Below are 56866 nucleotides of genomic sequence, written 5' to 3'. Positions count from 1 at the left end.
GACGACCCCGACTTCGCCGCCGAGGTCAAGGACCTGGAGAAGCAGCGCGAGGAGCTCACCGAGAAGCTCCGCCTGCTGCTGGTCCCGCGCGACCCGAGCGACGACAAGGACGTCATCCTGGAGATCAAGGCGGGCGCCGGCGGTGACGAGTCCGCCCTGTTCGCCGGTGACCTGCTGCGCATGTACCTGCGCTACGCCGAGCGTGTCGGCTGGAAGACCGAGCTCATCGACGCCACCGAGTCCGAGCTCGGCGGCTACAAGGACGTCCAGGTCGCCGTGAAGACCAAGGGCGGCCAGGGTGCCACCGAGCCCGGCCAGGGCGTCTGGGCCCGGATGAAGTACGAGGGCGGCGTGCACCGGGTGCAGCGCGTGCCCTCCACCGAGTCGCAGGGTCGTATCCACACCTCCGCGGCCGGTGTGCTGGTCACGCCCGAGGCCGAGGAGGTCGACGTCGAGATCCTCGCGAACGATCTCCGTATCGACGTCTACCGCTCCTCGGGCCCCGGCGGCCAGTCCGTCAACACGACCGACTCCGCGGTGCGCATCACGCACATTCCCACCGGAGTCGTCGCTTCCTGCCAGAACGAGAAGAGCCAGCTCCAGAACAAGGAGCAGGCGATGCGTATCCTGCGCTCCAGGCTCCTCGCGGCGGCGCAGGAGGAAGCGGAGCGGGAGGCCTCCGACGTCCGCCGCAGCCAGGTCCGCACGGTCGACCGCTCCGAGAAGATCCGTACGTACAACTTCCCGGAGAATCGCATCTCGGACCACCGCGTCGGCTTCAAGGCGTACAACTTGGACCAGGTCCTCGACGGTGAGCTCGACGCCGTCATCCAGGCTTGCGTCGACGCGGACTCGGCCGCCAAGCTCGCCGCCGCGTAACAGACGACAACAGTTCGGCGCCGTACAACTCACGACAACAGCTCAGCCCCGGAGGACCAGCGTGAACCTGCTGCTCGCGGAAGTGGCCCAGGCCACCCAGCGGCTGGCCGACGCCGGCGTGCCCTCGCCGCGCAACGACGCGGAGGAGCTCGCCGCCTTCGTGCACGGCGTGAAGCGGGGCGAGCTGCACAGTGTCAAGGACACCGACTTCGACGCCCGCTACTGGGAGGTGACCGCGCGCCGCGAGGCCCGCGAGCCGCTCCAGCACATCACCGGGCGCGCCTACTTCCGCTACCTCGAACTCCAGGTGGGACCCGGCGTCTTCGTCCCCCGCCCGGAGACCGAGTCGGTCGTCGGCTGGGCCATAGACGCCGTCCGCGCGATGGACGTCGTCGAACCGCTGATCGTCGACCTGTGCACCGGCTCGGGCGCCATCGCGCTCGCCCTCGCCCAGGAGGTCCCGCGCTCCCGCGTGCACGCCGTGGAGCTGTCCGAGGACGCCCTCCGGTGGACGCGCAAGAACGTCGAGGGGTCCAGGGTCGACCTGCGCCAGGGAGACGCCCTCGCGTCGTTCCCCGACCTCGACGGCCAGGTCGACCTGGTGATCTCCAACCCGCCGTACATCCCGCTCACCGAATGGGAGTACGTACAGCCGGAGGCCCGCGACTACGACCCCGAACTCGCCCTGTTCTCCGGCGAGGACGGACTCGACCTCATCCGCGGCATCGAGCGCACCGCGCACCGCCTGCTGCGCCCCGGTGGCGTCGTCGTCATCGAGCACGCCGACACCCAGGGCGGACAGGTGCCCTGGATCTTCACCGAGGAGCGGGGCTGGGCCGACGCGGCCGACCACCCGGACCTCAACAACCGGCCGCGGTTCGCGACCGCCCGCAAGGCGATGCCGTGAGCACGGCCCGCACGGTCCCGGCGCGCGGTGTCCTGGCGACGACGCGCTCCGCGTCCGCCCGCATCGCGTTTCTTCGCACCCCCAGCCAGCAGTACGTGTATGAGGAGGCCTGCTAGATGGCACGGCGATACGACACCAACGACGCGACCGACCGCACCACAGGTCTGCGTGAGGCGGCGTCCGCCGTCCGCCGTGGCGAGCTGGTGGTCCTCCCCACCGACACCGTCTACGGCATCGGCGCCGACGCGTTCACCTCGGAGGCCGTCGCCGATCTGCTCGACGCCAAGGGCCGGGGCCGCAACATGCCGACCCCTGTCCTCATCGGCTCCCCGAACACCCTGCACGGCCTCGTCACGGACTTCTCCGAGATGGCCTGGGAGCTCGTCGACGCGTTCTGGCCGGGTGCCCTGACCCTCGTCGCCAGGCACCAGCCCTCGCTCCAGTGGGACCTGGGGGACACCCGGGGCACCGTGGCGATCCGTATGCCGCTGCACCCCGTCGCCATCGAGCTCCTCACGGAGGTCGGCCCGATGGCCGTGTCCTCCGCCAACCTCACCGGCCACCCCGCGCCGGAGGACTGCGACGCCGCCCAGGGCATGCTCGGCGACTCCGTCTCGGTCTACCTGGACGGCGGCCCGACCCCCGGCATCGTGCCCTCCTCGATCGTCGACGTCACCGGCAAGGTGCCCGTCCTGCTGCGCGCCGGCGCACTGTCGGCGGAGGAGCTCCGGAAGGTCGTACCCGACCTCGAGGTGGCGAATTGACAGCCCCCGAGGCCTACGGGCTCCCCGCTCGGCCGGAGCAGGGAGCAGCCCCATGCGTGGCATAGGCACGGGGATCACCGTGACCGGCGGATCCCCGAACGGGTCCTTCCGCATCCTCTATGTCAGCACCGGCAACGTGTGCCGCTCGCCGATCACCGAGCGGCTGACCCGGCATGCCCTGGCGGACCGGCTGGGCGACCCCCTGTGGGGCGGCCTCATCGTGGAGAGCGCCGGCACCTGGGGCCACGAGGGCGCGCCCATGGAGGCCAACGCGGCGACCGTGCTGACCGACTTCGGGGCGGACCCCTCCGGCTTCGTGGGGCGCGAGCTGCTCGACGACCACGTCATCCGCGCCGACCTGGTGCTGACGGCCACCCGCGACCACCGGGCCCAGGTCATCTCCATGGGGCACTCCGCCGGACTGCGCACCTTCACGCTGAAGGAGTTCACCCGGCTGGTGCGCGCCATAGACCCCGCGACCCTGCCGCCCCTCCGGGACGGCGTGATCGAGCGTGCCGTCGCCCTGGTGCGGGCCGCCGCCGCGCTGCGCGGCTGGCTGCTGGCCCCGACCGCGGAAGCCGACGAGGTGTTCGACCCGTACGGGGCGCCCCTGCCGTTCTTCCGGTCCATCGGGGACGAGATCAACGAGGCGCTGGACCCGGTCGTCACTGCTCTGACGGGGGTACCCGCGCGGACGTGACACCGGGCGTGCCACCGGTCCCGGTTCTACATTGGACGTAAGCGTCCCCCGCAGATGTCCGGAGTCCACCATGCCGGTCGCCACCATGCCCGATGCGGATGTACTGAGCCGCCAGGATCCCGAGCTCGCCGAGATCCTGCGCGGTGAGCTGGACCGGCAGTCGACCACGCTGCAGCTCATCGCGGCGGAGAACTTCACCTCGCCGGCCGTGCTGGCGACGCTCGGCTCGCCGCTGGCGAACAAGTACGCCGAGGGCTATCCCGGCGCCCGCCATCACGGCGGCTGCGAGATCGTCGACGTCGCCGAGCGGATCGCCGTCGACCGCGCCAAGGCCCTCTTCGGCGCCGATCACGCCAACGTGCAGTCCCACTCCGGGAGTTCGGCCGTGCTGGCCGCGTACGCCGCCCTGCTGCGGCCCGGTGACACCGTGCTGGCGATGGGCCTGCCCTTCGGCGGTCATCTCACGCACGGGTCGCCCGCGAACTTCTCGGGCCGCTGGTTCGACTTCGTCGGCTACGGCGTCGAGGCGGAGTCGGGACTGATCGACTACGAGCAGGTGCGCACCCTGGCCCGCGCCCGTCGCCCCAAGGCCGTCGTCTGCGGGTCGATCTCGTACCCGCGGCACATCGACTACGCGCTGTTCCGGGAGATCGCCGACGAGGTCGGCGCCTATCTCATCGCGGACGCCGCCCACCCGATCGGGCTCGTCGCGGGGGGAGCGGCGCCGAACCCGGTGCCGTACGCCGATGTCGTGTGCGCCACCACGCACAAGGTGCTGCGCGGGCCGCGCGGCGGGATGGTCCTGTGCGGCGGTGAGCTGGCCGAGCGGATCGACCGGGCCGTCTTCCCGTTCACGCAGGGCGGTGCGCAGATGAACGCCATCGCGGCCAAGGCGGTCGCCTTCGGCGAGGCGGCGACCCCGGCCTTCACGGCGTACGCCCATCAGGTGACCGCGAACGCGCGCGTGCTGGCCGCGGGCCTCGAGGCGGAGGGGCTCGCGGTCACCACGGGCGGCACCGACACCCATCTGCTGGTCGCGGATCCGGTGCCGCTCGGCGTCGACGGGCGGACCGCGCGGGGCCGGCTGGCCGCGGCCGGTATGGTCCTCGACACCTGTGCGTTGCCTCACGGCGACGCCCGCGGCCTGCGGCTCGGTACCGCGGCGCTGACCACGCAGGGGATGGACGAGCCGGAGATGGCGCGGGTCGCGGCCCTCTTCGCGGGGGTGCTGCGGGACGAGATCGACAGCCGGACGGCACGGGAGGAAGTGCGGGAACTGACGGGGAGATTTCCGCCTTATCCGGACTGACCGGGGGTACGCGTACCGAGCCGCACAGCCACACGTGCAACCATCGTCGCTACCCGAAAGTCCTCAACCATATGCGTGCATCGCTAGGGTGTGGGGCTGTGATGGCCAGCGAGACCTGTGGGGAAGCCCGTGCGTGAATACCTGCTGACGCTCTGCATCACGGCCGCGGTGACGTACCTGCTGACAGGGCCGGTACGGAAATTCGCGATCGTGGCCGGAGCCATGCCGGAAATCCGGGCGCGCGACGTGCACCGTGAACCCACGCCGAGGCTCGGCGGCATCGCGATGTTCTTCGGTCTGTGCGCCGGTCTGCTGGTCGCGGACCACCTGACGAACCTCAACGAGGTCTTCGCCAACTCGAACGAACCGCGTGCCCTTCTCTCCGGAGCCGCGCTGATCTGGCTGATCGGCGTGCTGGACGACAAGTTCGAGATCGACGCCCTGATCAAGCTCGGCGGTCAGATGATCGCCGCCGGCGTGATGGTCATGCAGGGTCTGACGATCCTGTGGCTGCCGATCCCCGGGGTCGGTCTGGTCGCGCTGACCCAGTGGCAGGGCACGCTGCTGACGGTGGCGCTCGTCGTCATCACGATCAACGCGGTCAACTTCGTGGACGGCCTCGACGGGCTGGCCGCCGGCATGGTGTGCATCGCGTCCGCCGCGTTCTTCCTGTACGCCTACCGGATCTGGTACTCGTACGGCATCGAGGCGGCTGCCCCGGCGACGCTGTTCGCGGCGATCCTGATGGGCATGTGCCTGGGCTTCCTGCCGCACAACATGCATCCCGCGCGGATCTTCATGGGCGACTCCGGGTCGATGCTCATCGGGCTGGTGCTGGCCGCCGGCGCCATCTCCATCACCGGGCAGATCGACCCCGATGTGATGAACCTCTTCACCGGTTCCCCGCGCAACACCGTGCACCAGACGGTGCCCGTGTTCATCCCGCTGCTGCTGCCGCTGACGATCATCGCGATCCCGGCCGCCGACCTGGTGCTCGCGATCGTGCGGCGCACCTGGCGCGGGCAGTCGCCGTTCGCCGCGGACCGGGGGCATCTGCACCACCGCCTGCTGGAGGTCGGCCACTCGCACAGCCGCGCGGTCCTGATCATGTACTTCTGGTCGGCGCTGATCGCGTTCGGCGCCCTCGCGTACTCGGTCAACTCCGGGGCCATGTGGAGCGTGCTCACCATCGCGGCGCTCAGCGCCGTCGGTCTCGTGCTGCTCCTGCTGCCGCGCTTCACACCGCGTGCCCCGCGCTGGGCCGAGCACCTCCTGCCGCCGCGCTACCGCCGCCGCAGGGCCGCCGCGGCCACCGCCCGGGACGCGGCGCCCGTGACCCACGAGGCGGCGTCCGCGGGCGAGCCGGACGAGGCGCGTGAGCACCGTGCTCCGGCGGTTGCCGGAGTCTCAGGAGTCAACGGAGCGACGGCGATCGGTACCCGTCCGCGACTTCTGGACCGGCGTGAGGCCGAGTCCTCGCGCTGAGCCGAAGGTAAGAATCTGACTAACGCGTGACCAAATCGTGGGGGAGTAAAGCGCCCCAATATCAGACAAAGGGGCGCTTGAAATGCACAGACGCGCAGCTTCACCCTCATGTGTGACAGTCAGCACACCAACCAGGTAAAGACCTCATCAAATAGTTTGTGATACGGTTCACGAGAACCCAGGGCAGAGCCGAAGGACCCCTGTACGACGGTCCTTTGGCGTGAGGTTCTCTCTCAGCCCGGGACTACGCTCGTCCATGACGACACGCCCCCCTTAGCAAGCGGAGTTGCCGCCATGCCGTCCAATGACGCCCGGATCCTCCTTCAGGCCGCCGTACCCACGGCCGCCGTCGGCGCGATTGCCGCCGTCGTCAGCGGCGTGGTCGCCGGCGGCAAGGGGGCCCTCGGGGCGGTCGTCGCGACGCTGGTGGTGCTCCTCTTCATGGGACTCGGCCTCTACGTCCTGCAGCGCACTGCCAAATCGCTTCCGCACTTGTTCCAGGCGATGGGTCTCCTGCTGTACACGGCACAAATTCTTCTGCTCTTCATCTTTGTCGCCGCGTTCAAGAACACATCGCTGTTCAACCCCAAGTCCTTCGCGCTCACCCTGGTCGTCACCACGCTCGTGTGGATCGGCGCACAGGCACGTGCCCATATGAAGGCCAAGATCCTCTACGTCGAACCCGACTCCTCGAAGGCCGAAAAGCCCGAAAACAAGGGGCACTCGTCGTGAGGGGTAGGGCCGGGATAAGTGCACGCGGGAGATCCTGCTATCGTCCGGTGCCAACTGCGGCATCGCGGGCGCGGGCATCTGAGCTGACGCCTGTTCGATCGCGAGGCTTGATGCCCCTCTGCCGCCCCCACATCCGTAACACCAGCCCAGTGCCGAACCGCGGCTGCGCGCCGCGCCGACACAACGAGGATGCCGTACCTATGCGCCACGCTGAAGGAGCCCGCGGTGAGTGCTGACCCGACGCAGGTGCTCGCCTTCGAGACCGACTGCCACATCTTCGACGGTTGTGGCTTCCCGGCACCCGGCCTGCACTCGTTCCTGTTCGAGCCTCTCTGGGGCGACGGGGACAGCAACTTGTACTTCAACAAGACGATGCTCCTGGCGCTGCTCGGCTCGATCGTCATCGTCGGCTTCTTCTGGGCCGCCTTCCGCAAGCCGAAGGTCGTCCCGGGCAAGCTGCAGATGGTCGCCGAGACCGGCTACGACTTCATCCGTCGCGGCGTCGTCTACGAGACGATCGGCAAGAAGGAAGGCGAGAAGTACGTCCCGCTGGTCGTCTCGCTGTTCTTCTTCATCTGGATGATGAACCTCTGGTCGATCATTCCGGTCGCGCAGTTCCCGGTCACGGCGATCATCTCGTACCCCGCGGTGCTGGCCGGAATCGTCTACATCATCTGGGTGTCCCTGACGTTCAAGCGCCACGGATTCGTCGGAGCCTTCAAGAACTTCAGCGGCTACGACAAGTCGCTGGGCCCGGTTCTGCCGCTCGCCATGTTCATCGAGCTGCTCTCGAACCTGATCGTCCGGCCGTTCACGCACGCGGTGCGACTCTTCGCGAACATGTTCGCGGGTCACACCCTGCTGCTGCTGTTCACGATCGCGTCCTGGTACCTGCTCAACGGCGTCGGGATCGCCTACGCCGGCGTCTCGTTCGTCATGGTCATCGTCATGACGGCCTTCGAGCTGTTCATCCAGGCCCTGCAGGCCTATGTCTTCGTGCTGCTGACCTGCACCTTCATCCAGGGCGCGCTGGCCGAGCACCACTGAGCTGCCCGCCTCTCGACCCCGCATTCGTCCGGTGGCCAACCCCCACCGGTCCGTAAAGAAAAGGAAGAACTGGCATGTCCCAGACCCTTGCCGCTGTCTCCGGCTCGCTCGGCTCGATCGGTTACGGCCTCGCGGCCATCGGCCCCGGCGTCGGCGTCGGCATCATCTTCGGTAACGGCACCCAGGCTCTCGCCCGTCAGCCCGAGGCCGCCGGTCTGATCCGCGCCAACCAGATCCTCGGCTTCGCCTTCTGTGAGGCGCTCGCCCTCATCGGTCTGGTCATGCCGTTCGTCTACGGCGTCTGATCCACCCGATCAGCGACAGCCCACTAGACGAAAGGCACTGACATGAGCCACTTGCTCATTCTGGCGGCCGAGGAGAAGGAAAACCCTCTCATCCCGCCGATCCCCGAGCTTGTCATCGGCCTGCTCGCCTTCGTCATCGTCTTCGGTTTCCTGGCCTGGAAGCTTCTCCCGAACATCAACAAGGTTCTGGAGCAGCGCCGCGAGGCCATCGAGGGCGGTATCGAGAAGGCCGAGGCCGCGCAGACCGAGGCCCAGAGCGTTCTTGAGCAGTACAAGGCTCAGCTCGCCGAAGCCCGGCACGAGGCCGCGCGCCTGCGTCAGGAAGCGACGGAGCAGGGCGCCACGCTCATCGCCGAGATGCGCGCGGAAGGCCAGCGGCAGCGCGAGGAGATCGTCGCCGCCGGTCACACGCAGATCGAGGCAGACCGCAAGGCCGCCGCTCAGGCGCTGCGTCAGGACGTCGGCCACCTGGCCACCGACCTGGCCGGCAAGCTCGTCGGCGAGTCCCTCGAGGACCACGCCCGGCAGAGCCGCGTCATCGACCGTTTCCTCTCCGAGCTTGAGGAGAAGGCCGAGGCGACTCGATGACAGCGCACGGAGCGAGCCGCGAGGCAACCGCAGCCGCACGTGAGCGTCTCGACGCGCTGACGGACTCGACGTCCGTGGACGCGGCACAGCTCGCCGACGAGCTGGCCGCGGTCACCGCGCTGCTCCACCGCGAGGTGTCGCTGCGTCGGGTCCTCACCGACCCGGCGCAGCCCGGCGAGGCCAAGGCCGAGCTGGTCCAGCGCCTGCTCGGCACCCAGGTGGGCGGCACCACCGCCGACCTGGTGTCCGGCATGGTGCGTTCCCGCTGGTCGCAGCCCCGCGACCTGGTGGACGCCCTTGAGGAGCTCACCGCCACCGCCGACCTCACGGCGGCGCAGCGGACGGGCGCGCTCGACAACGTCGAGGACGAGCTGTTCCGCTTCGGCCGGATCGTCGCCTCGAACACCGAGCTGCGCGCCGCGCTGACCGACCGGGCCGCCACCACGGCGGCCAAGAGCGAGCTGCTGCACAGCCTGCTCGGCGGCCGGGCCGACGTGACGACCGAGCGTCTGGTGACGCGTCTCGTGACCGCGCCCCGCGGACGTAGCCTGGAAGCGGGACTCGAGTCCCTGTCCAGGCTCGCCGCCGAGCGCCGCGACCGCATGGTCGCCGTGGTCACCTCCGCGGTGCCGCTGAGCGACGGACAGAAGCAGCGCCTCGGTGCCGCTCTGGCGAAGCTCTACGGCCGCCCGATGCACCTCAACCTCGACGTGGACCCCGATGTCCTCGGCGGGATCCGGGTGCAGGTCGGCGACGAGGTCATCAACGGCTCCATCGCGGACCGTCTTGAGGACGCCGCCCGCCGCATGGCGAGCTAGTAATCACACAAGCAGTACGCAATTACGGCCCTGGTTGGGCCGTGCAGAGGATTCACCTCTCATCGGGGGGAGTCCCCCAGCCCCCCAAAGTGAAACTTCGGGCCCAACAAGGAGAGCAGGGAACCCAGATGGCGGAGCTCACGATCCGGCCGGAGGAGATCCGGGACGCACTGGAGAACTTTGTCCAGTCGTACCAGCCGGACGCGGCCTCGCGCGAGGAGGTCGGTACGGTCACCGTCGCCGGCGACGGTATCGCCAAGATCGAGGGTCTTCCCTCGGCCATGGCGAACGAGCTGCTGAAGTTCGAGGACGGAACCCTCGGCCTCGCGCTGAACCTGGAAGAGCGCGAGATCGGCGCGGTCGTCCTCGGCGAGTTCAGCGGTATCGAAGAGGGCCAGCCGGTGCAGCGCACCGGTGAGGTGCTGTCCGTCGCCGTGGGCGAGGGCTACCTCGGCCGCGTCGTCGACCCGCTCGGCAACCCGATCGACGGCCTCGGCGAGATCGAGACGTCCGGCCGCCGCGCCCTCGAGCTGCAGGCCCCGGGCGTCATGGTCCGCAAGTCGGTGCACGAGCCGATGGAGACGGGCTACAAGGCCGTCGACGCGATGACCCCGATCGGCCGTGGCCAGCGTCAGCTGATCATCGGCGACCGTCAGACCGGCAAGACCGCGCTGGCCGTCGACACGATCATCAACCAGCGCGACAACTGGCGCTCGGGCGACACCAAGAAGCAGGTCCGCTGCATCTACGTCGCCATCGGCCAGAAGGGTTCGACCATCGCCTCCGTGCGTGGCGCCCTCGAAGAGGCCGGCGCGCTGGAGTACACGACCATCGTCGCCGCCCCGGCGTCCGACCCGGCCGGCTTCAAGTACCTTGCGCCGTACACCGGTTCGGCCATCGGCCAGCAGTGGATGTACGAGGGCAAGCACGTCCTCATCATCTTCGACGACCTCTCGAAGCAGGCCGACGCCTACCGCGCCGTGTCCCTGCTGCTCCGTCGCCCGCCGGGCCGCGAGGCCTACCCCGGCGACGTCTTCTACCTGCACTCCCGTCTGCTGGAGCGCTGCGCGAAGCTCTCCGACGACCTGGGCGCCGGTTCGATGACGGGTCTGCCGATCGTCGAGACCAAGGCGAACGACGTGTCGGCGTTCATCCCGACCAACGTCATCTCCATCACCGACGGCCAGTGCTTCCTGGAGTCCGACCTGTTCAACGCCGGCCAGCGTCCGGCCCTGAACGTCGGTATCTCGGTCTCCCGCGTCGGTGGCTCCGCCCAGCACAAGGCGATGAAGCAGGTCTCCGGCCGTCTTCGCCTCGACCTGGCCCAGTACCGCGAGCTGGAGGCGTTCGCCGCCTTCGGTTCCGACCTGGACGCCGCGTCGAAGTCGCAGCTGGAGCGCGGTCAGCGTCTGGTCGAGCTGCTCAAGCAGGCTCAGTACCAGCCGATGGCCACCGAGGACCAGGTCGTCTCCGTGTGGTCCGCGACCACCGGCAAGATGGACGACGTGCCGGTCGCCGACATCCGCCGCTTCGAGAAGGAGCTCCTGGAGTACCTGCACCGCAAGGAGCAGGGCCTCATGACCTCCATCAAGGAGGGCGGCAAGATGTCGGACGACACGCTCACCGCCATCGCCGACGGCATCGCTGACTTCAAGAAGCAGTTCGAGACCTCGGACGGGAAGCTTCTCGGCGAGGACGCTCCGGCCGCCGCCAAGTGACGTAAGGAAGGGACCTGACTCATGGGAGCCCAGCTCCGGGTCTACAAGCGTCGCATCCGATCCGTCACCGCGACCAAGAAGATCACCAAGGCGATGGAGATGATCGCCGCCTCGCGCGTCGTCAAGGCGCAGCGCAAGGTGGCGGCCTCCACGCCCTACGCGACCGAGCTCACGCGCGCGGTCACGGCGGTCGGCACCGGCTCGAACACCAAGCACCCGCTGACCACGGAGGCGGAGACGGCGACCCGTTCCGCGGTTCTGCTCCTCACGAGCGACCGCGGACTGGCCGGCGCCTTCAACTCCAACGCCATCAAGGCGGCGGAGCAGCTGACCGCCCGTCTCGAGGCCGAGGGCAAGAAGGTCGACACGTACATCGTCGGCCGCCGCGGTCTGGCCCACTACAACTTCCGCGAGCGCAAGGTCGTGGAATCGTGGTCGGGCTTCACCGACGAGCCCACCTACGCGGACGCGAAGAAGGTCGCGGGTCCGCTGATCGAGGCCATCGAGAAGGACACGGCGGAGGGCGGCGTGGATGAACTCCACATCGTCTACACCGAGTTCGTCTCGATGATGACGCAGACGGCCATCGACGGCCGGCTGCTTCCGCTTCGCCTCGAAGAGGTGGCGGAGGAAGCGCCCGAGGGCGAGATCCTTCCGCTGTTCGAGTTCGAGCCGTCGGCGGAGGACGTCCTTGACGCCCTGTTGCCGCGCTACGTCGAGAGCCGTATCTACAACGCGCTGCTCCAGTCGGCTGCCTCCAAGCACGCCGCCACGCGCCGCGCGATGAAGTCGGCGACCGACAACGCGGGAGACCTGATCACCTCGCTCTCCCGTCTTGCCAATGCGGCCCGCCAGGCCGAAATCACCCAGGAAATCAGCGAGATCGTCGGCGGCTCCGCAGCCCTTGCCGACGCGACCGCGGGGAGTGACAAGTAATGACGACGACTTCTGAGACGGCCGTTGCCACGGGCCGCGTCGCCCGGGTCATCGGCCCGGTCGTCGACGTGGAGTTCCCCGTCGACGCGATGCCGGAGATCTACAACGCCCTTCACGTCGAGGTGGCCGACCCGGCCAACGCCGGCGAGCTGAAGACGCTGACCCTGGAAGTCGCCCAGCACCTGGGTGACGGCCTCGTCCGCACGATCTCGATGCAGCCCACCGACGGTCTGGTCCGCCAGGCCGCGGTCACCGACACCGGAGCCGGCATCACGGTTCCCGTCGGTGACTTCACCAAGGGCAAGGTGTTCAACACCCTCGGTGAGGTGCTGAACACCGACGAGAAGTACTCGGGCGAGCGCTGGTCCATCCACCGCAAGGCCCCGCGCTTCGACGAGCTCGAGTCGAAGACCGAGATGTTCGAGACCGGCGTCAAGGTCATCGACCTTCTCACCCCGTACGTCAAGGGTGGAAAGATCGGTCTGTTCGGTGGTGCCGGCGTCGGCAAGACGGTGCTCATCCAGGAGATGATCTACCGCGTCGCCAACAACCACGACGGTGTCTCCGTGTTCGCCGGTGTCGGTGAGCGCACGCGTGAGGGCAACGACCTCATCGCGGAGATGGCGGAGTCGGGCGTCATCGACAAGACCGCCCTTGTCTTCGGCCAGATGGACGAGCCCCCGGGCACCCGTCTGCGCGTGGCCCTCGCGGGTCTGACCATGGCGGAGTACTTCCGCGATGTGCAGAAGCAGGACGTGCTGTTCTTCGTGGACAACATCTTCCGCTTCACGCAGGCCGGTTCCGAGGTCTCGACCCTGCTCGGCCGTATGCCCTCCGCGGTGGGTTACCAGCCGAACCTGGCCGACGAGATGGGTCTCCTCCAGGAGCGCATCACCTCGACCCGCGGTCACTCGATCACCTCGATGCAGGCGATCTACGTCCCCGCGGACGACCTGACCGACCCGGCCCCGGCCACCACGTTCGCCCACCTCGACGCGACGACGGTTCTCTCCCGTCCGATCTCCGAGAAGGGCATCTACCCGGCCGTGGACCCGCTGGACTCCACGTCCCGCATCCTGGACCCCCGCTACATCGCGGCGGACCACTACGCGGCCGCGATGCGCGTCAAGTCGGTTCTTCAGAAGTACAAGGACCTTCAGGACATCATCGCGATCCTCGGTATCGACGAGCTGGGCGAGGAGGACAAGCTCACCGTCCACCGCGCCCGTCGCGTGGAGCGCTTCCTGTCCCAGAACACCCACGTCGCCAAGCAGTTCACCGGCGTCGACGGGTCGGACGTCCCGCTGGACGAGTCGATCGCGGCCTTCAACGCGATCATCGACGGTGAGTACGACCACTTCCCGGAGCAGGCGTTCTTCCTGTGCGGTGGCATTGAGGACCTCAAGGCCAACGCCAAGGAGCTCGGCGTCTCCTGAACCTCGTGTTCTTGAGTGAGGGGGCGGGACCACACCTCGCGGGGTGCGGTCCTTCCCCCTCCGTACGCCTACTAGACTTTGACCCAACACCCGGCAGCAACGCCGGGTGGTGACCCGAGGAGCCCACCTTGGCTGCTGAGCTGCACGTCGAGCTCGTCGCCGCGGACCGCAGTGTCTGGTCCGGCGAGGCCACCCTGGTCGTCGCGCGTACCACGTCCGGCGACATCGGCGTCATGCCCGGTCACCAGCCGCTTCTCGGTGTGCTGGAGTCGGGCCCGGTGACCATTCGTACGAGTGATGGTGGAACGGTCGTCGCCGCGGTGCACGGCGGTTTCATCTCCTTCGCCGACAACAAGCTGTCGCTGCTGGCCGAGATCGCCGAGCTGTCGGACGAGATCGATGTCCAGCGTGCGGAGCGGGCGCTCGAGCGCGCGAAGTCGGACGCCGACGCGTCCGCCGAGCGTCGCGCGGACGTCCGTCTGCGCGCGGTGTCGACGCGCTGACCATCGGTGCGACCCCAGGCCTTTAGGCGCTGGGGGAGCACTGTGTGAAGCTTTGCCTCAGCCGCGGCTGGGACCGGATCACTCCGGCCCTGGCCGCGGCTGAGGCAAATCCGGACGTTTTTTCTTTTCCGTTACCTAGGAGACGAGGAGGTCGGTGTCGATGGTCCTCGCTCTGACTGTGTGCGGAGTGGTAGTAGCGCTCGTGGTGGTGGGGCTGTTCGTCTTCGGCCTCCGCCGCCGGCTCATCCAGCGCTCCGGCGGAACGTTCGACTGCAGCCTGCGCTGGGACGTCCCCGAGAAGGGTGACCTCAGCGGCAAGGGCTGGAGCTACGGGGTGGCCCGCTACAACGGCGACCGGGTCGAGTGGTACCGCGTCTTCTCGTACGCCCCCCGTCCGCGCCGCGTCCTCGAACGCTCGGCGATCGAGGTGGCCGGCCGTCGCGCCGCCGAGGGCGAGGAGGAACTCGCGCTGCTCTCCGACGCGATCATCCTGGCCTGTCAGCACCGCGGGACGCGCCTCGAACTGGCGATGAGCGAGGACGCGCTGACCGGTTTCCTCGCCTGGCTGGAAGCGGCCCCGCCGGGACAACGGGTGAACGTCGCGTAGCGACGTTCAGGGCCCCGTTGGATGGGGGTCCCCCCGGTCGCGGAGCGGTTGGGGGAGGGTGAACGTCGCGTAGCGACGTTCAGGGCCCCGTTGGATGGGGGTCCCTCCCGGCCGCGGAGCGGTTGGGGGAGGGTGAACGTGGCCTGAGGCCCCTGAACAGCGAACCGCGGACAGACCCGGAGGTCTGCCCGCGGTTTTCGGTGTGCTCTGGACCCGTGTCCGGGCCGGTGATCAGTTCAGGCCGCTGTTGATGGCGCTGACGAGTTCACCGTTGCTCGTGTCGCCGCTGAACTCCCAGAAGAAGGCGCCACCCAGGCCCTGGCTCTTGGCCCACGCCATCTTCGTGCCGATGGTGGCCGGGGTGTCGTACGACCACCAGTTGTTGCCGCAGTAGGCGTACGCGGTACCGGCGACGAGGCCCGTGGAGGGGCAGGAGGTCTTCAGGACCTTGTAGTCCTCGATGCCCTGCTCGTACGTGCCGGCCGCCGGGCCGGTCGCCGAGCCGCCGGGCGCGGACTGGGTGACCCCGGTCCAGCCGCGGCCGTAGAAGCCGATGCCGATGAGCAGCTTGCTCGCGGGCACGCCCTTCGACTTGAACTTGGCGATCGCGTCGGCGGTGGTGAAGCCGGGCGTCGGGATGCCGCTGTACGAGGTGAGCGGGGAGTGCGGGGCGGTCGGGCCCTGCGCGGCGAACGCTCCGAAGAAGTCGTACGACATGACGTTGTACCAGTCGACGTACTGCGAGGCGCCCGCGTAGTCCGCGGCGTCGATCTTGCCGCCGGAGGTGCCGTCGGCCGTGGTGGCCGCGGTGACCAGGTTGCTGGAGCCGAACTTGGCGCGCAGGGCCTGCATCAGGTTCTTGTAGGCCGCGGCACCGCTGCTGTCACAGGACAGACCGCAGGCGTTCGGGTACTCCCAGTCGATGTCGATGCCGTCGAAGACGTCGGCCCAGCGCGGGTCCTCGACCAGGTTGTAGCAGGACTGCGCGAAGGCGGTCGGGTTGGCCGCCGCCTGGGCGAAGCCGCCGGACCAGGTCCAGCCGCCGAAGGACCACAGGATCTTGATGTTCGGGTACTTGGCCTTCAGCTCGCGGAGCTGGTTGAAGTTGCCGCGCAGCGGCTGGTCCCAGGTGTCGGCGACGCCGCTGACCGCCTGGTCGGCGGTGAAGGCCTTGTCGTAGTCGGCGTAGGAGTCGCCGATCGCGCACTGGCCGTTGGTGACGTTGCCGAAGGCGTAGTTGATGTGCGTGATCTTGGCGGCGGAGCCCGACGTCACCAGGTTCTTGACGTTGTAGTTGCGGCCGTAGATGCCCCACTCGGTGAAGTAGCCGAGCTTGACGTTCTTGCCGCTGGGCGGCGGGTCGGTGGTGCCGCCGGTGGTGTGGACGGCGACGGAGCCGCTGACCGGACCGGTCTGGTCGGCGGTGTCACGGGCCTGGACGGTGTACGAGTAGTCGGTGCCGGCGGTCAGGCCGGTGTCCGTGTACGAGGTCGTCGTCACGGTCGCGACCTTGCTGCCGCCGCGGAGGACGTCGTAGTTCTTGACGCCCTTGTCGTCGGTGGCCGCGCCCCAGGAGAGCTTCACCGAGGTGTCGGTGACGGAGGACGCGGTGGGGGTGCCCGGCGCGGAGGGCGCGCTGTCGCCGGGGACGGTGGTGCCGCCGTCGCAACTGCCGCCGTTGAGCGTGCAGTTCGACGGGGAGCCGGCGCCGGCGCCGTTGAAGCCGAAGGAGACGGAGGCGCCCGCGGCGAGGGTGCCGTTCCAGGACTTGTTCTTGGCGGTCCAGTGGTTGCCCGAGCTGGTGACGTCCGCGTCCCAGGCCGAGGTGACGGAGGTGCCGGAGGGGAAGTCCCACTGGATCGTCCACGAACTGATCGCGGTGGTACCGGTGTTCTTGACGGTCCACTTGCCTTCGAAGCCCGTGCCCCAGTCCTGGGTCTTCGTGTAGGTGGCGGTGGCACTGTCGGCGGCGTGGGCCGGACTCGCGAGGCCGACCAGGCCGGCCAGGGGGAGCAGCAGCGTGGCGAGCCCTGCCGTCGCTCGTTGTCTGAAGCGCATTCCGCGCCTCCTCGGGGGAGTTGGGGGAGGGAGGGGCGTGACTGAGCCTTCACACCCACGGTGCCGTGAGAATAGGAAGGTCTGGACCACAGGTCAATAGGTCTGGACCACTAGTTCCCCGTCCCTCTTGATCCTCAACTCCCTTACGGGTGCCGCGCCTTGGCGGCCGGTCGTACCGTCTGACGGACCGGCAGGCGGCTGACGTGGTCCTTCGTGTCCCCGCGCGCGGTCGGACCGGAGCCTCCGGCGGGGACGACGAAGGGCGCCCGCGGCAACGGGCCCGAAGGTCGCTTCGAGCCCGGCGCGGACGCCCTGACCGTGTTCGGCGGAAGAGTCCGGGAGTCGCTCAGCGCTCCCCGCCCGGGACCCACAGCACGTCGCCCACGTCCTTGTTCGCCGTGCGCGCCAGGATGAACAGGAGGTCCGAGAGGCGGTTGAGGTAGGTGGCGGTGAGCGGGTTCATCACCTCACCGTGGACCTCCAGCGCCGCCCAGGTCGAGCGCTCGGCCCGGCGCACGACCGTGCACGCCTGGTGCAGGAGCGCCGCGCCGGCGGTGCCGCCGGGCAGGATGAAGGAGCGGAGCTTCTCCAGCCGCTCGTTGAACAGGTCGCAGTCCGCCTCCAGCTTGTCGATGTAGAACTGCTCGACCCGCAGCGGCGGGAACTTCGGGTCCTCGGCGACGGGCGTCGACAGGTCCGCGCCCACGTCGAACAGGTCGTTCTGGACCCGGGTGAGGACGTGGACGACCTCGTCCTCCAGGCCGCCCAGCGCGATCGCCGTACCGATCACCGCGTTCGCCTCGTTGGCGTCGGCGTACGCCGAGATCCGCAGATCGGTCTTGGCGACCCTGCTCATGTCCCCGAGGGCCGTGGTGCCCTGGTCGCCGGTCCGGGTGTAGATGCGCGTCAGATTGACCATGGACTCAATCTAGACGCCCCCGCGGGCCCGGGAGGCGCCGTGCCCGCGAGGTGCGGATCACAGGGCGCGGACCCGGCCGGTGAGGGTGCGCCGGGTCCGTGGGACGGGACGTGACGGGTGTCTCACGCCCTGAGACCGTGACACGCGTTACTTACGGGTTTCCCGCCCCCTTCCGAACGCTACTCTCCGCCGAAGAGGCATACACAAGCAGCGTGTTAAGGGAGTCTGAGTGGCTGGGAAGCTCGCCGTCATCGGAGCCGGACTCATGGGGTCCGGTATTGCCCAGGTCTCCGCGCAGGCGGGCTGGGACGTCGTTCTGCGCGATGTCACCGACGAGGCGCTGAACCGCGGCCTCGACGGCATCAGGGCCTCGTACGACAGGTTCGTGAGCAAGGGCAAGCTGGAAGCCGCCGACGCGGACGCCGCCCTCGCTCGCATCACGGCGACCACCGACCTGGACGCCGCCGCCGACGCGGACATCGTCGTCGAGGCGGTCTTCGAGAAGCTCGAGGTCAAGCACGAGATCTTCCAGGCCCTGGACAAGATCGTCCGCCCCGACACCGTGCTCGCCTCCAACACCTCCGCGATCCCGATCACCAAGATCGCGGCGGCCACGGAGCGCCCGGAGCGGGTCGTCGGCGTGCACTTCTTCTCGCCGGTGCCGATGATGCAGCTCGTCGAGCTGGTCCGCGGCTACAAGACCAGCGACGAAACGCTCGCCGCCGCGCGCGAGTTCAGCGAGTCCGTCGGCAAGACCTGCATCGTCGTCAACCGCGACGTCGCCGGCTTCGTGACCACCCGTCTCATCTCGGCCCTCGTCGTCGAGGCGACGAAGCTGTACGAGTCGGGCGTGGCCACCGCCGAGGACATCGACCTCGCCTGCCGGCTGGGCTTCGGCCACGCCATGGGCCCCCTGGCCACCGCCGACCTCACGGGCGTCGACATCCTGCTGCACGCCACCGGCAACATCTACACCGAGACCCAGGACGAGAAGTTCGCCCCGCCGGAGCTGATGCGCCGGATGGTTGACGCCGGTGACATCGGGCGCAAGAGCGGGCAGGGCTTCTACAAGCACTGAACGATCATGCGGCGACCGGGACACCGGTCGCCGCATGCGCCACGGACGCCGTGCACGCCTCTCGGATGTCACTCCATGAGGTGAATTCGGTATCGGTTCGCTTACAGACGGCAACCTCCGGGGCTCTCAGGCAGTCAGACCATGCACAACATGCAGACGCGAAGACGCGGAAACAGACCCACGCGGAGTTACGAGACGCATTCTCGGGGAGCGCATATGTACATCAGGGGCGACCACGCCGAGCTGGTCGTCGGGGGCCGCCTCGACGTACGCAGCGCGGCGGACGCCCGCACGGTCCTGCACACGGCCGTCGACGACGGAGCCGGCGACCTGGTGCTCGACCTGTCCGAGCTGGACTCCTGGGACGCCACCGGGCTCGGGGTCATCATGGGGGCCCACCGGCGTGCCGGGCGGTGCGGCCGACGGCTCGTGCTGCGGGACGTACCGCCGCAGATGCAGCGTCTGCTGGTGGCCACCCGGCTGCACCGGATCCTGGCGATCGAGGGTGGTATCGGGGTCGAGTCCCTGCCCCGGGTGTGACCTGAGCGCGGCCCCACCGCCCCGCGTGCGCGACCGCGTACGCGTCCCGACCGGTGCGCCGGTCCGCACCCCGTGCACAATCCTCACGAAGCCGTGACGGTTCGGACGGCGCGGTACCCCGCCTGTTCGTAGATACTGTGCGAAGGTTTAGGGTTCGGCTGCCCGCCGACCGAAACCCTACGAGCGGGCACCGGACCAGAAGCGACAGAGCGGTGTGCAGCCAGGCCGGGAGGGCATCGGCACACGACGCTTTTGGGGGGCTTGGGACATGGACCCGATCAACCGGGGATCCGGCGAGTACGGCCATGAGGACGACGGCCAGGTGACTCGCCCGCGCCCGCCGCGCGACCCACTCGCGACAGACCTCGGACAGCACAAGCCCGCACTGGTCCGCACGGTCAGGCTCGTCACGGGCGAGTTCGCGCTCACCGTGAACCCCGTCGACGGCAGCGAGCTGGAGAACTGCCCGCCGCACGAACGCCCCCGGCCGCCGGCCAAGCGCGGCGCCGCCGAACGCGCCGAACTGGCCCGCGCGACCCAGCCGCCCGTTCCGCCCGGCCCGGCACAGCCCCGGCTGCCGCTCCTGGAACGCCACGAGGAGCGCGAGCAGATCGTCCGCCTCCTCGCACGCGGCCGCTCCGTACGGCTCACCGGCCCCTCGGGATCGGGCCGCACCGTCCTGCTGGACGCCGTCGGCGAAGACTGCGCGGACCTCGCCCCCGACGGCGTCGTCCGTCTCTCCGGCTACGGACGTACCGCGAGCGACGTGCTGCACGACCTCTTCGCCGTCGTCTACGAAGCCCCCCTGCACCGCCCGGACCACGACGAACTGCTCCGGCTCGTCCGCGAGATCGGCGCGGTCGTCGTCCTCGACGACGCGGAGATCGGCGGCAGCGCCCTCGACGTGCTGCTCGACGCCACCCCCGAGTGCGCCTTCGTCATCGCCGCCACCCCCGACATACCGGCCCCGTCCGCCCGCGCCCAGCTCGACGAGGTCCTCCTCGGCGGCCTCGACCGCAGCGGCGGTCTCGAACTGCTGGAACGCGCCGTCGGACGTGTCCTGACCGAGGACGAGTCGAACTGGGCGGGCGACCTCTGGTTCGAGTCGGAGGGGCTGCCCCTGCGCTTCATCCAGGCCGGGGCGCTGCTGCGCCAGCGCGACCGGATGCAGGCGAGCGAAGAGGCCTTCGACGACTACGGCGTCTTCCAGGAAGCCCCGGCCGACGCGGCCTTCGAGGCCGGCGACGGCGCCGACGTGCCGCTGCCCTCCCTCGCCGAGGGCGCCGCGCCCGCCGCGCTGCTCGCCTCCCGGCTCAGCGAGTCGGCGCGCGCCACCCTGCGCCTCGCCGTCGCGCTCGGCGGCGAGGTGCCCCACCAGGCCCATCTGCCCGCGCTCGTGGGCGACACCCACGCCGACGCCGCGCTCGCCGAACTCGCGGCCTCCGCGCTGGTCTCCCCGGTCGGCACCCGCTACCGGCTCGCCGCCGGTGTGCAGGCCCAGCTCGAGGCCTCCGGCTACGCGGACACCCTCCAGGAGAGCGCGCTGGCCGCCGCCCGGCACTACACATGGTGGGCCGGGCACCCCTCGGTCACCCCGGAGCGGGTCTGCGCCGAGGCCGACGCGGTGCTCGCCGCCCTGGACGTGCTCGTCCCCGTCACCACCGTCCCGCAGGACGACGAAGGGGAGAGCGTCTCCGTCCAGCTCGCCCGCACGGCCGCGCCCGCCTTCGCGGCCGGGCTGCACTGGAGTGCCTGGGAGCGCGTCCTGCGTCTCGGCGTCGAAGCCTCCGAGCTCGCCGACGACCTGGGCGAACAGGCCTACTTCCACCACGAGCTGGGTGTCCTCGCGCTGTGCGGCCTCCAGCTCGACCGGGCCCGCGCCGAGCTGGAGGCCTCCGTCGCCATGCGCGGCGAACTCGCCGACAAGCGCGGCACCACCGCCGGCCGCCGCGCGCTCGCCCTGGTCGCCGACCGCTCCGGAACCCTCCAGATCACCAGCGGGGGCAGCCCGTCGGGCGAAGAGGTGCCCGACGCGCGGCACGACGAGTCGGTGTCGCCTCCCGGCGGCGTAGCGGCGTCCCCGCGCACCGACCCGTCGGGCGACACCATCACGGTGCTCGCCCACCCGGGCGTCCGCGGCTTCCCCGCGGCCAAGCCGCGGAGCGTCGCGGGCCGGCTCGTCAGCGGCACCCGGCGCAACCTGGTGGCCGCGGGCGCGGGCGCGCTCCTCGTGGCCGTCCTCGGGACCGTGGTGACCCTCGGCGCGACCTCGGACCACACCGACGACACCCCGTCCGAGAAGGTCGGCGTCAATCCGTCGGCCACTCAGGACGCCCAGGACGACAGCCTGGGGGCGGACACCCCGAAGAAGGGCGACGACTCCTCCTCCGGCGCCGTGGCCACGCCCACCGACCCGGGCCCCGACGGCACGTACGGCACCACGGACGATCCGACACCGACGGCCACGGCGACCCGGCAGCCGTCCGCCGGCCCGAGCGGGACGCGCACCGGCACGAACAAGCCGTCGAAGTCGCCCTCCGAATCGCCGTCGCATCGGCCCACGCACCGGCCGACCTCACCGTCGCCGAAGCCTACGAAAGCCTCGCCGTCACCGTCCTCGGCGAGCCCTTCGCCGTCGTCCCCGTCGCCGTCACCCAGCACGTCGACGACCCCGGCCACCTCCGACTCCGCGAGCGGCCCGGTGCCGACGTCGTCGAGCGGCACGGTGATCTGACAGCGAGGTCCGGACGTACGGCCGGACCCCATGGGAAGAGACAGAGGGCCGGATCCGACGACGGACCCGGCCCTCTGTGTCGTATACGAACCCGAGGGGCTCAGAACAGCCGCAGTTTGTCGTCCTCGATGCCGCGAAGGGCGTCGTAGTCCAGGACCGCGCAGCCGATGCCGCGGTCGGTGGCGAGGACGCGGGCCTGCGGCTTGATCTCCTGGGCGGCGAAGATGCCGCGGACCGGCGCGAGGTGCGGGTCGCGGTTCAACAGCTCCAGATAGCGCGTGAGTTGCTCCACGCCGTCGATCTCGCCGCGCCGCTTGATCTCCACGGCGACGGTCTGCCCCTCGGCGTCCCGGCACAGGATGTCGACCGGGCCGATGGCCGTCATGTACTCGCGGCGGATGAGCGAGTAGCCCGCGCCGAGGGTGTCGATGCGGTCGGCGAGCAGCTCCTGGAGGTGCGCTTCCACGCCGTCCTTGATCAGGCCGGGGTCCACGCCGAGTTCGTGCGAGGAGTCGTGGAGGATCTCCTCCATCGTGATGATGAGCTTCTCGCCCGCCTTGTTGATGACGGTCCAGACGCCTTCGTCGTCGCCGGACCCCTCCTTCAGTGTGCAGGGCGGCGACATCCAGTTGAGGGGCTTGTAGGCCCGGTCGTCCGCGTGGATCGAGACGCTGCCGTCCGCCTTCACGAGGATCAGGCGGGGCGCCGACGGGAGATGGGCGGTGAGCCGGCCCGCGTAGTCCACGGAACAGCGGGCAATGACGAGACGCATGGTCGGCAACGCTACTCGACCGGCGGCGGTGCACGCGATTCCCGTACTCGTCCCGCACCCGCCTCCCGCGCACGGTCCCGAGGCGGAACCGGTGGTTCGCACCATTTGTTCCACCGGTCGGCGCCACCCGGCCAGGACGGTGTTTTCGCGGGTCATCCCATTGATCCTGAAGATTCCCTGTTCCGCCGTGGCCGATTGTCGGCCTACCGGGTGTTCGCTATGTGCCCATTCTCCTGGTGCCGTTACCTGCCGATGCTTACCGTATGAACGGGAGGTCGCGGTACATGTACTCAGCGTGTTCGATACCGCGGTCCCCGTCCCTGTCCGGCAACCCCCGAGCTGTGGGGGTGCGAGAGGAGTACCCATGTCGCTCGACGTCTCACCGGCCCTACTCCAACAGGCCGAGCGAGGCGAGGTCGATGAAGCAGAATTCGTCGACTGCGTCCGGACCTCCCTGCCCTACGCGTGGGAGATGATCAGCTCCCTGGTGGCCCAGCTGAAGGTGGACGGCGGCGCGTTCGCCGACAACCAGACGCCCCCGCCGGACGAGCAGGCACGTGGCCAGCTGCTGCGTGCGCTCGCGAGTGACGCGATACGCGGCGCGCTGCAGCGGCACTTCGGAGTGCGGCTGGCCTTCCAGAACTGCCACCGGGTGGCGGTGTTCCCACTGGACGACTCGGTGGACGACACACTGGCACGCTTCACCTCGGTCCGCAGTCAGTTGCTCAACCAGTCCCCGGAGTTCAGGGACTGCTGACGCACTGATGCCGCACTGCTTGCCGCTCCGTACGCGGGAGGTGCATTGGTACTGGGGCGGCAAGCTCCCCGCGTGTCCGGCCCGTCGGGGCCGGACCCCGCGCGGTCACCTGAGCTGGGGCAGCACCTCGGCCCCGAGCCGCCGTACGTTCTCCTCGGTCGCCGCCAAGTCGCCCGAACCCTCGACGAGCAGCGCGAAGCGCCCGATGCCGGTCCGCTCGGAGGTCGCCGCGAGCCGGTCGGCGCACAGCCGCGGCGTGCCCACCGGGTGCAGCCCGCAGAGCAGTTCGGTGTACGCCACCGGGTCCCGCATCGAGCGCGCGCGGCCGTCGACGGTCATATGGGCGTCCAGTCCCTGCCTCAGCCAGCCCGGCATGGCCTTGACGAGCGTCTCGACGGCGTCGGTCCGGCGGTCCGCGATCTGGCAGACGCCGGCGGAGACATGTGCGGCGGTGAGGATCTCGTCCGAAGGGCGTCCCGCCGCGCGCGCGTGCCGCCGCCACAGCGCGACCATTTCGGCCTTCTCCTCGTCCCCGACGTGCATGCCCAGAAGCATCGGCAGTCCGCGCTCGGCGGCGAGCCGCACGCTCGCGGGCGAGGTGCACGCCACGACGACCTCGGGGCCCGGAGCTCCGCTCAGCGCCTCCGACGGGCGTGGTACGACGGGGACTTCACGGAACGAGAACCGCTCGGAGGTGCCGGCGACCGTCGGCTCGCGCAGCCAGCGGATCAGCAGATCGAGTGACTCCGGGAACCCGTGTTCGTATGCCGCGAGGCCCGCTCCGAAGACCTCCAGGTCGACCCAGGGGCCGCCGCGGCCGACCCCCAGCGAGAACCGCCCGCCGGACGTCAGGTGCAGCAGGGCGGCCTGTTCGCCGAGCGCCACGGGGTGCGCGGTGGGCAGCACGCTGACCGCCGTGCCGATCCGGATCCGGTCGGTGCGGCCGAGCAGGTACGCGGCGAGTGTGACGGCCGACGGGCATGTCCCGTACGGCACGAAGTGGTGTTCGGCCAGCCAGACCGCGTCGAGCCCGGCCTCCTCGGCGACCTCGGCGGACCGCACCGCGCGGTGCAGGGCCTCTCCCTGGCCCTGTCCAGGGAACTGGGCGGCGAGTACAAAACTTCCAACGTGCATCGAACTTCCTGCTTCCTCGGCTCCGACACGGAGCTCCCCCACCCGGCATAACCGCCTGACACGTGCCGAAGACACGGCCTTGCGGGGAGATTTGCGGATTGTCTGGGAATTGGGCTGTCCGAAGACCGTCCGAGGACTGTCCGAAGGGCGATCTGTGCGGGTTGGCGGAGTACGCGTACCCGTGTGCGTCCCGCGTAGGCTGGGGTTGGCCCCTGCTCCCTGTATAGCTCCGTGAGGTGTCCCTTGTCCCCGCGTCGCAACCGTCCGAAGGACGCCGGCCCGTCCGGCAGCAGCCCCGGGGAGGACTCGTCGGACCGTTATGGCGGCTGGCAGTCCACGGAGAGCTGGCAGGGCGACGAGTGGAGCGTGCGTCATGTGGCGGGCGCGAGCGCGCAGGGCAAGACCTACCGCTGCCCCGGCTGCGACCAGTTGATCCCCTCCGGGGTGCCGCACGTGGTGGCCTGGCCGGAGCACTCGGGCGTCGACGAGCGGCGGCACTGGCACAAGGCCTGCTGGAACGCGAAGGACCGCCGCACCTCGCGGGTGCAGCGGTCCCGTAACGCGCCCAGGTTCTAGGCGACTTCGGACTGTCCGGCCTCAAAGGACGGGACGGGCGCGGTCGTCACACGTCGCGGCGCTCCAGGAGGACGAAGGCGGCGACGACGGCCGCCGCGGTGACCCCGGCGAGCAGGCCGAGCTGGGCGGCGCCGTTGCCGCTCTCGTTGTCCAGCCGGAAGACCCGGGCCAGCGAGCTGATGGCGGCGTACTCCTGCATCTTCTCGCCGATCGTCCGCAGGGTCTCGGACATCATCAGGAAAGCGGGCAGGATCGAGGGCAGCAGCACGACACCGAGCATCGTGGTGATCGCGCCCGCCGAGTGCCGCAGCATCGAGCCCACGGCGAGCGAGAGCATGCCGAGCAGCGAGACGTACAGCGCGCCCATGAAGACGGTGCCGACCCACGGGATGTCGGAGCCGCCGCTGTGCAGGCTCGCCGTGAACAGCCCGATGAGCCCGATCGCGAGCGCCGAGACGGTGAACGCGACCGCGAAGAAGATGATCAGCTTGGCGGCGAGCACCCGGTGCCGCTGCGGCGAGGCCGTGAACGTCGTACGGATCATGCCCGTGCCGTACTCGGAGGAGACCACGAGCACGCCCAGCGTGATCAGGCAGAGCTGGCCGAGCAGCAGTCCGATGAACGCGGGGACCGTGAACGGGACGTCCCCGAAGTCCTCGTCCGTGGTCTGCACGGCGACCAGGAAGCCGATGCCGATCACCAGGAGCAGGAAGGTGCCGAGCGTCCACATCGTGGAGCGCACCGACTTGATCTTCGTCCACTCGGAGTGGAGCGCGTGCCCGAGGTGGGTGCGGGTGACGGGGATCGGCGAGGTGTACGAAGTGCCGGGCGCCGCCTGCCAGGCGGGGGCAGCGGCGGCCTGCTGCGGCATCGGGGGCTGGGGCGTGCTCATCGGGCGTCCTCGGGCTTGGTCAGGTCGGCGGCGGGCGCGGTCGTGGGCGCGGCCTCGGGCGCGGGTGCCGGAGCGGCGGCGGGCGCCGGGGGGCTCGCGGGAGCCTGGGCGTACGGGTTGGCGTCCGGGGCGCCGGGGGCGGCCGGAGCGCCGTACGGGCCGGGAGCACCGGCGACGGGGGCCGCGGGGGCGCCGTAGGGACCGGCCTGCGGCATGGCGAAGGGCTGCCCGCCCTGCTGGGGCGGCAGCGGCGCGTACCAGCCGGGCTGGCCCTGGCCCGCCACCGGCATCTGCGGAGGCGGCATGGCGCCGGGCGGCAACGGCTGCTGGAGCCCGGCCTTCTGGTCGACGGTCGAGCGGTAGTCGACGGCGCCCTGCGTCATCCGCATGTACGCCTCCTCCAGCGAGGCCTGGTGCGGAGACAGCTCCCACAGGCGGACGTCGGCGGAGTGCGCGAGGTCGCTGATGCGGGGGAGCGGCAGGCCGGTGACGCGCAGCGCGCCGTCCTGCTCGGGCAGCACCTGGCCGCCAGCCTCGGTCAGCGCGGCGGTCAGCTTCTCGCGCTGCTGCGGCTCGGTGTCGGGGGTGCGCACCCGGGCGAAGTCCGCCGAGTTGTGGGAGATGAACTCCTTGATGCTCTGGTCGGCGAGGAGCTGGCCGCGGCCGATCACGATGAGGTGGTCGGCGGTCAGCGCCATCTCGCTCATGAGGTGCGAGGAGACGAAGACCGTACGGCCTTCCGCGGCGAGGGCCTTCATCAGGTTGCGCACCCAGAGGATGCCCTCGGGGTCGAGGCCGTTGACCGGCTCGTCGAAGAGCAGCACCTGGGGGTCGCCGAGGAGCGCGGCGGCGATGCCGAGGCGCTGGCCCATGCCGAGGGAGAAGCCCTTGGAGCGCTTCCGCGCCACGTCCTGGAGGCCGACGACGCCGAGCACCTCGTCCACACGGCGGGCCGGGATGCCCGAGAGCTGCGCCAGGCTCAGCAGATGGTTGCGGGCGCTCCGGCCGCCGTGGACGGCCTTGGCGTCGAGGAGCGCGCCGACCTGGCGGGGCGCGTTCGGCAGCCTGCGGTAGGGGAAGCCGCCGATCGTCACCTGACCGGAGGTCGGATTGTCGAGGCCGAGGATCATGCGCATCGTCGTCGACTTGCCCGAGCCGTTGGGCCCGAGGAAGCCGGTGACCGCACCCGGCCGGACCTGGAAGGAAAGGTTGTACACGGCTGTCTTGGCGCCGTAGCGCTTCGTCAGGCCGACTGCCTCGATCATTCTCCGCACCCATCGAAAGGTTCAGGACGTCGGGGCGCACGCCCCCGTAAGGGTTAGGAGGATATCCGGGCGCCGGCGGTTCCACTCAAGGGGAAGTAAAGTCCCGCCCATCGGCTGGTGAAAGATCCAGGAGAGCGCGAAGTTTCGTACCGGTGTTCTGTCAGGTACCCGTCCCTCCTGGCGGGGAGGGAAAAGCGAATTCACGCCGCCCCCTCCGGCAGGGAAATCTCAGGAGCGGCCCGGCAGGGAATCGTCCAGCGGCGGAAGATCGTCGTACAGCCGCAGCTCGGCCGATTCGTCGAGATAGGGCAGGAAGTCGGTCTGCGGCAGCACCCAGCCCTCCTCGCCGAAGATCAGCGTGCCCGCCTCGCGCAGCGACCGGTCGGCACCAGCGCGGCGCACCCACGTCGCCGGGTCGGGCCCGAGCAGGTCGCGCAGGCGCCCGGAGTCGGCCAGCAGAGCCGCGAGCAGCTCGGACTGGTCGCCGCCGCCGGGGCGGGGCCGCCCGGTCTCCGGCTCGGCGAGCACGCCGTGCGCGCTGAAGTAGATGTACGCGCCGCCGAGCCGCTCCCCGGACGGCATCGTCATCGTGAACGCGCCGCCGGGGAGTATCGCCCGCCGGTAGTCCGGGAACTCGGTGTCGTCGACGGCCTTGAGCTGCGTCGAGTCCAGCCAGGTCACCACGAGCGTCGTCTCGGCGTCCGGGTCCACGTACGGCGTCCCGGCCACGTAACCCGCCGGACTGATGTGTCCCGAGCAGCCCACGCCGATCCCGCGCACCCGCACCGGAACCATCGGCACCGTCGCCGGGATGCCCAGCCGGGTCAGTTTGTGGGCGACCTGCCCGGGGGAGGCGTTCGAACCGACGGCGATGACCGGGTGGCGCAGTCCGGTGCCCACCTGCCCCAGGTCGGCGAGGGCCTCGTCGAGCCGCTGCTGCGCCTGGCGCTCCTCCACGAACCACTCGCCGAGCCGCAGCGGCCGCACGTCGAGCTGGAGCAGCTCGCCGCCGGTCAGCAGGGACGGCTCGGTGGTGGGCCGGCCCGGATAGGTGAGGGGCTTCTTCGCGGGCACGTCGCTCAGGCCCAGCGCCTCGAGGCTTCGGTCCTTCGTCGTCACGGTGACGCCCTCCGGGGGTGGTGTCGCGCGCATGCGGGCACAGCCTTTCACGCGAGATGGACCTGGGCCTTCATCCGAGGTCTACCCGGCGTGGGACCCGGTCTCCCCGGCTGGGCGCGGTTGGCCTGAACCGACACCGGGAATGCTGTCGCCCCTATTGTAGAGGTGAGGGCGAAATCGGTTACGGGGGAAGCAAGTTGGGGCTCATGAGGCAAAGCCTGGGAAGGCTGGGACGGCTGGGACAGACCGGCCGGGGACCGGCGCATCCGCGTTATCGCATGTCGGTTCGCTGGTGGATCGCCGGACGCACCGTCCACGCCCTGCTGCTGATGACACTGGGCGCGCTCGCCGTGCTCTCGGTCGTCGTGGCGGCGGCCTGGACGCTGACCGAGGACTCGCCGCGTTCGATGGCGGACCGTTTCTCCGACGGGGAGCGGCTCCTGGACCTCAGCCTCGGCGTGCTGCGCGCCTGCGTCGGCACCGACAGCCTCGACCCCGAACCGGACAGCACCGCCCACCAGCTCCTCGCCACGCTCGCGTCCGTGACCGGCGCGCTGGTGCCGGCGGTGCTGCTGGGCATCGCCCTGATCAAGCTGTTCGCGCTGCGGCCCTTCGTGTGGCGGCGGCGGGCCAGCATCTCGCACGCCTGGACCGCCGACTTCCCGGGCTACTCGCGGCGGCACGCGGACAGCGACCACGCCATCATCGCCGTCCGCTTCTACAACCGCTTCGACAATCTCTCGGTCGTCGACCTGCGGGCCCGCGCCCATCTGCGCTATCTGGAGCGCTCCCCGCACGACGGCAGTCTCGTCATCTACAAGCAGTGGCTGAAGGTCCTGGACGCGCAGGGCGAGCCGGCCGACGAGCGGAGCTGGCTCGCGGTCGAGCGGGGGGCGCCCTTCACGGTCTGGATACCGGTCGAGGCGCCGGTGGCCGGACTGCCGTTCGGCCGGATCCAGGGCAAGGACCTGTCCCGCTCGTCCGGGGTGAAACTCCTCGTCCGGCTGACCGCCCGGACCGTCGGGCTCGGCACCGAGGTCGCCGACGAACGCTGGTTCGACCTGGAGGCCGGGGACTTCGAACTCGGCCGCTTCGTGCCGCTCCAGCCGGACCTCGGCAAGGACGTGTGGCAGTGGGACGGCTGGTCCGACTTCGACGGCCTGATCCACCCCGGCCCGGACGGCGACGAGCCGCCCGGCCGTCCCGTGCCTGACCCCTCTTGAGCGGCGTCCGTCCGATCCGTCCGCTCGTTGAGCCGCGTCCGTCAGGCCCGTCCGCTCATTGAGTTGCGTCCGTCCAGGCGTCCCGCTTCTTGAGCAGCGTCCGTCTACGCGTCCCGCTTCTTGAGCAGCGTCCGTCTACGCGTCCCGCTTCTTGAGCGGCGTCCGTCTACGCGTCCCGCTTCTTGAGCAGCGCGTAGCCGCCGGCCAGGGCCACGGCCACCCACAGCACCATGATGCCGAGGCCGCCCCAGGGCCCGTAGGGCGTGTCGTCGATGGGCGTCACCACCCGCAGGATCCTGCTGCCGGCCTGGTCGGGGAGGTATCGGCCGACCTTCTTGGTCGCGGAGACGGCGCCCAGGATGTTGGAGATCAGGAAGAAGAACGGCATGAGAATGCCGAGCGAGAGCATCGGGGAGCGCAGCATCGCCGCGACGCCCATCGAGAAGACGGCGATGAGCGTCATGTAGAGCCCTCCGCCGATCACCGCGCGCAGCACCCCCGGATCGCCGATCGACGTCCTGTGCGTGCCGAGCGCCGCCTGGCCCACGAAGAACGTGATGAAGCTGGTGATCATTCCGACGATCAGGGCGAGGCCGGCCGCCACCGCGACCTTGCTGAACAGGAAGGTGCCGCGCTGGGGGACCGCCGAGAGCGAGGTGCGGATCATGCCGGTGCTGTACTCGTTGCCGACGACGAGCACCCCGAACACGATCATCGCGAGCTGCCCGAGGGTCATGCCCGCGAAGCTGATGAACGTCGGGTCGAACGTGAGCCGGTCCTGCCGGCTCAGGTTGTCGAACTCGTTGCGGGAGAGGAGCGAGATGAGCAGGCCCAGCGCGATCGTCACGACCGCCGCGAGGCTCAGCGTCCACACCGTGGACGAAACGGAACGGATCTTGGTCCACTCGGACCTGAGGACCTGGGTGGCCGCCATCGTCAGCCCTTCTTCCAGTCGCCGCCCCACCGGGGGGCGGGGGACGTGTCCGGCGGGCTCGGCGTGAGCTCCCGCTCCGGCGTGCCGGTGCTGTGCGCGTGGTACTCCACCGACTCCGCGGTCAGCCCCATGAAGGCCTCCTCCAGCGAGGCCTGCTGAGGGCTCAGCTCGTGCAGCACGATCTGGTGCAGCGCGGCCAGTTCCCCGAGCTGCTCCGGTTTCCCGTCGTCCACCTCCAGCGCCCCGCCGCTCGTCTGGACGGCCGTGATCCCCGCGCCCTTCAGCACGTCGAGCAGCCGCTCGCGCTGCGGGGAGCGGACCCGGACGTAACTGCGCGAGTTCTGCCGGATGAAGTCGGCCATCGAGGTGTCGGCGAGCAGTCTGCCCTGGCCGATGACGACGAGGTGGTCGGCGGTCAGCGCCATCTCGCTCATGAGGTGCGAGGAGACGAAGACCGTACGGTCCTGGGACGCGAGGGATTTCATCAGATTGCGGATCCAGTGGATGCCCTCGGGGTCGAGGCCGTTGACCGGCTCGTCGAACATCAGGATCCGCGGGTCGCCCAGCAGCGCGCCCGCGATGCCGAGCCGCTGGCCCATGCCCAGCGAGAACCCCTTCGCCTTCTTCCGGGCGACCGCGGTGAGGCCGACGGTGTCGAGGACCTCGTGCACCCGCGCCTTCGGGATGCCGTTGCTCTGGGCGAGGCACAGAAGGTGGTTGAAGGCGCTGCGGCCACCGTGCATCGCCTTGGCGTCCAGCAGGGCGCCGATGTACTTCAGCGGGTCCTTGAGCCGGTCGTAGTGCTGTCCGTCGATCCGTACGTCGCCCGCGGTGGGACGGTCGAGCCCGAGCATCATCCGCATCGTCGTGGACTTCCCGGCGCCGTTGGGGCCGAGGAAGCCGGTCACGATGCCAGGTCTGACGGTGAAGGTGAGGTTGTTGACCGCCACCTTCTCGCCGTACCGCTTCGTCAGCCCCTCGAGCTCGATCATGCGGCCACGCTAAGACGGCCCCCGGGGGCCTGCCACTTGACGACAGAGCCCACGCAGACGACAGAGCCCACGCAGACGACAAGGCCCGCGCCCTCGGTGAGGGAGCGGGCCCTGGTGTCGTGCTGTGCGGTTACCGGGACTGCTGTGCCGGAACCCCGCGGGTGATCGGCTCGTCCTCCGCCGGGCCGGTGGCGGCGGCCACCGCGGCGCCCGTGAGCGTCGCGAGCATCTCGCGGACGTTCGTGAGCTGCGCGTTGATCGAGTCGCGGCGGTTGGTGAGGGCGGCCAGCTCGCGCTCGGACTCCGAACGGATACGGTCGGCCTTGGCGTTGGCGTCGGCCACGATGTCCTCGGCCTGGCGCTGAGCCGTCTCCACCGTCTGGCGGGCGCGGCGCTCGGCGTCCGTGCGCAGCTTCTCGGCCTCCAGGCGGAGCTGCTCCGCGCGGTGCTCGATCTCCGCGAGGCGCTTCTCGGCCTTGGCCTGACGCGAGGCCAGGTCGCGCTCGGACTGCTCGCGGCGCTTGGCGAGGTTCGTCTCGAAATCGGCGGCGGCCTGGGCGGCCTTGGCGCGGGTCTCCTCGAAGAGGGCGTCCGCCTCCTCGCGCTTGGAGGACGCGTCCTTCTGCGCTTCAGAGCGCAGCTGAGAGGCGTCGCTCTTGGCCTTCTCGACGATCCGGACGCCCTCGTCCTCCGCCTTGGACTTGCGGTCCGCGGCGAACGACTCGGCGTCGTTGCGCACCTGCTGAGCCGCCGACTCGGCGAGCTCACGGTGCTGCTCGGACGCGCGACGGGCCTCCTCGCGCAGGTCCTTGGCCTCCTCCTCGGCGAGGCGGAGGATCTTCTCGACGCGGGCGCCCAGACCGGCGTACGACGGCTCGGCGTCGCTCACCTGGGCCTGGGCGTTCTGCGTTTCGAGATGGAGTTCCTCGATGCGCTTTTCGAGGGCGGTGATACGGGCCAGAGCGCTGTCACGGTCGGAGACGAGCTTCGAGATGCGTTCGTCCACCTGAGCGCGGTCGTATCCACGCCGCACAAGCTCGAAGCCGTAGGGGGAAGTGTCGCTCATGGGGTTCCTGTCGAATGAGACCGGTGAGGTGATAGGTGGAATCCTAGGGGGCAATGCGGTGTGTCATCGAGCGGATACGTGTTTGATCTGGAGAATGACACTCCTTTTGGGTGGCCGGCTGTCGGAAGGCTTGCCAGAACCTGTGACAAACCTCCCAGAAAGCACCTGAATCCGTGCTTCCCGCCAGGGCCTGTCCGGCGGACAGGTCCCGAAGCCACCGCGCGTCCGGCACTCAGGCCCCGGACGAGCCGCCTGATCCGGACGGCAGGCCCTAGCTCTCCGACGCCTTGCCGCCCGAACGGGCCGCCCCCGCGGCCGCGGCCGCCTTCACCCCGCCGTCCTTGCCACCAGGGGCCTCGAAGGACTCCAACGCCTCAAGGACGTCCTGGACACGGGAGATCTCCGTGTTGATGTCCTCGCGCCGGCGGACCAGGACCTCCAGGTCGCGCTTGCCCTCCTCGACGGCGGCCTTCGCCTCCTGAATGGCCTCGGACCTGATCTTCTCCGCCTCGGTGACGAGCGAGGACTTCTTCTGCTCGGCCTCCTTGAGGAGCCCCTCGGCCTTGCGCACGGCCGCGATCCGGACCTTGCTCGCCTCGGAGTTCGCCTCCGCCATCAGGTCCTTGGCCTTCGCCTCGGCCTCCGCGAGCTGGTCCTCGGCGGCCTTGATGAGCGCGTCGCACCGGTCGCCCGCGTTCTTCATCGCCTCGGACGACTCACGGCGCGCCCGCTCGTGCAGATCCTCGATCTCGGACGTGACCCGGTCGCGCAGCTCCTCCGCGCGCTCCCGGATCGCCGTGGCGTCCCGGCGCGCGCCGACCAGCAGCTCGTCCGCGTCCGCACGGGACCGCTCCACCCGCGTGTTGCCCTCGACGGTCGCCTCCGAGACGAGCCGCTCGGCCTCGCCACGCGCCACCCCGACCATGGTGTCGGCCTGCGACTCGGCGTCCGCCGTCATCTTCTGCGCGCTCTGCTGCGCGTCCGAGAGCAGCTTGTCCGCCTCGGACGCCGTCTCGGAGATGAGCGTGTCGACCTGCTCGGCCGCCTCGGAGCGCTTCTTGTTGGCCTCCTGGCGTGCCTCGTCCAGCAGGCGCTCGGACTCCTCGCGCGCCGCCGTCGTACGCCGCTCGCCCTCCTCCGTCGCCCGCACCTTGAAGCGCTCGGCCTCGGTGCGGATCCGCTCGGAGTGCTGCTGGGCGGAACCGACCGCCTCGGCGGCCTCGGCGCGCAGCCGCTCCGCGTCACCGGTCGCGTCCGAGATGAGCTTCTCGGCCTTGGCCACGGACTCGGCGCGTACCCGCTCGGCCTCGGCCGCGGTCTCGATCCCGAGCCGCTCGGCCTCCGCCGTCGCCTCGGTGATGAGCGTGTCCACCTGCGCGGCCGCGTCCGAACGGATCCGGTTCGCGTCCTCCCGGGCGTCCGCACGGGTGCGCGCGGCGTCCTGGTCGGCGTTCGCGATGGCGTCCGACACCTCGGTGCGCACCCGCTGGGCGTGGTCGGAGGCGTCCGAGCGCATCCGCTCCGCCTCCGCGATCGCTTCCGCGACCGTGCGCTCCGCGAGCGCGCTCGCGGCCTCCCGCTCCTCGTTCGCCTCGCGCCGCATCCGCGCCGCGTCCTCGCCGGCCCGCTCGCGCTCGGCGTACGCGTCGGCGCGGACCCGGTCCGCCTCCTCCTGCGCCTCGGTGCGCGTACGGTCCGCCACGTGCTCGGCGGCCGAGCGCAGCCCGGTGATCTCCTCCTGGGCCTGCTCGTGCAGCCCCGCCACCGAGTCCCGCACCTGCTGCGCGGTCTGCTCGGCGTTGGAGACCATCTCGGTCGCGCGCCGGTCGGCCTCCTCGACCAGCCGTACGGCCTCGGTCTGGGCCTCCTCGACCCGCTTGCGCGCGGACGCCAGCAGTTCCTCGCTCTGCTCGCGGGCCCGCTCGCGCTCCTGGTCGGCCTCCTGGCGCGCCGAACCGAGGGTCTCCTCGGCCTCGCGGCGGCGCCGGGCGGCCTCCTCCTGGGCGGCGGCCAGCGTCTCGGCACCCTCGGCCGCCAGACGCTCGGCCGCGGCCTGCGCCTCGCCGCGCACGCGGTCGGCGCTGTCCTGGGCCTCCGACTTGAGCCGCTCGGCCTCCGCCGCGGCCTCCGAACGCAGCCGTACGGCGACGGTCTCGCCCTCGGCACGGGACGCCGCCGCGTCCGCCGCGGCCTCGTCGCGCCGCCGGTCGGCCTCCGTCTCGGCCTGGGCCTGGAGCGTACGGATCCGCTCGGCGGACTCCGAACGCAGCCGGTCGATCTCCTCGGAAGCCTCGCGGCGGATCCGCTCGGCCTCCGCCCGCGCGTCGGTCAGCGCCTGCTCGGCACCGGCCAGACGCTCCTCGGTCTCCGTGTGCTGCCGGGCCAGCCCCTCGGCGGCCTCGGCCTGACGGGCCTCTATGGCCCGCTCGGTCTCCTCGCGCTGCCGCTCGGCGGCCCGCTCCGCGTCGGCCGCGATCGTCTCGGCCTGCTCCTCGGCGTCCGCGCGGTGCCGGTCGGCCTCCGCACGGGTCCGCTCCAGCGTCTCCTCGGCCTGCCGGCGCAGCGTCGTGGCGCGCTCGATGGCCTCGGTGCGGACCTTCTCGCTGTCCGCCGTGGCGGCCTGGCGCAGCTCGTCCGCGTCCGCCTTGGCCTTGCCGAGCAGTTCCTCGGCGGTCCGGGCGCCTTCCTCGATCTGCTGGACAGCCTCGCGCCGGGCCTCGGCGCGGATGCGCTCGCCCTCGGCGACCGCGTCCGAACGAAGCTGCTCCGCGTCCCCGCGCAGCCGCCGCGCCTCCTCCTGGAGCTCGACGGTCTTGGCGCGGTACTCCTTGGTGTCGTCCTTCGCCGTGCCCTTGAGCTGCGCGGCGATGTCGTGGGCCTCGGCGCGCAGCCGGTCGGCCTCGGTCTCCGCCTCGGTACGGATCCGCTCGGCCTCCTCGGAGGCCGCCTTCGTGGTCCGCTTGGCTTCCTCGGACGCCTTGTCCAGTACGTCCTCGGCGGTACGGGCCGCCTTGGCGAGCTGGGAGGCGGTCTCCTCGGCGGTGAGGCTGCGGGCGCTCTCCTCGGCCTCCGCGACGATCGTCTCGGCCTTGCTGCGGGCGTCCGCGACGATCTGCTCGGCCTCGGACTTGGTGGTCTCGGCCTCCTGGTTGGCCTCGCCGACCAGCCGGGCGACCTGCTCCTTCGCGGTCCGGGTGCGCTGTTCGTTGACCGACTCGGCGTTCGCGATCGTCTTCGCCGCGGCGTCCTTGGCCTCGGTGAGGACCTTGTCCGCCTCGGTCTGGGCCTCGCGCAGCGCCGTCTCGGCGGCGCTCATCCGCTGCTCGGCGGCGCGGCTCAGCTCGCCGGCCTGACGGCGGGCGTTGTCCGACTCGCTCGCCGTGCTGCTGCGGAGCTGCTCGGCGTGGTCGGTGGCCTCCTGGGCCTGCGTCGAGGCGGCGTTCAGCAGCCGCTCGGCGTCCGTGCGGGCACGGCGCAGCAGCGCCTCGGCCTCCGCGCGGGCCGTCTCGGCGTCGGTGGTGAGCCGCTGGCGCGCCTCGGCGGCGACCCGTTCGGCCTCCGTGCGGGCGGCGGCGAGCGCCTGCTCGGCCTCGGCGCGCGACTCGTCCAGCAGCCGGCGGGCCTGGGACTCGGAGCGGGCGCGGAGCTGCTCCGCCCACGCCACGTTCTCGTTGACGTGCGACTCGACGGTCTGGCGGCGCTCCGCCAGCTCCTGGTCGAGCTGCTGACGCCGGGTGACGGCCTCCTGGTGCAGCTCGGCCTGGAGCCGGGCGGAGTGCTCGGCGTGCTCCTGGAGGAGACGCTGGGTCTGCGCCCGTGCCTGGCTGATCTCGCGCTCGGCGTCGACGCGAAGCTGGTCGGCCTGCATCTGGGCATTACGGAGCATCTGCTCGGCCTGATAGCCGATGTCGGCCCCGTCATAGGCAGGACGGGTCGCCAGACTGCGGCGCGCCTCGTGCAGCTTGGCGCGCAGCACCTCGACCTGATAGCCGCGGTCCTCGGCGTGCTGGACGGCCTTCTCCCGCTCGGTCTTCAGCCGTTCCATCTCGGCCTCGAACCGAGAGAGGTGGTCGACGTCAGCCGCCGGCTCTCGCTCCTGGCGTTCGTAGCCCCGCACTGCGCGGTCCCATCCGTCCCCTGGTCGCATCTGATTCCGAACGAGCACCGTTCTTCCGCCGAACGGGGCCCCCGGGGAATGGTGTCAGATCAACGGCGGAGCAAGGGCTGTCGCCCCGACGCTCGCCCCCCGAAACCTGGACCCCGGCCCATGGTCCCGCTCACCGGAAGGCGCCAGGACCACGGCCGTCCCCCGCGAAAGGCGACGGCCGACCCCAACCCTACCGGCCCAGATATACGGAGGTCAGTGCTCAGGTGACTCAACCGCCGCCGAAGTGACCAGTTCTGTCAGTACGCCGTGACAATCCTTGGGGTGCAGGAACGTGATCCGGGACCCCATGGACCCGGTCCGGGGCTGGTCGTAGAGCACCCGGACGCCCTTGGAGCGGATGTCGGCGGCGTCACCGTCGACGTCCGCGGTGCCGAAGGCGATGTGGTGCACGCCCTCGCCGTTCTTGGCCAGCCACTTGCCCACGGCCGAGTCCTCGCGGGTGGGTTCCAGCAGCTGGAGGTAGGAGGCGCCGCCGTCGGACGTCTCGTTGATCTTGAGCATGGCCTCTCGCACGCCCTGCTCCTCGTTGATCTCGGAGTGGAAGACTTCGAAGCCGTACGTCGCACGGTAGAACTCGACAGTCTTGTCGAGGTCGAAACAGGCGATCCCGATGTGGTCGATTCGCGTCAGCATGGAGTCAGTGCAGCGCTCCCGGCGTGGTTACGCAACGTGCGCGCGATCACACTGCGGGCCGGATGACGGGTGGCCTACCGCTCAGTACATTCTCAGTAAACCCTCGTTCACTCCTCGGCTGTGCAAGCCGGTAAGGGGATCGCACCTCATGTCTGGAACGAACAGCAACACCTCGGTGATCGTCGCGGGCGCCCGTACGCCCATGGGACGGCTGCTGGGCTCGCTGAAGTCCTTCTCCGGGGCCGACCTCGGCGGCTTCGCGATCAAGGCAGCCCTCGACCGCGCGGGCATCGGCGGCGACCAGGTGCAATACGTGATCATGGGCCAGGTGCTCCAGGCCGGGGCAGGGCAGATCCCGGCGCGCCAGGCCGCCGTCAAGGCGGGCATCCCCATGAACGTCCCGGCGCTCACCATCAACAAGGTGTGCCTCTCCGGCCTGGACGCCATCGCCCTCGCGGACCAGCTCATCCGCGCCGGCGAGTTCGACATCGTGGTCGCCGGCGGCCAGGAGTCCATGACGAACGCCCCGCACCTGCTCCCGAAGTCCCGTGAGGGCTTCAAGTACGGCGCCATCGAGATGCTCGACGCCATGGCGTACGACGGTCTGACGGACGCCTTCGAGAACATCGCCATGGGCGAGTCGACGGAGAAGCACAACACCCGTCTCGGCATCCAGCGTCCGGTGCAGGACGAGATCGCCGCCCTGTCCCACCAGCGCGCGGCCGCCGCCCAGAAGAACGGCCTCTTCGAGGCGGAGATCACACCGATCGAGATCCCGCAGCGCAAGGGCGAGCCGGTCGTCTTCAGCAAGGACGAGGGCATCCGCGCCGAGACGACCGCCGAGTCGCTCGGCAAGCTGCGCCCCGCCTTCGCCAAGGACGGCACCATCACCGCCGGCACTGCCTCCCAGATCTCGGACGGCGCGGCCGCCGTGGTCGTGATGAGCAAGGCCAAGGCGCTGGAGCTCGGCCTGGAGTGGATCGCGGAGATCGGCGCCCACGGCAACGTGGCCGGCCCGGACAACTCCCTGCAGTCGCAGCCCTCGAACGCGATCCTGCACGCCCTGAAGAAGGAGGGCCTGGAGGTCGAGGACCTCGACCTGATCGAGATCAACGAGGCCTTCGCGGCGGTCGCGGTCCAGTCAATGAAGGACCTCGGCGTGTCCACGGAAAAGGTGAACGTCAACGGCGGCGCCATCGCCCTCGGCCACCCGATCGGCATGTCCGGCGCCCGTCTGGTGCTGCACCTGGCCCTCGAACTGAAGCGGCGCGGCGGCGGCGTCGGCGCGGCCGCCCTGTGCGGCGGCGGCGGTCAGGGCGACGCGCTGATCGTGCGGGTGGCCAAGGCCTGACCCGCGCTCGACCGACCGACCTCTCGTGAACGGAGCTGTGATGCAGGACGTCTCCTCGCTGGTGACCCAGGCCAGGGAAGGACGGCCGCGGGCGGTGGCCCGGCTGATCTCCCTCGTGGAGGGTGCGGCACCGCAGCTCCGTGAGGTCATGGCCGCGCTGGCCCCGCTGGCCGGCAACGCGTACGTGGTGGGCCTCACCGGCTCGCCAGGTGTCGGCAAGTCGACCTCGACGTCGGCGCTGGTGACGGCCTACCGCCGGCAGGGCAAGCGGGTCGGCGTGCTGGCCGTCGACCCGTCCTCGCCGTTCTCCGGGGGCGCGCTCCTCGGCGACCGCGTCCGGATGTCCGACCACGCCTCGGACCCGGGCGTCTACATCCGCTCGATGGCCACGCGCGGGCACCTGGGCGGGCTGGCCTGGTCGGCCCCCCAGGCGATCCGCGTCCTGGACGCGGCGGGCTGCGACGTGATCCTGGTCGAGACGGTGGGCGTCGGTCAGTCGGAGGTGGAGATCGCCTCCCAGGCCGACACCTCCGTCGTCCTCCTCGCCCCCGGCATGGGCGACGGCATCCAGGCCGCCAAGGCGGGAATCCTGGAGATCGGCGACGTGTACGTCGTCAACAAGGCCGACCGTGACGGGGCCGACGCCACCGCCCGCGAGCTCAACCACATGCTCAGCCTCGGCGAGTCCCGCGGGCCGGGGGACTGGCGCCCGCCGATCGTCAAGACGGTCGCCGCACGCGGCGAGGGCATCGACGAGGTCGTCGAGGCCCTGGAGAAGCACCGGGCGTGGATGGAGGAGCGCGGTGTCCTGGCCGAGCGCCGGCTCGCGCGGGCGTCCCAGGAGGTCGAGACGATCGCCGTCACCGCGCTGCGCCGCCGCATCGGCGACCTCCACGGCGACCGCCGCCTGAGCACCCTCGCGGAGCGCATCGTCGCCGGCGAACTCGACCCGTACGCGGCGGCGGACTCCCTGATCGAGGGCCTGAAGGAAGCCTGACCCGCACCAGCGGCTCCGGCCCGCACCGCCGAGCCGATCCGACGGGCGCCGCCGATCCGGCCCTGACACCGAGCCGGTACCGGGGTAGAGGGCGGGGGGGGGAGTAGAGGCCCATCGCCGGGGCCGGGGCGGGGGGGGGGGGGTCACGGCCACGGGGCCCCGCCCCGCCCGCCCGCCCGGCCCCGGGGGGGCCCGCCTCCCGGCCCCCCCCCGCCCGCGGCCGGGGCTTTCGGGGGCGGCCGGGCCTCGCGCCCCCCCTCGCCGGTCCAGGGCCTGGCGGAGAGCTGAACCGCAACCGGAGGTCCCGGGAGCGACGCGGAGTTGAAGCCGCCGGCGCGACGGCGGGCGGTACTGCTCCGCGTGCGGCGCGGCGCGCCCCGGCGTGCTGAGGTGCGAGGCGGTGCGCCGTACACCGCCGAGTGCACCCGCCGGGACCTCGCGCCCCCTGCCGGGCAACTCGGCGCGGCGCGCCGGGAGGTGGCGGCCAGGGGAGCGCAGCGATCGCGGTGCTTTCGGGCGCGGTGGTGCCCGAGAACGCCCGTCGGACGGCGGACCGGCGCGATGTGCCGCGACGCGCGCCCGCGGCCGGTGCCCCGCGCGGACACCGAGGCGAGCGTCCGGGGCAGGGCGTTTCCGTTCGGCGGCGCGGGAGCCGGCGGGACGGTTCCGTTCGGCGGCGCGGGAGCCGGCGGCGCGGGCGGGAAATCCCTGGCCGGGTCGTCGTGGGCGCTGTTACGTTGAGGGCATGTTCCTCCTCTTGGCGTAGCGGCCGCTCAGGCCCGCGACGTGGACACAGCACCGTGGCTGTGGCGTCGCGGCACTCCGGCGACCCCCGCCCGCCTCGGTGTTGAGGAACTCCACCCATGTCTGCGTCACCCTCGCGGCCGTCCTACGCCGCGCTCTTCCGCATGCCCCACGCCCGCCGCACCTTCGCGGCGGCCATGACCGGCCGTCTCTCGTACGGCGTCGTCTCCCTGGCCATGATGCTCACCACGACCCGCGCCACCGGGTCGTACGCCGTGGCCGGCACGGTCATGGCGCTGTTCGGCGCGACGAGCGTGTTCCTGTCGCCCGCGCGGGCGGCGCTGATCGACCGGTACGGCGCCCGCCGTGCCCTGATCCCCATGGCCTCGCTCTACGCGGGCCTGCTCACGGCCTTCGCGGTCACCGCCTGGCGCCCCGGCGCTCCCGTGCAGGTGATCGGCGCGCTCGCGGTCGCCGCGGGTGCCTGCACCCCGCCGCTCGGCCCCACGATGCGCGCCGTGTGGGGCGAAGTGGTCCAGGACGAACGGCTGTTGCAGCGTGCCTACAGCCTGGACGGCGTCGTGGAGGAGATCCTTTTCGTCTCCGGTCCGCTGGTCGTCGGCGCGGTCGTGCGGACGGCGCCGCCCGCCGCCGCGGTCGCGCTCAGCGCCCTGCTGGTGTGGTCGGGAACCCTGGCCTTCGTCCTGTCCCCGCTCGTGGCGGGCGTTCGTCCGCCCGCGGCGCGAACGGCACGCGGCGGGCAGGGCGGGCGAAGCGGCCGGGCCCTGGGGCGTGTCCTGGCCCGGCCCGTCGTCGTGGCGTCGGGCGTCGGTCTCTCCCTCGGCGCGGTCGACCTCCTGGTCATGGCGTTCGCCGAGCGGCACCATCAGGGCGCGGGTGCGGTGGCCTGGGTGCTCGCCGCACTGTCGCTGGGCAGCGCCCTGGGCGGTCTGCTGAACGGCGCGGTCGACTGGCGCGCGGCCCCGGGCGTACGGCTGCCGCTGCTGGCCGGCGCGCTCGGCCTCGCCCTGCTCGGCGCGGGGCTCGCCCAGAGCCTCGGGGCGCTGGCCGTGGCCGTCGCCTGTGCCGGCTTCTTTGTCGCCCCGGCCCTGACGACGTCGTATCTGATGGCCGACGCGGCGGCCCCGCCGGGCTTTCGCACTCAGGCCGGCGCCTGGGTCAACACCGCGGTGAACGCCGGGAGTTCGGTGGGCACCGCCGGTGCCGGCCTGCTGGTGGGCCGGCTGCCGCTGGGGCTGTGCTTCGCGGTCTCGGGCGCGGCCGCGATGGCGGCGGCCCTGGCCTCGGTGCGGAGCGCACGGACCCCGCGTCCGGGTGCGGACGCGGGGGACCGTGCGGCCGGCGGCGCGCGGCCCGAGGTGACGGACGGCGCGCGACTGCCCGGCTGAGGACTTCCGTCGGGGCCGGGCCGAGGAGGCGGCGCCCGGTCCTACGGCTTGCCGCGCTGCCCCAGCAGGTGCTCGGCGATCGGGCGCAGCGACTTGTGCAGGTCCTCGAGCGCCTCGGGTGACAGCAGGTCGATGAAGTGCCGCCGCACGGACGACACATGATGCGGCGAGACCTTCTGCATGGTCTCCATGCCGTGCTCCGTGAGGACCGCGTACAGCCCCCGGCGGTCGGACTCGCAGTTCTCCCGGCGCACCAGGTCCGCGTTCTCCATACGCGTGATCTGGTGCGAGAGCCGGCTCTTGGACTGGAGGGTGGCGGACGCCAGGTCGCTCATCCGCAGGCGTACACCCTCCGACTCGGAGAGGTTCACCAGGATCTCGTAGTCGTTCATCGTCAGCCCGAACGGCTGAAGGTCCCTCTCAAGCTGGTACGTCAACAGCCTGTTGACCTCCAGGTGGGTGCGCCAGGCGCACTGCTCCGCATCGGTCAGCCAGCGTGTGGCCGTCTCGGTCTCCATGAATGAAGTCTACCTAAAATGTTGAAATGCGAACTAGTGAGGGGTTGTGTGACCGTGCGCACGTGTTCGACGTGCGTTCGACGTCACACTCCGCAGACTACCGCTCACAGCCCGAAGCGACGCTGGAGGTCCCCGAGCTGTCCGGGAAGGCGCGGTGCCCCGGCCTGCTGCCCGTGCTGACCGGGCGCCCCTCCCGCGCCGGGCACTCCCGCCTGGTGCGGGACCGCCCCCGTGGCCTGCTCGGCCATCAGGATCTCGGTGGACTGGAGCAGCACCGTGCCCGCTCCCACGAACTCGAACTGGTGCTCCTCGCCGGAGGCCCCTCCGAGGCCCGTCATCGCACGTAGACCGCCCATCACGCCTGTCATGTACCCGTGGTCGTAGTGGTGGCAGGGGGAGGGGCAGTCGGCCCAGCCGACGAGGGCCTGCGGGTCCACCCGGATCGGGGGTTCCATGAACACCACCGGACCGTTGGACGCGGCCACGAACTTGCCGGTTCCGATCAGTGTCAGAAAGCCCGGCACGATCGACTGCTTGAGCGCGAGACTTGGCTGAAAAGCGAGCAAGTTGCCGGAGCGAATGGTCAGGTTGCCGTCTTCGAGGTCGTACGAATTCACGTCGAAGGCCCGGTCGGCGAGCAGCATCTTGCCCGAGCCCTGTGCCACGACCCAGTCGCTCGCGTGCAGTGGCGAATGGAATGACGTACGGACAAGACGGTCAAGTCGGCCGTGCCCGATGCCGTTGAACTCCATCGTTCCGTAGTAGGCGATCATCTTGCCCTTCTGCAGGAACCACTCGCTCCCTTTGAGTTCCACGCAGAAGGTGTAGTTGTTGACGTTGTCGTCGACCGGCAGCGACATCGGATCGTGGATCACCGGACCGCCGGGGGCTCCGTACCCGCTCACAGCTTCTCCTCCGAGGCCTGGACGTACACCGAACCGCTGCCGCTCAGCTCCAGCTGGAACGCCTCGCCCGAACCGCGTCCCACCATGTCGCGCCAGCCCAGCGCCGTGGACAGCTTGTTGCGCACGTCGCCGTGGTGCGCCACGTACGCCTGCGGGTCGACGTGCACCGCCCGCTGCGGGGTGATCGGGACCTCGAAGACACCGCCGTGCGCCATGACGGCCACGGCCCCGTGCCCCTTGAGCGTGGTCGTGAAGAGTCCCTGACCCGTCACCTGACCCCGCACCATGCCCATGACGCCGCCCTGCGAGCCGAGGAACATCGTGCCCTGCTGGAGTGTCCCGTCGAAGGCCAGCAGCCGGTCCGCCTCCACGTACAACGTGTCACCTGTGAGACCGATCACGTGGACGTGGTGGCCGCCGTGCCCGAAGAGCACCGTGCCCGAACCCTCCACGGTCATGAGGGGGGTCGCCTCGTTGGCCAGGCGGCGGCCGATCATCGACATCACCCCGCCCTGCCCGCCCTGGATGTTCGGGGTGAACGACACCTCGCCCTTGTACGCGAGCATCGCGCCGCGCTGGCTGAACAGCCGCTGCCCCGGCAGGACCGTCGCCTCGACCACCTTCGAGTTCACCTCGCGGAACGCCATCTCACACATCCCCCGCGATCGTGTTGCGCTCACTGGGCTGGACGTAGACCAGCCCGTCGCCCTCGAAGCGCATCTGGAACGCCTCGCCGCCGCCCTCGCCGAGGAACGTGCGGAACGTCACACCGGACTGCAGCGACTGCCGCACATTGCCCTGGTGCGCGATGTAGGCCCCCGGGTCGACCGTCAGCGGGTACTGCGCGCTGACCCGCAGCACCACCGCGGGCCCGTCCGACGTGATCGCCGCCTGGCCGTGGCCCTCGACGGTGGTCGTGAACAGACCGTTGCCCTGCGAGGCGCCGCGCAGCCCCGTGAACGTCGTGCCCGTGCGCAGGCCCGTGTCCGTGGCGAGCAGATTGCTCGACTCCACGTACAGCTTGTCCCCCTGAAGGGCCACCAGATTGATCTCCGAGGCCCGGTCGGCGAACCAGCAGGTGCCGTGCCCCTTCACCTCCATCACCGTCATCTGCTCGCCGGTGAGGCGCCGGGTCACCATCCCCCGGAGTCCCTCACCGCCCCCGCTCAGCTTCTTGAAGGCCATCTGGCCGTCGTACGCGACCATGGAGCCGTTCTTCGCCTTCACGGCATCCCCGGTCATGTCGACGGCCAGCACCTTGCTGCCCTGAAGTCGAAACATCGCCACGCTGTGAAGGTAGCCGCACGGCCGGAGCACCGACAGAGCCCCCGGGTGGATCCCGTCCCTGATCCGCCCCCTAGGGGACCCGGACCCGGGATCCGGGTCTCCGGATGCCACAATGACCGGGGACGCTTGTGCTTGCGTTCACAAGGAAGCGTTTCCCCCGACAGCGAATCCCACCGAAGGTGACCCGTGGACATCAAGACCGCCACCGCACTCCGCCGGCTCCGCCTGGTCTCGGCCCCCGAGGCCGTTTCCTTCCTGCTGCTGCTCGTCTGCTCGGTGCTGAAGCGGACCACGGACTTCAACGCCGTCCCCGTGATGGGCGCGGTCCACGGCGTCCTCTTCATCCTGTACGTGATCTTCTGGGCGGACGCCTGGAACCGCGCCCGGTGGAGCGCCCGTACCGGCGTCCTCTACTTCTTCTTGTCGGTCCTGCCCACCGGCGGCTTCTTCGCCGAGCGCAAGCTCAAGCGCGAGGCCGAGGACGCGGTCGTCGCCTCCCGCGCCTTCGCGGAAGGGGCCGTGAAGGCATGATCGTCGCCTTCTCCGTGACACCGCTCGGCGTCGGCGACGACGTGGGGGAGTACGTCGCCGACGCGGTCCGCGTGGTCCGCGAGTCGGGCCTGCCCAACCGCACCGACGCGATGTTCACCTCGATCGAGGGTGAGTGGGACGAGGTGATGGCCGTCGTCAAGCGCGCCGTCGCCGCCGTCGAGGAGCGCGCGCCCCGCGTCTCGGTCGTCCTCAAGGCGGACATCCGCCCCGGCGTGACGAACGGCCTCACCTCCAAGGTCGAGACGGTGGAGCGGCACCTGTCGGCATGACCCCGGGGCGTGGCCCCGTACCCGGAACCCCGGTCCACCGGACCGGGGTTCTTTCGTGCCCGGACGGTGACGGTGAGACGAGGTGACGGAACCTCAGGGATCAAAGACCACCCGCCCGCCCGCCGCCGAACCCCTTCGGCCCCGCCCCGCTCGACGTGTCGTGAAAACTCCACTTATGTGTGGGTACCAGCCACCACGATCACCGGACTCGTTGAAGCACGGGAGGGCGATGTGCGGCCCGCGGGCTACGACTACGACACCTACAGCCGTCTCGCCGGACCCCTGACCGAGCCGTCCGGCACCGGCTACCGGGTGCGGTACACCAAGCTCCTGTCGAACGAGCCGCACCGAATAGGCGCCATCCTGCTGACGACCCTCGCCCCGGTCCTCACCGGCGCGCTCCTCGTCTACCTCGTCTGGCCCACCCACTGGGTGGGACGCGAGGGCGGCGCGCCCTGGCCGGCCGCCCTCGACACCGCGATGCTCGTCGCCATCGGCCTGATCGAACTCTTCATGGTCGTCAACGTCATGAGCATCGCCCACGCGACGATGGCCGCCCGCGACCCCGTGCCCGTCCGTCCCGCGCACGGGACCCGGGTCGCGTTCCTCACCACCTACGTCCCGGGAAAGGAACCCCTCGCCACGGTCCGCGCCACCCTCGAAGCCGCGGCCGGGCTCACTCACACCGGCCCCCTCGACGTCTGGCTGCTCGACGAGGGCGACGACGACCAGGCCAGAGCCCTCTGCGCCGAACTCGGCGTCCGGCACTTCACGCGGTTCGGCGTGCCCGAGTGGAACCGGCCCGAGGGAAGCCACAAGGCCCGCACCAAACACGGCAACTACAACGCGTGGCTCGACCTCTACGGGCACGCCTACGATTTCTTCGCCTCCGTCGACACCGACCACGTCCCGCTGCCCGGATTCCTCGAACGCATGATGGGCTACTTCCGGGACCCCGACGTCGCGTTCGTCGTCGGCCCCCAGGTGTACGGGAACTACGACAACCCCGTCACCAAGGCCGCCGAGTCCCAGCAGTTCCTCTTCCACGCCCTCATCCAGCGCGCCGGGAACCGCTACGGCTCACCCATGTTCGTCGGCACCAACAACGTCGTCCGGATCGCCGCGCTCAAGCAGATCGGCGGGCTGTACGACTCCATCACCGAGGACATGGCCACCGGGTTCGAGGTGCACCGGCACCGCAACCCCCGCACGGGCCGGCACTGGCGGTCCGTCTACACCCCGGACGTGCTCGCCGTCGGCGAGGGCCCCTCCACCTGGACCGACTTCTTCACCCAGCAGACGCGCTGGTCCCGCGGCACCTACGAGACCCTGATCAAGCAGTACGGGAAGGCGCTGTTCACCATGCCCCCCGGCCGGCTCCTCTCGTACACGCTGATGCTCCTCTACTACCCGATGACGGCCGTCAACTGGCTCCTGGGCATGCTGAGCTGCTTCCTGTTCCTGTGGTTCGGGGCGTCCGGGACACAGGTCACCGCGTCCGTGTGGCTGATGCTCTACAGCGACGCCGCCGCCCTGCAGATCTGTCTCTACCTGTGGAACCGGCGGCACAACGTCTCGCCGCACGAACCCGAGGGATCCGGCGGCCTGGCCGGCATGGCGATGTCGGCCTTGTCGGCCCCCATCTACCTGAAGGCGCTGGGCGAGGCGGTCGTCCGGCGCCCCAGCCGCTTCGTCGTCACCCCGAAGGGCCACGACGCGAGCCCCGACCGGCTCGGGACCTTCCGCGTCCATCTCGGCTGGGCCGCGCTGCTCGCCGTCTCGCTCGGCGCCTCGGCCGTCCTCGGCCACACCGACACGGCCATGCGGACCTGGGCGCTGCCGGCCATGGGCATCTCCCTCGCCCCGGTCGCGGTCTGGATCCGCACCCGCGTCGGCGAACGCCGCACCCGGCCCCCGGCACCCGCTCCCGTCCGCGTTCCCGACAGCCGGGACTCGGTGGCGGCCACGCCCGTCACGGTCACCGGCTCCACGACAGGAGGCACCTAGGCCATGGCCCACCGGCCCTCGAAGAAGACGAGGAAGACGCTGCTCGGCATCACGGGCATCGCCGTCCTCGCGGCGCTCAACGCCCCGGCCGCGCTCGGCTTCGCCGGTGAGACGTACCACGAGTACCAGATCTCCCGGCCCGCCTACACGGCGAAGTACGGCTCCTGGAGCAGTGTCGACATCCCCGCGCGGTACCGCACCAACGCGATCCACGCGGCCCTGCTGCACACCGGGAAGGTGCTCATCGTCGCCGGGTCGGGCAACGAGCAGAAGAAGTTCGACCAGGGGAGCTTCGACACGATCCTGTGGGATCCGAGGACGGACACCTTCAAGAAGATCCCCACGCCGGACGACTTCTTCTGCTCCGGGCACGCCCAGCTCCCCGACGGCAGGCTGCTCGTGGCCGGCGGCACCGCCCGTTACGAGAAGCTGGACGGCGAGGTCGTTCGGGCCGGCGGCGGCATGCGCGTGAAGAACGAGAACCCCGACAGGACGATCGTCCTCAAGAAGGGCACCGTCTTCCGCTCACCCGCCGGTGTCGACTACGTCAGCAGGGCCGACGTGACGGTCCCCAGGGCCAGACGGAACCAGATCATCACCTACGACCGCAACGGCGCCATGCGGCCCTGGCGGACCGAGGTCACCGCCGGAGAGGCCCGCGTCTTCGTCGAGGCCGAGGAGAAGGGACCGGGGTCCGTCACCGGCCGGCAGGCCCAGTACGAGATCGTCGGCCTGCGCGGCGAGGACGCGCACAACACGTACGGCCTCTCGGAGAAGATCACTCTGCGGAAGCAGGACTTCCAGGGCATCAGGGCCGCCTACGAGTTCGACCCGAAGGCCGAGCGGTACATCCCCGTCGACCCGATGGACAAGGCCCGCTGGTACCCGACCCTCGTGGGGCTCGACGACGGACGCGTCCTCGCCGTCTCCGGCCTCGACGACGTCGGGGTCGTCGACCCCGGCGACACCGAGATCTACGACCCGGTGACGAAGAAGTGGGGCCCCGGACCCCACCGCTACTTCCCCACCTATCCGGCCCTCTTCCTCACCCGGGGCGGCAAACTCTTCTACCCGGCCTCCAACGCCGGGTACGGACCCGCCGACCAGGGGCGCGAGCCGGGCCTGTGGGACCCGCGGACCAACACCTTCCAGAAGGTGCCCGGCCTGCGGGACGCCGACCTGACGGAGACCTCCGCGTCGGTCCTGCTCCCGCCCGCCCAGGACCAGAAGGTGATGATCCTCGGCGGCGGAGGCGTCGGCGAATCCCGGAAGTCCACCGCCCGCACCGCCGTCGTCGATCTGAAGAAGGACAGCCCGGCCTTCGAGGACGGCCCCGACCTGCCCCAGGGCACCCGCTATCTGAACAGCGTGATCATGCCGGACGACACCGTCTTCACCACCAACGGCTCCCGGGACTACCGCGGCCGCGGCGCCAGCAACATCCTCAAGGCGCAGTTCTACGATCCCCGCACCAACACCTTCCGCGAGGCCGCGTCCCCGCGCGTGGGCCGCAACTACCACTCCGAGGCGCTGCTCCTGCCCGACGGCCGTGTCGCCACCTTCGGCTCCGACCCGCTCTTCGACGATCGGCGGAACACCAAACTGGGCCACTTCGAACAGCGCATGGAGGTCTTCACCCCGCCGGCCCTGCACCGCGACGGCGCGGACCGCCCGGTGCTGGGGCGCGGCCCCGAGGAACTCGACGTGCACCACCGGGCGACCTTCGCCGCCGGCCACCCCGAACGGGTCGTCAAGGCCCGGCTGATGCGGCCGAGCGCCGTCACCCACACCACGGACGTCGAACAGCGGTCCATCGAGCTGGGGCTGACGAAGACGGCGGAGTCGGTCACCGTCGACGTGCCGACGGACCCGGCGCTGGTGCCGCCGGGCTGGTACATGCTCTTCGTGACGGACGCGCGGGGCACGCCGTCCGAGGCGAAGTGGATCCACGTCAGGTGACGCCCGATGCCCGATGCCCGATGCCCGATGCCGGATGCCGGATGCCGGATGCGGGATGCCGGGCGCCCGGCGCCGGACCGCCGCGGCCGTCAGCCGCCGGAGCCGCGCGTCAGCCCCAGGGCGTACTCCGGCCACCACCGGCCGGCCGCCGGTCCGCCCCCGCACTCCCCGTCCGACTCGCCGGGCCGCTTGATCCAGAGGTAGGCGTCGAGGACGGGCTCGCCGGTGGCCGTGGTCGGCGGGGTGCCCAGCGCCCGGCCCGGCGGGTTGCACCACACCCCCTCCAGCGGGCCGTTGCCGTTGCGGCTGGTGTCGACGACGAAGTGCTTGCCGCCGAGCCGTGCGGAGAGACGGACGCCGTACTCCCTGCTGACCTTGTCCGTCTGGAAGTTGGACACGTTGAGCGCGAAGCCGTCGGCGTGCGCGATGCCCGCGCGTTCCAGGGGCTCGACCAGCTTCTCCGCGTCGGGGATCCAGGACGGGTTCCCGGCGTCCAGGTACACCTTGGTGCGCGGCCGGCCCTTCAGCCGGACGACCGCCTCGCTCAGCAGTCGCTCGCGCTCGTCGTGGTACTCGGCGGGCGTGCAGCCGTCCACGACGTGGGCGATCGCGTCCGGCTCCAGGACCACCAGGGCCGGGCCGCCACCGAGGGCGTCGGCGAACGCGCCGATCCACCGGCGGTAGGCGTCCGCGTCCGCCGCCCCGCCCGCCGAGTGCCGGCCGCAGTCCCGGTGCGGGATGTCGTACGCGACGAAGAGCGCCGTCCGCCCTTCCCGGGCCGCGGCCGCGGTCGCCGACCGGACGGCCGGACCCGGGTCGAGCTCGCCCGCCGGCCACAGGGCGACGGGCTCGTCCGCGATCCGTTCCAGCAGCGTGGCGTCCTCGGCCCGGCCCTGCCGGCGCCACAGCTCGATCTGCCGGGCCGCCGGGCCCCGCGGGTCGACCCAGAAGGGTGAGCGGGCGGCGGGGCCCGACCGCTGCGAGGCGCCACCGGTGACCGGGGCCCGGCCGGCCTCGGGCTCGGGCGTGCAGCCCGCCGTGAGCGCGAGCACCGCGAGGACCGCGAGGGCGTGGATCAGCCGGGGCATGCTGCTCCCTTGCGCGAAGGTGATGAACGGTCACCAATCGTGGCACAACGGTGCATTACCGCGAGGGAGGTCGCGTGGCGCGGTGGGGCCCCACGACACCGGTCCTGCCGGCGGCCCTTCCGTCAGTCGCCGCCCGAGGCCAGCGCGATCCCGAGCGGAGTCCGCTCGTACAGCACCTGGTGCCCGTAGCGGCGCGAGACGAGCAGGCCCGCGTCGCGCAGGGCGGTGAGATGCGCGGAGACCGACGACGGAGCGAGACGCAGCCGATGCGCGAGCGAGGTCGTCCCGGCCGGTTCGTCGAGCGCGGTGAGCACGCCGGCCCGGCCGCGCCCGAGGAGTCGTACGAGCGCCTCGGGGGTACGGTCCGCCGGCTCGGTCCACAGGCCGCCGATGCCGCGCGCGGGGTAGACGAGCGTCGCCTGCCACGGAGGCTCGAAGCCGCTGATCACGTCCGGCCAGGAGAACACGCTCGGCATGAGGACCAGACCCCGGCCGGCCAGGTGCCGTTCGTGCCGGCCCCCGACCTCGACGGTCAGCGTGTGCGAGCGCCAGCCGAAACGCCGGTCGATCTCCGGCAGGAGCCCGCCGAGGCCGACCTCGGCGAGCCGCCGGGAGTGGAAGGCGACATCGGCGTCCAGCAGGGCGCGCAGCCGCGGCCAGTCCGGTTCGACGAGGGTGTGCCAGGCCTGTTCCAGCAGGTCCGTCAGATCCCGCACCATGCGGGCCGGGTCGGCCAGCAGGGCCCGGCCGCGGGGTGAGGCCAGGGCGCTGGGGGTGTCGGCGAGCGACCGCGCGCTCTCCTCGCGGGCCACGTCCGGGTCGGCCGCGCGGATGGCGGCGATCTCCTCCTCGAAGCTCGCCGCCGGGCCCAGCGGGGGCGGTCCGAGCCAGTCGGGGGAGTAGCCGCGCTGCGGCATCAGCAGCCACAGCGGGGCGAGGTCGAGCCCGGCGGCCGCCGCGCGCATGCGGCGCAGCCAGGGTGCGTGATAGCCGTGCCGCGCGGGCCGGTTGAGCGTGCGGACCGCCTCCTGCGTCTCCCACAGCGGCGACACCGCGAACCGGCAGTTGAGAAGGTCGTCCTCCCCGAAGTGCAGCAGTGACGGCATGAACGACCCCAGAAGATTCGGCTGACGCCGAAACTTTACGCGGACGGAACGGGGCCGGGCACGCTGTCGCCCATGCCGGAAGCAGAGACGAAGGGCACGACGACCGTGCCCACCGCGGCGCGGGCCGCCGACGGGAACACCGCGCCGCCCGCCACGGGGAACCCGACCACACCGACGGAGGGCGCCGCGGGGAGGTCTGCCGGGCCCGCCTCGGAGGGCGCCGTCGGGCCGGTGGCGCCCCCGGCGGAGAGCGACCCGGCGACGGTGCCCGCGCGGACCGGGTACGGTCCCGTGTTCGCCGTGCCCGAGTTCCGCGCCGTCTTCGTGGCACACGCGTTCTCGCTGCTCGGGCTCGTCGTCAGCGAGATCGCCCTCTCCGTCCTCGTCTACGGGCTGACGGGCTCCCCGCTGCTCAGCGCCCTGACCTTCGCGCTCGGCTTTCTGCCCTACCTGATCGGCGGGACCCTGCTCGCGGGCGTCGCGGACCGCTTCCCGGCCCGCCGGGTCCTGGTCGTGTGCGATCTGGTGTGCGCTGGCTGCGTGGCCGTCATGGTGCTGCCGGGCGCGCCCGTCGCGGTGCTGCTCGTGATGCGGGCCGCGCTCGCCCTGGTCGCCCCGGTCTTCCAGGGGACGCGGACGGCGACCCTCTCGGACGTCCTCGGCGACGGGGAACTGTTCGTGCTCGGCCGCTCCCTGCTGCGGATCCTGTCGCAGAGCGCGCTGCTCGCCGGCTTCGGGACCGGCGGCCTGCTGCTCACCGTCGTCTCCCCGCGCCACGCGCTCCTCGTCACCGTGTGCACCTTCCTCGCCTCGGCGGCCCTGCTGCGCTTCGGCACCCGCCGGCGGCCCGCGCGGGCGGACCGGGGGCAGGCGCTCGTGCGCGACTCCCTGCGCGGTGCCAGGCAGGTGCTGGCCGACCGGCGGATCCTGGTGCTGCTCCTGCTGTTCTGGGTGCCGTCGATGTTCGTGGTCGCGCCGGAGGCGCTGGCGGCGCCGTACGCGGAGGGGCTCGGGGCCGGCACGGCCGGGCTGGGCCTGCTGATGTGCGCGCTGCCCGTCGGCACGATCGCGGGGGAGCTGTTCGCCGGTTCCCGGCTGCGGCCGGTGACCCGGGGCCGGATCACGCTTCCGCTGGTCTGCGTCACGCTGCTGCCGTACGCCGCGTACGCGCTGCGGCCCGGTCTCGGCTGGACGCTGGTCCTGCTGGTGCTCGCGGGCGCCGGATCCGCGTACACCCTCGGCCTGGACCAGTGGTTCGTGCGGGCGGTGCCGGACGAACTGCTGGGGCGGGCCATGACGTTGAACACGGCCGGGCTGATGACCCTCCAGGGCGTGGGGATGGCCCTGTCGGGCGTGGTGGCGGAGTTCGCCGGCGTGCGGGCGACGATCGTGGGCGCGGGCGTTCTGGGGACCGTGGCCTGCGCGGCCCTGGCGATGGCGGCCCGACGCACGGACCCCGACGCGAAGCGGAACGAGGGGAACCCCGAGGACAACGGGGAGCGCTGAGCAGACCTACGGCCCCACCCCGACCGTCCGGCTACGGCCCCGCCCCGACCGTCCGGCTACGGTCCCACCCCCGACCGTCCGGCCACGGTCCTACCACCGCAGCCGAATCGCCGTCGCGCCCCCCGCAGCCGAACCGCTGTCGTGCCCCCCGCAGCCGAACCGCTATCCCGCCCCCCCCGGAGCCGCTGTCGCGCCCCGGACCCGTCCCCGAACCGTCGTCGCGGGCCCCGAACCTCGCCCCGCCCCTCGGACCCCGCCGTCGCGGGCCCCGAATCCGCCCCCCGCAGTCGCGCTCCCGGACCCGCCCCCGACCCCGCCGTCACGGGCCCCGGACCCGCCCCCGACCCCGCCGTCACGGGCCCCGAATCCGCCCCCCGGACCCCGCCGTCGCCGTTCCCCGGGCCGCTCCGGCACTGTCGTCGCGGCCCGGGACGGCAGGGCCGGCCCCGGGGTCACGGGCGGGCCCGGATCCGTCCCGGGACCCGTTCCCGTAGGGGCGGAGACCGAAAATTGAGACGGGGCTGACCACGATGTGACCGGCCGGTAAGGTCGTCGGCGTGCCGAAGCCGCTCAGCCTTGCCTTCGATCCCATCGCCCGCGCCGACGAACACTGGCGCCAGCGCTGGGGTGCCGTGCCGTCCATGTCCGCGATCACCTCGATCATGCGCGCGCACCAGATCCTGCTCGCCGAGGTGGACGCGGTCGTCAAGCCGTACGGGCTGACCTTCGCGCGCTACGAGGCGCTGGTGCTCCTCACCTTCTCCAAGGCGGGCGAGCTGCCGATGTCCAAGATCGGCGAGCGGCTCATGGTGCATCCGACGTCCGTCACGAACACGGTGGACCGGCTGGCGCGGTCCGGGCTCGTCGACAAGCGGCCGAACCCGAACGACGGCCGGGGCACCCTCGCCTCCATCACGGACAAGGGCCGTGAGGTCTGCGACGCGGCCACCCGGGATCTGATGTCGATGGACTTCGGGCTCGGGGTCTACGACGCGGAGGAGTGCGCGGAGATCTTCGCGATGCTGCGTCCGCTGCGCGTCGCCGCCCGCGACTTCGACGAGGCGTAGCCGGCGGGCGGGCCGCGGGCGCACGGAGTCGGGCCGGCCGCGGGGGCACGGAGTCGGCGTCGGGCCGGCCGCGAGGACACGGCCTCGGTGACGGGCGCGGGGAGCCCGGGGCGACGTGGCGTGGGGGCGCGTGAAGATCGGCCGAAAAGCGTGGTTACCCTCGTGCCATGAAGAAGAGCGTGTTGACCCGGTACCGCGTCATGGCCTACGTCACCGGCGTGCTGCTGGTTCTGCTGTGCCTCAGCATGATCGCCAAGTACGGCATGGGCCTGGACGGGGCCGCGGACTTCACCCGCGTCGTCGCCATCGCGCACGGCTGGCTGTACGTCGTCTACCTGATCTTCGCCTTCGACCTGGGTTCCAAGGCGAAGTGGCCGGTCGGCAAGCAGCTCTGGGTGCTGCTGGCGGGCACGATTCCCACGGCCGCCTTCTTCGTGGAGCGCAGCATCAGCCACGAGCTGGAGTCCAAGGTCGCGGACGGTACTCCCGCGGTCGTCGAGGCCTGACCCACACCGCCGTACGCACCGTACGGCGGTTTGCCATCGACAATTACTAGGACGTCCTAGTAAATTCGAGGGTATGGACGCTCACGCCATCGAGGAAGGCCGCCGACGCTGGCAGGCCCGCTACGACGCGTCGCGCAAGCGCGACGCCGACTTCACCACGCTCTCCGGCGATCCCGTGGAGCCGGTGTACGGTCCCCGGCCGGGGGACAACTACGAAGGCTTCGAGCGGATCGGCTGGCCCGGGGAGTACCCCTTCACGCGCGGCCTGTACGCGACCGGCTACCGGGGACGTACATGGACCATCCGGCAGTTCGCCGGGTTCGGCAACGCCGAGCAGACCAACGAGCGGTACAAGATGATCCTCGCCAACGGCGGCGGGGGCCTCTCGGTGGCCTTCGACATGCCGACGCTGATGGGCCGCGACTCGGACGACCCCCGTGCGCTCGGCGAGGTCGGGCACTGCGGTGTCGCGATCGACTCGGCGGCCGACATGGAGGTCCTGTTCCAGGACATCCCGCTTGGTGACGTCACCACGTCGATGACGATCAGCGGTCCCGCCGTGCCGGTCTTCTGCATGTACCTGGTCGCCGCCGAGCGGCAGGGCATCGATCCCGCCGTGCTGAACGGCACGCTCCAGACCGACATCTTCAAGGAGTACATCGCGCAGAAGGAGTGGCTCTTCCAGCCCGAGCCGCATCTGCGCCTCATCGGCGACCTGATGGAGCACTGCGCCGAGAAGATCCCCGCGTACAAGCCGCTGTCCGTCTCCGGCTACCACATCCGTGAGGCCGGCTCCACGGCCGCGCAGGAGCTCGCCTACACGCTGGCGGACGGCTTCGGTTACGTGGAGCTGGGGCTGTCCCGCGGGCTCGACGTGAACGTCTTCGCCCCCGGTCTCTCGTTCTTCTTCGACGCGCACGTCGACTTCTTCGAGGAGATCGCCAAGTTCCGCGCGGCCCGCCGGATCTGGGCCCGCTGGATGCGCGGCGTGTACGGCGCCACCTCCGAGAAGGCGCAGTGGCTGCGTTTCCACACGCAGACCGCCGGCGTCTCGCTGACGGCCCAGCAGCCCTACAACAACGTCGTGCGCACCGCCGTGGAGGCGCTCGCGGCGGTCCTCGGCGGCACGAACTCGCTGCACACCAACGCCCTGGACGAGACGCTGGCCCTGCCCTCCGCGCAGGCCGCGGAGATCGCCCTGCGCACGCAGCAGGTGCTCATGGAGGAGACCGGCGTCGCCAACGTCGCCGACCCGCTGGGCGGTTCCTGGTACGTCGAGCAGCTCACCGACCGGATCGAGGCCGACGCCGAGAAGATCTTCGAGCAGATCAGGGAGCGCGGGCTGCGGGCGCACCCGGACGGCAAGCACCCCATCGGTCCCATCACCTCCGGCATCCTGCGCGGGATCGAGGACGGCTGGTTCACCGGCGAGATCGCCGAGTCGGCGTTCCAGTACCAGCGGTCGGTGGAGAAGGGCGACAAGCGGGTCGTCGGGGTCAACGTCCACCACGGGTCCGTGACCGGCGACCTGGAGATCCTCCGGGTCAGCCACGAGGTGGAGCGCGAGCAGGTGCGGGAGCTGGCCTCGCGCAAGGAGGGTCGCGACGAGGCCGCGGTGCGTGGCGCGCTGGACGCCATGCTCGCCGCGGCGCGCGACGGTTCCAACATGATCGCCCCCATGCTGGAGGCGGTCCGCGCCGAGGCGACGCTGGGCGAGATCTGCGGAGTCCTGCGCGACGAGTGGGGCATCTACACGGAACCGGCGGGCTTCTGACCCACCCCGGGCAGCCGGGCGTCCCTGGCTGCCCGGCGTCCCTGCCTGCCCGGCTGCCCGGCGTCCGGGCCGGCCCGGGGCTCCGGGCCCTCGCGCCACCAGCGAGGCCCGCCCGGCGCGAGGCAGACCTTTCCTCGCCCCCTCCGCCCCTACCCGTCCCGTACCCGGGGGCTCCGCCCCCGGACCCCCCGCTCCTCAAACGGCGGAGGGGCTGGTTTTTCGTGGCC

Annotated in this window: 51 protein-coding genes (1 of these 51 cut by a window edge); 33 read left to right on the top strand and 18 right to left on the bottom strand. The window is 70.9% G+C overall.

Annotated elements, in window-relative coordinates; genetic code table 11:
• The 16 genes from prfA to ACFXGX_RS26105 form a co-directional block, all read left to right on the top strand.
• Nucleotides 1–879, top strand: partial view of a peptide chain release factor 1 gene (prfA, locus tag ACFXGX_RS26180; protein ID WP_384795511.1) — the 3' portion only. It extends 198 nt beyond the left edge of the window; only the last 879 of its 1077 coding nucleotides appear in the window; its start codon lies beyond the left edge, outside the window; the stop codon is at nt 877–879.
• Nucleotides 880–940: 61 nt separating this feature from the next.
• The gene (gene prmC / locus ACFXGX_RS26175) at nt 941–1786 is read left to right on the top strand and encodes a peptide chain release factor N(5)-glutamine methyltransferase (protein WP_355760493.1); all 846 of its coding nucleotides are present in this window, start codon (nt 941–943) and stop codon (nt 1784–1786) included.
• A 116-nt stretch (nt 1787–1902) separates the two neighbouring features.
• Nucleotides 1903–2550, top strand: coding sequence for an L-threonylcarbamoyladenylate synthase (locus ACFXGX_RS26170; RefSeq protein ID WP_384795509.1), 648 nt, complete (start codon nt 1903–1905; stop codon nt 2548–2550).
• A 52-nt stretch (nt 2551–2602) separates the two neighbouring features.
• A complete protein-coding gene (locus tag ACFXGX_RS26165) occupies nt 2603–3250 on the top strand; it encodes a protein-tyrosine-phosphatase (protein ID WP_384795508.1) in 648 nt (215 codons plus the stop codon).
• A gap of 70 nt (nt 3251–3320) precedes the next feature.
• A complete protein-coding gene (glyA, locus tag ACFXGX_RS26160) occupies nt 3321–4559 on the top strand; it encodes a serine hydroxymethyltransferase (protein WP_384795506.1) in 1239 nt (412 codons plus the stop codon).
• Between the two features lie 129 nt (nt 4560–4688).
• On the top strand, nt 4689–6044 hold the full coding sequence (locus tag ACFXGX_RS26155) for an MraY family glycosyltransferase (RefSeq protein ID WP_384795504.1): 1356 nt from the start codon (nt 4689–4691) through the stop codon (nt 6042–6044).
• A 294-nt stretch (nt 6045–6338) separates the two neighbouring features.
• Nucleotides 6339–6776: a hypothetical protein gene (locus tag ACFXGX_RS26150; RefSeq protein WP_355760478.1), complete on the top strand. Its 438-nt coding sequence runs from the start codon at nt 6339–6341 to the stop codon at nt 6774–6776.
• A gap of 225 nt (nt 6777–7001) precedes the next feature.
• Nucleotides 7002–7823 (top strand): F0F1 ATP synthase subunit A, encoded by an 822-nt coding sequence (gene atpB, locus ACFXGX_RS26145; protein ID WP_384795502.1) that lies wholly within the window; start codon nt 7002–7004, stop codon nt 7821–7823.
• A 74-nt stretch (nt 7824–7897) separates the two neighbouring features.
• Complete coding sequence (gene atpE, locus ACFXGX_RS26140; RefSeq protein WP_031039373.1) at nt 7898–8128, top strand: ATP synthase F0 subunit C; 231 nt, start codon at nt 7898–7900, stop codon at nt 8126–8128.
• 42 nt (nt 8129–8170) lie between these two features.
• On the top strand, nt 8171–8716 hold the full coding sequence (locus ACFXGX_RS26135; RefSeq protein ID WP_351543471.1) for a F0F1 ATP synthase subunit B: 546 nt from the start codon (nt 8171–8173) through the stop codon (nt 8714–8716).
• Nucleotides 8713–9534, top strand: a complete 822-nt coding sequence (locus tag ACFXGX_RS26130) for a F0F1 ATP synthase subunit delta (RefSeq protein WP_384795499.1) — start codon at nt 8713–8715, stop codon at nt 9532–9534. Before ACFXGX_RS26135 ends, ACFXGX_RS26130 begins: the two co-directional genes overlap by 4 nt.
• Before the next feature lie 128 nt (nt 9535–9662).
• Nucleotides 9663–11252, top strand: coding sequence for a F0F1 ATP synthase subunit alpha (gene atpA / locus ACFXGX_RS26125; protein WP_384795497.1), 1590 nt, complete (start codon nt 9663–9665; stop codon nt 11250–11252).
• 21 nt (nt 11253–11273) lie between these two features.
• On the top strand, nt 11274–12188 hold the full coding sequence (locus ACFXGX_RS26120; RefSeq protein ID WP_384795495.1) for a F0F1 ATP synthase subunit gamma: 915 nt from the start codon (nt 11274–11276) through the stop codon (nt 12186–12188).
• Nucleotides 12188–13624, top strand: coding sequence for a F0F1 ATP synthase subunit beta (gene atpD, locus ACFXGX_RS26115; RefSeq protein WP_384795493.1), 1437 nt, complete (start codon nt 12188–12190; stop codon nt 13622–13624). Before ACFXGX_RS26120 ends, atpD begins: the two co-directional genes overlap by 1 nt.
• Nucleotides 13625–13752: 128 nt before the next feature.
• The gene (locus tag ACFXGX_RS26110) at nt 13753–14127 is read left to right on the top strand and encodes a F0F1 ATP synthase subunit epsilon (RefSeq protein WP_355760457.1); all 375 of its coding nucleotides are present in this window, start codon (nt 13753–13755) and stop codon (nt 14125–14127) included.
• A 160-nt stretch (nt 14128–14287) separates the two neighbouring features.
• Nucleotides 14288–14734 (top strand): DUF2550 domain-containing protein, encoded by a 447-nt coding sequence (locus ACFXGX_RS26105; RefSeq protein ID WP_384795491.1) that lies wholly within the window; start codon nt 14288–14290, stop codon nt 14732–14734.
• Between the two features lie 231 nt (nt 14735–14965).
• Here ACFXGX_RS26105 and ACFXGX_RS26100 read toward each other — a convergent pair whose 3' ends face one another.
• Both ACFXGX_RS26100 and ACFXGX_RS26095 read right to left on the bottom strand, forming a co-directional pair.
• Nucleotides 14966–16792: a glycosyl hydrolase family 18 protein gene (locus tag ACFXGX_RS26100; protein WP_384795489.1), complete on the bottom strand. Its 1827-nt coding sequence runs from the start codon at nt 16790–16792 to the stop codon at nt 14966–14968.
• A gap of 346 nt (nt 16793–17138) precedes the next feature.
• Nucleotides 17139–17711 (bottom strand): cob(I)yrinic acid a,c-diamide adenosyltransferase, encoded by a 573-nt coding sequence (locus ACFXGX_RS26095; protein WP_384795487.1) that lies wholly within the window; start codon nt 17709–17711, stop codon nt 17139–17141.
• 229 nt (nt 17712–17940) lie between these two features.
• Here ACFXGX_RS26095 and ACFXGX_RS26090 point away from each other — a divergent pair, with 229 nt between their 5' ends.
• The 3 genes from ACFXGX_RS26090 (at nt 17941) to ACFXGX_RS26080 (ending at nt 22063) form a co-directional block, all read left to right on the top strand.
• Nucleotides 17941–18789, top strand: coding sequence for a 3-hydroxyacyl-CoA dehydrogenase family protein (locus ACFXGX_RS26090; protein WP_355981581.1), 849 nt, complete (start codon nt 17941–17943; stop codon nt 18787–18789).
• Nucleotides 18790–19005: 216 nt separating this feature from the next.
• Nucleotides 19006–19329 (top strand): STAS domain-containing protein, encoded by a 324-nt coding sequence (locus ACFXGX_RS26085; RefSeq protein WP_355760442.1) that lies wholly within the window; start codon nt 19006–19008, stop codon nt 19327–19329.
• Between the two features lie 268 nt (nt 19330–19597).
• Nucleotides 19598–22063 carry an ATP-binding protein gene (locus tag ACFXGX_RS26080; RefSeq protein WP_384795485.1) on the top strand — a complete coding sequence of 822 codons (2466 nt, stop codon included), beginning with the start codon at nt 19598–19600 and terminating at the stop codon, nt 22061–22063.
• 100 nt (nt 22064–22163) lie between these two features.
• Here ACFXGX_RS26080 and nucS read toward each other — a convergent pair whose 3' ends face one another.
• Nucleotides 22164–22835, bottom strand: a complete 672-nt coding sequence (gene nucS, locus ACFXGX_RS26075) for an endonuclease NucS (RefSeq protein WP_384795483.1) — start codon at nt 22833–22835, stop codon at nt 22164–22166.
• 364 nt (nt 22836–23199) lie between these two features.
• Between nucS and ACFXGX_RS26070 the strand changes: the two genes are divergently transcribed.
• A complete protein-coding gene (locus ACFXGX_RS26070; protein WP_384795481.1) occupies nt 23200–23592 on the top strand; it encodes an SCO5389 family protein in 393 nt (130 codons plus the stop codon).
• 105 nt (nt 23593–23697) lie between these two features.
• Here ACFXGX_RS26070 and ACFXGX_RS26065 read toward each other — a convergent pair whose 3' ends face one another.
• Complete coding sequence (locus ACFXGX_RS26065) at nt 23698–24726, bottom strand: LLM class flavin-dependent oxidoreductase (protein WP_384795479.1); 1029 nt, start codon at nt 24724–24726, stop codon at nt 23698–23700.
• Between the two features lie 243 nt (nt 24727–24969).
• On the opposite strand from ACFXGX_RS26065, the gene ACFXGX_RS26060 reads away from it, so the two are divergent.
• Nucleotides 24970–25302 (top strand): ATP/GTP-binding protein, encoded by a 333-nt coding sequence (locus ACFXGX_RS26060; protein ID WP_384795477.1) that lies wholly within the window; start codon nt 24970–24972, stop codon nt 25300–25302.
• Between the two features lie 46 nt (nt 25303–25348).
• On the opposite strand, the gene ACFXGX_RS26055 is transcribed toward ACFXGX_RS26060, so the two are convergent.
• The 3 genes from ACFXGX_RS26055 to ACFXGX_RS26045 form a co-directional block, all read right to left on the bottom strand.
• The gene (locus tag ACFXGX_RS26055; protein WP_384795475.1) at nt 25349–26194 is read right to left on the bottom strand and encodes an ABC transporter permease subunit; all 846 of its coding nucleotides are present in this window, start codon (nt 26192–26194) and stop codon (nt 25349–25351) included.
• Nucleotides 26191–27459, bottom strand: a complete 1269-nt coding sequence (locus ACFXGX_RS26050; RefSeq protein WP_384795473.1) for an ABC transporter ATP-binding protein — start codon at nt 27457–27459, stop codon at nt 26191–26193. Before ACFXGX_RS26050 ends, ACFXGX_RS26055 begins: the two co-directional genes overlap by 4 nt.
• Nucleotides 27460–27687: 228 nt before the next feature.
• Nucleotides 27688–28611 (bottom strand): hypothetical protein, encoded by a 924-nt coding sequence (locus ACFXGX_RS26045; RefSeq protein ID WP_384795471.1) that lies wholly within the window; start codon nt 28609–28611, stop codon nt 27688–27690.
• Nucleotides 28612–28856: 245 nt separating this feature from the next.
• On the opposite strand from ACFXGX_RS26045, the gene ACFXGX_RS26040 reads away from it, so the two are divergent.
• Nucleotides 28857–29801: a hypothetical protein gene (locus ACFXGX_RS26040; RefSeq protein WP_384795469.1), complete on the top strand. Its 945-nt coding sequence runs from the start codon at nt 28857–28859 to the stop codon at nt 29799–29801.
• Between the two features lie 166 nt (nt 29802–29967).
• On the opposite strand, the gene ACFXGX_RS26035 is transcribed toward ACFXGX_RS26040, so the two are convergent.
• The 5 genes from ACFXGX_RS26035 to mce all read right to left on the bottom strand — a co-directional run bounded on the left by ACFXGX_RS26035 (nt 29968) and on the right by mce (nt 37594).
• A complete protein-coding gene (locus ACFXGX_RS26035; protein WP_384795467.1) occupies nt 29968–30735 on the bottom strand; it encodes an ABC transporter permease in 768 nt (255 codons plus the stop codon).
• Nucleotides 30736–30737: 2 nt separating this feature from the next.
• Entirely contained in the window at nt 30738–31727 is a 990-nt protein-coding gene (locus ACFXGX_RS26030; protein WP_384795465.1) for an ABC transporter ATP-binding protein, read from the bottom strand.
• Between the two features lie 130 nt (nt 31728–31857).
• Entirely contained in the window at nt 31858–32793 is a 936-nt protein-coding gene (locus tag ACFXGX_RS26025; protein WP_384795463.1) for a cellulose-binding protein, read from the bottom strand.
• Nucleotides 32794–33064: 271 nt separating this feature from the next.
• Nucleotides 33065–36910: a polarized growth protein Scy gene (scy, locus tag ACFXGX_RS26020; RefSeq protein ID WP_384795461.1), complete on the bottom strand. Its 3846-nt coding sequence runs from the start codon at nt 36908–36910 to the stop codon at nt 33065–33067.
• A 243-nt stretch (nt 36911–37153) separates the two neighbouring features.
• Nucleotides 37154–37594 carry a methylmalonyl-CoA epimerase gene (gene mce, locus ACFXGX_RS26015; protein WP_384795459.1) on the bottom strand — a complete coding sequence of 147 codons (441 nt, stop codon included), beginning with the start codon at nt 37592–37594 and terminating at the stop codon, nt 37154–37156.
• A gap of 148 nt (nt 37595–37742) precedes the next feature.
• On the opposite strand from mce, the gene ACFXGX_RS26010 reads away from it, so the two are divergent.
• The 3 genes from ACFXGX_RS26010 (at nt 37743) to ACFXGX_RS26000 (ending at nt 42095) form a co-directional block, all read left to right on the top strand.
• Complete coding sequence (locus ACFXGX_RS26010) at nt 37743–38945, top strand: acetyl-CoA C-acetyltransferase (RefSeq protein WP_384795457.1); 1203 nt, start codon at nt 37743–37745, stop codon at nt 38943–38945.
• A 40-nt stretch (nt 38946–38985) separates the two neighbouring features.
• On the top strand, nt 38986–39942 hold the full coding sequence (gene meaB, locus ACFXGX_RS26005; protein ID WP_355760557.1) for a methylmalonyl Co-A mutase-associated GTPase MeaB: 957 nt from the start codon (nt 38986–38988) through the stop codon (nt 39940–39942).
• An 863-nt stretch (nt 39943–40805) separates the two neighbouring features.
• Nucleotides 40806–42095: an MFS transporter gene (locus tag ACFXGX_RS26000; protein ID WP_384795455.1), complete on the top strand. Its 1290-nt coding sequence runs from the start codon at nt 40806–40808 to the stop codon at nt 42093–42095.
• Between the two features lie 41 nt (nt 42096–42136).
• On the opposite strand, the gene ACFXGX_RS25995 is transcribed toward ACFXGX_RS26000, so the two are convergent.
• From ACFXGX_RS25995 to ACFXGX_RS25980, 4 genes are all read right to left on the bottom strand, one after another.
• The gene (locus ACFXGX_RS25995) at nt 42137–42613 is read right to left on the bottom strand and encodes a MarR family winged helix-turn-helix transcriptional regulator (RefSeq protein WP_384795453.1); all 477 of its coding nucleotides are present in this window, start codon (nt 42611–42613) and stop codon (nt 42137–42139) included.
• 104 nt (nt 42614–42717) lie between these two features.
• A complete protein-coding gene (locus ACFXGX_RS25990; RefSeq protein WP_384795451.1) occupies nt 42718–43518 on the bottom strand; it encodes an AIM24 family protein in 801 nt (266 codons plus the stop codon).
• Entirely contained in the window at nt 43515–44165 is a 651-nt protein-coding gene (locus tag ACFXGX_RS25985; protein WP_384795449.1) for an AIM24 family protein, read from the bottom strand. The genes ACFXGX_RS25990 and ACFXGX_RS25985 overlap by 4 nt, the downstream gene beginning before the upstream one ends.
• 1 nt (nt 44166) lies before the next feature.
• On the bottom strand, nt 44167–44799 hold the full coding sequence (locus ACFXGX_RS25980; protein WP_355760553.1) for an AIM24 family protein: 633 nt from the start codon (nt 44797–44799) through the stop codon (nt 44167–44169).
• 192 nt (nt 44800–44991) lie between these two features.
• Between ACFXGX_RS25980 and ACFXGX_RS25975 the strand changes: the two genes are divergently transcribed.
• The 4 genes from ACFXGX_RS25975 to ACFXGX_RS25960 all read left to right on the top strand — a co-directional run bounded on the left by ACFXGX_RS25975 (nt 44992) and on the right by ACFXGX_RS25960 (nt 49592).
• Complete coding sequence (locus ACFXGX_RS25975) at nt 44992–45336, top strand: DUF3817 domain-containing protein (protein ID WP_384795447.1); 345 nt, start codon at nt 44992–44994, stop codon at nt 45334–45336.
• Entirely contained in the window at nt 45333–45626 is a 294-nt protein-coding gene (locus ACFXGX_RS25970) for an MTH1187 family thiamine-binding protein (protein ID WP_384795445.1), read from the top strand. Before ACFXGX_RS25975 ends, ACFXGX_RS25970 begins: the two co-directional genes overlap by 4 nt.
• A gap of 231 nt (nt 45627–45857) precedes the next feature.
• On the top strand, nt 45858–47633 hold the full coding sequence (locus tag ACFXGX_RS25965) for a glycosyltransferase family 2 protein (RefSeq protein WP_384795518.1): 1776 nt from the start codon (nt 45858–45860) through the stop codon (nt 47631–47633).
• A 3-nt stretch (nt 47634–47636) separates the two neighbouring features.
• Nucleotides 47637–49592 (top strand): galactose oxidase-like domain-containing protein, encoded by a 1956-nt coding sequence (locus ACFXGX_RS25960; protein WP_384795443.1) that lies wholly within the window; start codon nt 47637–47639, stop codon nt 49590–49592.
• Between the two features lie 89 nt (nt 49593–49681).
• Here ACFXGX_RS25960 and ACFXGX_RS25955 read toward each other — a convergent pair whose 3' ends face one another.
• Together ACFXGX_RS25955 and ACFXGX_RS25950 are read right to left on the bottom strand one after the other, a co-directional pair.
• Entirely contained in the window at nt 49682–50680 is a 999-nt protein-coding gene (locus tag ACFXGX_RS25955; protein WP_384795441.1) for a glycoside hydrolase family 6 protein, read from the bottom strand.
• A 122-nt stretch (nt 50681–50802) separates the two neighbouring features.
• Nucleotides 50803–51786 (bottom strand): DUF5937 family protein, encoded by a 984-nt coding sequence (locus tag ACFXGX_RS25950; protein ID WP_384795439.1) that lies wholly within the window; start codon nt 51784–51786, stop codon nt 50803–50805.
• Nucleotides 51787–51858: 72 nt separating this feature from the next.
• On the opposite strand from ACFXGX_RS25950, the gene ACFXGX_RS25945 reads away from it, so the two are divergent.
• From ACFXGX_RS25945 to ACFXGX_RS25930, 4 genes are all read left to right on the top strand, one after another.
• The gene (locus ACFXGX_RS25945) at nt 51859–53292 is read left to right on the top strand and encodes an MFS transporter (protein ID WP_384795437.1); all 1434 of its coding nucleotides are present in this window, start codon (nt 51859–51861) and stop codon (nt 53290–53292) included.
• A 557-nt stretch (nt 53293–53849) separates the two neighbouring features.
• Nucleotides 53850–54359 (top strand): MarR family winged helix-turn-helix transcriptional regulator, encoded by a 510-nt coding sequence (locus tag ACFXGX_RS25940; RefSeq protein ID WP_384795435.1) that lies wholly within the window; start codon nt 53850–53852, stop codon nt 54357–54359.
• A 167-nt stretch (nt 54360–54526) separates the two neighbouring features.
• Nucleotides 54527–54865 (top strand): DUF3817 domain-containing protein, encoded by a 339-nt coding sequence (locus tag ACFXGX_RS25935; protein WP_384795432.1) that lies wholly within the window; start codon nt 54527–54529, stop codon nt 54863–54865.
• A 73-nt stretch (nt 54866–54938) separates the two neighbouring features.
• Nucleotides 54939–56639 (top strand): methylmalonyl-CoA mutase, encoded by a 1701-nt coding sequence (locus ACFXGX_RS25930; RefSeq protein WP_384795430.1) that lies wholly within the window; start codon nt 54939–54941, stop codon nt 56637–56639.
• Nucleotides 56640–56866: the final 227 nt, after the last annotated feature.

It is taken from the genome of Streptomyces sp. NPDC059371 (assembly GCF_042751995.1).
GTDB lineage: Bacteria > Actinomycetota > Actinomycetes > Streptomycetales > Streptomycetaceae > Streptomyces.
This window is presented reverse-complemented; position numbering and strand designations above follow the sequence as displayed.

Excerpts from the sequence above, each read along its gene's own strand:
- ACFXGX_RS25945 (WP_384795437.1), top strand. The coding sequence starts at position 51,859 with ATGCCGGAAGCAGAGACGAAGGGCACGACGACCGTGCCCACCGCGGCG.
- ACFXGX_RS25955 (WP_384795441.1), bottom strand. The coding sequence starts at position 50,680 with ATGCCCCGGCTGATCCACGCCCTCGCGGTCCTCGCGGTGCTCGCGCTC.
- ACFXGX_RS26045 (WP_384795471.1), bottom strand. The coding sequence starts at position 28,611 with ATGCGCGCGACACCACCCCCGGAGGGCGTCACCGTGACGACGAAGGAC.
- ACFXGX_RS25950 (WP_384795439.1), bottom strand. The coding sequence starts at position 51,786 with ATGCCGTCACTGCTGCACTTCGGGGAGGACGACCTTCTCAACTGCCGG.
- ACFXGX_RS26010 (WP_384795457.1), top strand. The coding sequence starts at position 37,743 with ATGTCTGGAACGAACAGCAACACCTCGGTGATCGTCGCGGGCGCCCGT.
- glyA (WP_384795506.1), top strand. The coding sequence starts at position 3,321 with ATGCCGGTCGCCACCATGCCCGATGCGGATGTACTGAGCCGCCAGGAT.
- ACFXGX_RS25980 (WP_355760553.1), bottom strand. The coding sequence starts at position 44,799 with ATGTTTCGACTTCAGGGCAGCAAGGTGCTGGCCGTCGACATGACCGGG.
- ACFXGX_RS26030 (WP_384795465.1), bottom strand. The coding sequence starts at position 31,727 with ATGATCGAGCTCGAGGGGCTGACGAAGCGGTACGGCGAGAAGGTGGCG.
- meaB (WP_355760557.1), top strand. The coding sequence starts at position 38,986 with ATGCAGGACGTCTCCTCGCTGGTGACCCAGGCCAGGGAAGGACGGCCG.
- atpA (WP_384795497.1), top strand. The coding sequence starts at position 9,663 with ATGGCGGAGCTCACGATCCGGCCGGAGGAGATCCGGGACGCACTGGAG.
- ACFXGX_RS26040 (WP_384795469.1), top strand. The coding sequence starts at position 28,857 with ATGTCGGTTCGCTGGTGGATCGCCGGACGCACCGTCCACGCCCTGCTG.
- atpD (WP_384795493.1), top strand. The coding sequence starts at position 12,188 with ATGACGACGACTTCTGAGACGGCCGTTGCCACGGGCCGCGTCGCCCGG.
- ACFXGX_RS26165 (WP_384795508.1), top strand. The coding sequence starts at position 2,603 with ATGCGTGGCATAGGCACGGGGATCACCGTGACCGGCGGATCCCCGAAC.
- ACFXGX_RS25960 (WP_384795443.1), top strand. The coding sequence starts at position 47,637 with ATGGCCCACCGGCCCTCGAAGAAGACGAGGAAGACGCTGCTCGGCATC.
- ACFXGX_RS26035 (WP_384795467.1), bottom strand. The coding sequence starts at position 30,735 with ATGGCGGCCACCCAGGTCCTCAGGTCCGAGTGGACCAAGATCCGTTCC.
- ACFXGX_RS26080 (WP_384795485.1), top strand. The coding sequence starts at position 19,598 with ATGGACCCGATCAACCGGGGATCCGGCGAGTACGGCCATGAGGACGAC.
- ACFXGX_RS26065 (WP_384795479.1), bottom strand. The coding sequence starts at position 24,726 with ATGCACGTTGGAAGTTTTGTACTCGCCGCCCAGTTCCCTGGACAGGGC.
- ACFXGX_RS26050 (WP_384795473.1), bottom strand. The coding sequence starts at position 27,459 with ATGATCGAGGCAGTCGGCCTGACGAAGCGCTACGGCGCCAAGACAGCC.
- ACFXGX_RS26095 (WP_384795487.1), bottom strand. The coding sequence starts at position 17,711 with ATGGTCAATCTGACGCGCATCTACACCCGGACCGGCGACCAGGGCACC.
- ACFXGX_RS26135 (WP_351543471.1), top strand. The coding sequence starts at position 8,171 with ATGAGCCACTTGCTCATTCTGGCGGCCGAGGAGAAGGAAAACCCTCTC.
- nucS (WP_384795483.1), bottom strand. The coding sequence starts at position 22,835 with ATGCGTCTCGTCATTGCCCGCTGTTCCGTGGACTACGCGGGCCGGCTC.
- ACFXGX_RS26025 (WP_384795463.1), bottom strand. The coding sequence starts at position 32,793 with ATGAGCGACACTTCCCCCTACGGCTTCGAGCTTGTGCGGCGTGGATAC.
- ACFXGX_RS25930 (WP_384795430.1), top strand. The coding sequence starts at position 54,939 with ATGGACGCTCACGCCATCGAGGAAGGCCGCCGACGCTGGCAGGCCCGC.
- mce (WP_384795459.1), bottom strand. The coding sequence starts at position 37,594 with ATGCTGACGCGAATCGACCACATCGGGATCGCCTGTTTCGACCTCGAC.
- ACFXGX_RS26000 (WP_384795455.1), top strand. The coding sequence starts at position 40,806 with ATGTCTGCGTCACCCTCGCGGCCGTCCTACGCCGCGCTCTTCCGCATG.
- ACFXGX_RS26070 (WP_384795481.1), top strand. The coding sequence starts at position 23,200 with ATGTCGCTCGACGTCTCACCGGCCCTACTCCAACAGGCCGAGCGAGGC.
- ACFXGX_RS25995 (WP_384795453.1), bottom strand. The coding sequence starts at position 42,613 with ATGGAGACCGAGACGGCCACACGCTGGCTGACCGATGCGGAGCAGTGC.
- ACFXGX_RS26150 (WP_355760478.1), top strand. The coding sequence starts at position 6,339 with ATGCCGTCCAATGACGCCCGGATCCTCCTTCAGGCCGCCGTACCCACG.
- atpE (WP_031039373.1), top strand. The coding sequence starts at position 7,898 with ATGTCCCAGACCCTTGCCGCTGTCTCCGGCTCGCTCGGCTCGATCGGT.
- ACFXGX_RS26105 (WP_384795491.1), top strand. The coding sequence starts at position 14,288 with ATGGTCCTCGCTCTGACTGTGTGCGGAGTGGTAGTAGCGCTCGTGGTG.
- ACFXGX_RS26055 (WP_384795475.1), bottom strand. The coding sequence starts at position 26,194 with ATGAGCACGCCCCAGCCCCCGATGCCGCAGCAGGCCGCCGCTGCCCCC.
- ACFXGX_RS26130 (WP_384795499.1), top strand. The coding sequence starts at position 8,713 with ATGACAGCGCACGGAGCGAGCCGCGAGGCAACCGCAGCCGCACGTGAG.
- ACFXGX_RS26085 (WP_355760442.1), top strand. The coding sequence starts at position 19,006 with ATGTACATCAGGGGCGACCACGCCGAGCTGGTCGTCGGGGGCCGCCTC.
- ACFXGX_RS26120 (WP_384795495.1), top strand. The coding sequence starts at position 11,274 with ATGGGAGCCCAGCTCCGGGTCTACAAGCGTCGCATCCGATCCGTCACC.
- ACFXGX_RS25935 (WP_384795432.1), top strand. The coding sequence starts at position 54,527 with ATGAAGAAGAGCGTGTTGACCCGGTACCGCGTCATGGCCTACGTCACC.
- ACFXGX_RS26170 (WP_384795509.1), top strand. The coding sequence starts at position 1,903 with ATGGCACGGCGATACGACACCAACGACGCGACCGACCGCACCACAGGT.
- ACFXGX_RS26100 (WP_384795489.1), bottom strand. The coding sequence starts at position 16,792 with ATGCGCTTCAGACAACGAGCGACGGCAGGGCTCGCCACGCTGCTGCTC.
- ACFXGX_RS25985 (WP_384795449.1), bottom strand. The coding sequence starts at position 44,165 with ATGGCGTTCCGCGAGGTGAACTCGAAGGTGGTCGAGGCGACGGTCCTG.
- ACFXGX_RS25970 (WP_384795445.1), top strand. The coding sequence starts at position 45,333 with ATGATCGTCGCCTTCTCCGTGACACCGCTCGGCGTCGGCGACGACGTG.